Source organism: Bacillus sp. ABR (assembly GCF_056172715.1).
Window position 1 is genome coordinate 286,385 of the sequence record NZ_JAOYSL010000002.1, and the last position, 57,671, is coordinate 344,055.

The 57,671-nt window shown below is 42.0% G+C and carries 64 protein-coding genes (2 of these 64 running past the window's edge); 6 read left to right on the forward strand and 58 right to left on the reverse strand.

Annotated features, from left to right (window positions below; all coding sequences use genetic code 11):
- Positions 1–744: the 5' portion of a ribonuclease Z gene (rnz, locus tag OIT90_RS06790; RefSeq protein ID WP_461198244.1), read on the reverse strand. Its footprint begins 186 nt before the window's first position; 744 of the gene's 930 nt are visible here — the first part of the coding sequence; it begins with the start codon at positions 742–744; the stop codon falls past the left edge of the window.
- A gap of 221 nt (positions 745–965) precedes the next feature.
- On the opposite strand from rnz, the gene zwf reads away from it, so the two are divergent.
- The gene (zwf, locus tag OIT90_RS06795; RefSeq protein ID WP_047202253.1) at positions 966–2,441 is read left to right on the forward strand and encodes a glucose-6-phosphate dehydrogenase; all 1,476 of its coding nucleotides are present in this window, start codon (positions 966–968) and stop codon (positions 2,439–2,441) included.
- Positions 2,442–2,488: 47 nt separating this feature from the next.
- On the opposite strand, the gene OIT90_RS06800 is transcribed toward zwf, so the two are convergent.
- From OIT90_RS06800 to OIT90_RS06845, 10 genes are all read right to left on the reverse strand, one after another.
- On the reverse strand, positions 2,489–3,211 hold the full coding sequence (locus OIT90_RS06800; protein WP_024428032.1) for a GntR family transcriptional regulator: 723 nt from the start codon (positions 3,209–3,211) through the stop codon (positions 2,489–2,491).
- Positions 3,212–3,401: 190 nt separating this feature from the next.
- Positions 3,402–4,808: a glycoside hydrolase family 1 protein gene (locus OIT90_RS06805; protein WP_251180454.1), complete on the reverse strand. Its 1,407-nt coding sequence runs from the start codon at positions 4,806–4,808 to the stop codon at positions 3,402–3,404.
- Positions 4,792–6,138 (reverse strand): PTS cellobiose transporter subunit IIC, encoded by a 1,347-nt coding sequence (gene celB / locus OIT90_RS06810; protein WP_039179764.1) that lies wholly within the window; start codon positions 6,136–6,138, stop codon positions 4,792–4,794. The genes OIT90_RS06805 and celB overlap by 17 nt, the downstream gene beginning before the upstream one ends.
- Before the next feature lie 25 nt (positions 6,139–6,163).
- Positions 6,164–6,496, reverse strand: coding sequence for a PTS sugar transporter subunit IIA (locus OIT90_RS06815; RefSeq protein WP_039179767.1), 333 nt, complete (start codon positions 6,494–6,496; stop codon positions 6,164–6,166).
- A gap of 3 nt (positions 6,497–6,499) precedes the next feature.
- On the reverse strand, positions 6,500–6,811 hold the full coding sequence (locus tag OIT90_RS06820) for a PTS sugar transporter subunit IIB (RefSeq protein WP_041086064.1): 312 nt from the start codon (positions 6,809–6,811) through the stop codon (positions 6,500–6,502).
- 136 nt (positions 6,812–6,947) lie between these two features.
- Positions 6,948–7,733, reverse strand: coding sequence for a glucose 1-dehydrogenase (locus OIT90_RS06825; RefSeq protein WP_039179773.1), 786 nt, complete (start codon positions 7,731–7,733; stop codon positions 6,948–6,950).
- Positions 7,734–7,745: 12 nt separating this feature from the next.
- Positions 7,746–8,594 (reverse strand): GRP family sugar transporter, encoded by an 849-nt coding sequence (locus OIT90_RS06830; RefSeq protein WP_186319801.1) that lies wholly within the window; start codon positions 8,592–8,594, stop codon positions 7,746–7,748.
- A gap of 114 nt (positions 8,595–8,708) precedes the next feature.
- A complete protein-coding gene (gndA, locus tag OIT90_RS06835) occupies positions 8,709–10,118 on the reverse strand; it encodes an NADP-dependent phosphogluconate dehydrogenase (protein WP_041086071.1) in 1,410 nt (469 codons plus the stop codon).
- 98 nt (positions 10,119–10,216) lie between these two features.
- Positions 10,217–11,461 carry a DNA polymerase IV gene (locus OIT90_RS06840; protein WP_039179779.1) on the reverse strand — a complete coding sequence of 415 codons (1,245 nt, stop codon included), beginning with the start codon at positions 11,459–11,461 and terminating at the stop codon, positions 10,217–10,219.
- 114 nt (positions 11,462–11,575) lie between these two features.
- A complete protein-coding gene (locus OIT90_RS06845; protein WP_126681615.1) occupies positions 11,576–12,568 on the reverse strand; it encodes a carbon-nitrogen hydrolase family protein in 993 nt (330 codons plus the stop codon).
- A gap of 180 nt (positions 12,569–12,748) precedes the next feature.
- Here OIT90_RS06845 and OIT90_RS06850 point away from each other — a divergent pair, with 180 nt between their 5' ends.
- Complete coding sequence (locus OIT90_RS06850) at positions 12,749–13,030, forward strand: hypothetical protein (protein ID WP_058838009.1); 282 nt, start codon at positions 12,749–12,751, stop codon at positions 13,028–13,030.
- Positions 13,031–13,058: 28 nt separating this feature from the next.
- A complete protein-coding gene (locus OIT90_RS06855; protein WP_052773100.1) occupies positions 13,059–13,877 on the forward strand; it encodes a membrane protein insertase YidC in 819 nt (272 codons plus the stop codon).
- Positions 13,878–13,913: 36 nt separating this feature from the next.
- Here OIT90_RS06855 and OIT90_RS06860 read toward each other — a convergent pair whose 3' ends face one another.
- Genes OIT90_RS06860 through mce form a run of 4 tightly spaced genes read right to left on the reverse strand, consistent with a single transcriptional unit; the run spans position 13,914 to position 17,406 of the window.
- Entirely contained in the window at positions 13,914–14,378 is a 465-nt protein-coding gene (locus tag OIT90_RS06860) for a chemotaxis protein CheW (RefSeq protein WP_039179788.1), read from the reverse strand.
- A 14-nt stretch (positions 14,379–14,392) separates the two neighbouring features.
- Positions 14,393–15,514: a tripeptidase T gene (locus OIT90_RS06865; protein ID WP_474892387.1), complete on the reverse strand. Its 1,122-nt coding sequence runs from the start codon at positions 15,512–15,514 to the stop codon at positions 14,393–14,395.
- A 16-nt stretch (positions 15,515–15,530) separates the two neighbouring features.
- A complete protein-coding gene (locus OIT90_RS06870; protein ID WP_440601732.1) occupies positions 15,531–16,994 on the reverse strand; it encodes an acyl-CoA carboxylase subunit beta in 1,464 nt (487 codons plus the stop codon).
- Positions 16,987–17,406, reverse strand: a complete 420-nt coding sequence (mce, locus tag OIT90_RS06875; RefSeq protein ID WP_474892388.1) for a methylmalonyl-CoA epimerase — start codon at positions 17,404–17,406, stop codon at positions 16,987–16,989. The genes OIT90_RS06870 and mce overlap by 8 nt, the downstream gene beginning before the upstream one ends.
- Positions 17,407–17,507: 101 nt before the next feature.
- Here mce and prli42 point away from each other — a divergent pair, with 101 nt between their 5' ends.
- Entirely contained in the window at positions 17,508–17,600 is a 93-nt protein-coding gene (gene prli42 / locus OIT90_RS06880; RefSeq protein WP_149126490.1) for a stressosome-associated protein Prli42, read from the forward strand.
- Positions 17,601–17,638: 38 nt separating this feature from the next.
- On the opposite strand, the gene OIT90_RS06885 is transcribed toward prli42, so the two are convergent.
- From OIT90_RS06885 to OIT90_RS06910, 6 genes are all read right to left on the reverse strand, one after another.
- Positions 17,639–18,148 (reverse strand): L,D-transpeptidase, encoded by a 510-nt coding sequence (locus OIT90_RS06885; RefSeq protein ID WP_041106809.1) that lies wholly within the window; start codon positions 18,146–18,148, stop codon positions 17,639–17,641.
- A 52-nt stretch (positions 18,149–18,200) separates the two neighbouring features.
- Positions 18,201–19,154 (reverse strand): aromatic acid exporter family protein, encoded by a 954-nt coding sequence (locus OIT90_RS06890; RefSeq protein WP_024422917.1) that lies wholly within the window; start codon positions 19,152–19,154, stop codon positions 18,201–18,203.
- Positions 19,155–19,274: 120 nt separating this feature from the next.
- Entirely contained in the window at positions 19,275–19,997 is a 723-nt protein-coding gene (locus OIT90_RS06895; RefSeq protein WP_034280282.1) for an amino acid ABC transporter ATP-binding protein, read from the reverse strand.
- On the reverse strand, positions 19,990–20,646 hold the full coding sequence (locus OIT90_RS06900) for an amino acid ABC transporter permease (RefSeq protein WP_039179807.1): 657 nt from the start codon (positions 20,644–20,646) through the stop codon (positions 19,990–19,992). The genes OIT90_RS06895 and OIT90_RS06900 overlap by 8 nt, the downstream gene beginning before the upstream one ends.
- Positions 20,647–20,760: 114 nt before the next feature.
- A complete protein-coding gene (locus OIT90_RS06905) occupies positions 20,761–21,525 on the reverse strand; it encodes a transporter substrate-binding domain-containing protein (RefSeq protein ID WP_107163384.1) in 765 nt (254 codons plus the stop codon).
- A 195-nt stretch (positions 21,526–21,720) separates the two neighbouring features.
- Positions 21,721–22,158: a BrxA/BrxB family bacilliredoxin gene (locus OIT90_RS06910; RefSeq protein WP_024428021.1), complete on the reverse strand. Its 438-nt coding sequence runs from the start codon at positions 22,156–22,158 to the stop codon at positions 21,721–21,723.
- 169 nt (positions 22,159–22,327) lie between these two features.
- On the opposite strand from OIT90_RS06910, the gene OIT90_RS06915 reads away from it, so the two are divergent.
- Positions 22,328–23,221 carry a YegS/Rv2252/BmrU family lipid kinase gene (locus OIT90_RS06915; protein WP_474892389.1) on the forward strand — a complete coding sequence of 298 codons (894 nt, stop codon included), beginning with the start codon at positions 22,328–22,330 and terminating at the stop codon, positions 23,219–23,221.
- A 14-nt stretch (positions 23,222–23,235) separates the two neighbouring features.
- Here OIT90_RS06915 and OIT90_RS06920 read toward each other — a convergent pair whose 3' ends face one another.
- The 9 genes from OIT90_RS06920 to OIT90_RS06960 all read right to left on the reverse strand — a co-directional run bounded on the left by OIT90_RS06920 (position 23,236) and on the right by OIT90_RS06960 (position 33,657).
- Entirely contained in the window at positions 23,236–23,529 is a 294-nt protein-coding gene (locus OIT90_RS06920) for a YesK family protein (protein ID WP_039179818.1), read from the reverse strand.
- Between the two features lie 66 nt (positions 23,530–23,595).
- The gene (locus OIT90_RS06925) at positions 23,596–24,852 is read right to left on the reverse strand and encodes a dihydrolipoamide acetyltransferase family protein (RefSeq protein ID WP_474892390.1); all 1,257 of its coding nucleotides are present in this window, start codon (positions 24,850–24,852) and stop codon (positions 23,596–23,598) included.
- Between the two features lie 19 nt (positions 24,853–24,871).
- The gene (locus OIT90_RS06930; protein WP_024422925.1) at positions 24,872–25,855 is read right to left on the reverse strand and encodes an alpha-ketoacid dehydrogenase subunit beta; all 984 of its coding nucleotides are present in this window, start codon (positions 25,853–25,855) and stop codon (positions 24,872–24,874) included.
- Between the two features lie 12 nt (positions 25,856–25,867).
- Positions 25,868–26,860, reverse strand: coding sequence for a thiamine pyrophosphate-dependent dehydrogenase E1 component subunit alpha (locus OIT90_RS06935; RefSeq protein ID WP_039179824.1), 993 nt, complete (start codon positions 26,858–26,860; stop codon positions 25,868–25,870).
- A 17-nt stretch (positions 26,861–26,877) separates the two neighbouring features.
- The gene (lpdA, locus tag OIT90_RS06940) at positions 26,878–28,302 is read right to left on the reverse strand and encodes a dihydrolipoyl dehydrogenase (RefSeq protein WP_058838018.1); all 1,425 of its coding nucleotides are present in this window, start codon (positions 28,300–28,302) and stop codon (positions 26,878–26,880) included.
- Positions 28,292–29,413, reverse strand: a complete 1,122-nt coding sequence (gene buk / locus OIT90_RS06945) for a butyrate kinase (protein WP_039179830.1) — start codon at positions 29,411–29,413, stop codon at positions 28,292–28,294. The genes lpdA and buk overlap by 11 nt, the downstream gene beginning before the upstream one ends.
- Before the next feature lie 33 nt (positions 29,414–29,446).
- Positions 29,447–30,541, reverse strand: coding sequence for a branched-chain amino acid dehydrogenase (gene bcd / locus OIT90_RS06950; RefSeq protein WP_003215658.1), 1,095 nt, complete (start codon positions 30,539–30,541; stop codon positions 29,447–29,449).
- A gap of 26 nt (positions 30,542–30,567) precedes the next feature.
- Positions 30,568–31,461: a phosphate butyryltransferase gene (gene yqiS / locus OIT90_RS06955; protein WP_047202267.1), complete on the reverse strand. Its 894-nt coding sequence runs from the start codon at positions 31,459–31,461 to the stop codon at positions 30,568–30,570.
- 123 nt (positions 31,462–31,584) lie between these two features.
- Positions 31,585–33,657, reverse strand: coding sequence for a sigma-54 interaction domain-containing protein (locus OIT90_RS06960; RefSeq protein WP_047202268.1), 2,073 nt, complete (start codon positions 33,655–33,657; stop codon positions 31,585–31,587).
- Between the two features lie 149 nt (positions 33,658–33,806).
- Here OIT90_RS06960 and OIT90_RS06965 point away from each other — a divergent pair, with 149 nt between their 5' ends.
- Positions 33,807–34,043 carry a DUF2627 domain-containing protein gene (locus OIT90_RS06965; protein WP_144491423.1) on the forward strand — a complete coding sequence of 79 codons (237 nt, stop codon included), beginning with the start codon at positions 33,807–33,809 and terminating at the stop codon, positions 34,041–34,043.
- Positions 34,044–34,076: 33 nt separating this feature from the next.
- On the opposite strand, the gene OIT90_RS06970 is transcribed toward OIT90_RS06965, so the two are convergent.
- The 28 genes from OIT90_RS06970 to OIT90_RS07105 form a co-directional block, all read right to left on the reverse strand.
- Complete coding sequence (locus tag OIT90_RS06970; protein WP_474892391.1) at positions 34,077–34,814, reverse strand: glycerophosphodiester phosphodiesterase; 738 nt, start codon at positions 34,812–34,814, stop codon at positions 34,077–34,079.
- A gap of 228 nt (positions 34,815–35,042) precedes the next feature.
- Positions 35,043–36,143 (reverse strand): response regulator aspartate phosphatase, encoded by a 1,101-nt coding sequence (locus OIT90_RS06975; RefSeq protein WP_474892392.1) that lies wholly within the window; start codon positions 36,141–36,143, stop codon positions 35,043–35,045.
- Between the two features lie 456 nt (positions 36,144–36,599).
- Positions 36,600–37,403, reverse strand: a complete 804-nt coding sequence (gene spo0A, locus OIT90_RS06980; RefSeq protein WP_024422935.1) for a sporulation transcription factor Spo0A — start codon at positions 37,401–37,403, stop codon at positions 36,600–36,602.
- Between the two features lie 285 nt (positions 37,404–37,688).
- Positions 37,689–38,966 (reverse strand): SpoIVB peptidase, encoded by a 1,278-nt coding sequence (gene spoIVB, locus OIT90_RS06985; protein ID WP_330545291.1) that lies wholly within the window; start codon positions 38,964–38,966, stop codon positions 37,689–37,691.
- 199 nt (positions 38,967–39,165) lie between these two features.
- Positions 39,166–40,899 (reverse strand): DNA repair protein RecN, encoded by a 1,734-nt coding sequence (recN, locus tag OIT90_RS06990; protein WP_126681610.1) that lies wholly within the window; start codon positions 40,897–40,899, stop codon positions 39,166–39,168.
- A gap of 33 nt (positions 40,900–40,932) precedes the next feature.
- Positions 40,933–41,382, reverse strand: coding sequence for a transcriptional regulator AhrC/ArgR (gene ahrC / locus OIT90_RS06995; protein ID WP_024422938.1), 450 nt, complete (start codon positions 41,380–41,382; stop codon positions 40,933–40,935).
- A 79-nt stretch (positions 41,383–41,461) separates the two neighbouring features.
- Positions 41,462–41,611: a hypothetical protein gene (locus OIT90_RS07000; protein ID WP_189292447.1), complete on the reverse strand. Its 150-nt coding sequence runs from the start codon at positions 41,609–41,611 to the stop codon at positions 41,462–41,464.
- A 140-nt stretch (positions 41,612–41,751) separates the two neighbouring features.
- Complete coding sequence (locus OIT90_RS07005) at positions 41,752–42,606, reverse strand: TlyA family RNA methyltransferase (RefSeq protein WP_474892393.1); 855 nt, start codon at positions 42,604–42,606, stop codon at positions 41,752–41,754.
- Entirely contained in the window at positions 42,603–44,504 is a 1,902-nt protein-coding gene (dxs, locus tag OIT90_RS07010) for a 1-deoxy-D-xylulose-5-phosphate synthase (RefSeq protein ID WP_474892394.1), read from the reverse strand. Before dxs ends, OIT90_RS07005 begins: the two co-directional genes overlap by 4 nt.
- A 150-nt stretch (positions 44,505–44,654) precedes the next feature.
- The gene (locus tag OIT90_RS07015) at positions 44,655–45,551 is read right to left on the reverse strand and encodes a polyprenyl synthetase family protein (protein WP_474892395.1); all 897 of its coding nucleotides are present in this window, start codon (positions 45,549–45,551) and stop codon (positions 44,655–44,657) included.
- The gene (locus OIT90_RS07020) at positions 45,535–45,795 is read right to left on the reverse strand and encodes an exodeoxyribonuclease VII small subunit (RefSeq protein ID WP_003215880.1); all 261 of its coding nucleotides are present in this window, start codon (positions 45,793–45,795) and stop codon (positions 45,535–45,537) included. Before OIT90_RS07020 ends, OIT90_RS07015 begins: the two co-directional genes overlap by 17 nt.
- Positions 45,792–47,138 (reverse strand): exodeoxyribonuclease VII large subunit, encoded by a 1,347-nt coding sequence (xseA, locus tag OIT90_RS07025; protein WP_041086139.1) that lies wholly within the window; start codon positions 47,136–47,138, stop codon positions 45,792–45,794. The genes OIT90_RS07020 and xseA overlap by 4 nt, the downstream gene beginning before the upstream one ends.
- A 70-nt stretch (positions 47,139–47,208) precedes the next feature.
- Positions 47,209–48,060 (reverse strand): bifunctional methylenetetrahydrofolate dehydrogenase/methenyltetrahydrofolate cyclohydrolase FolD, encoded by an 852-nt coding sequence (folD, locus tag OIT90_RS07030; protein ID WP_039179869.1) that lies wholly within the window; start codon positions 48,058–48,060, stop codon positions 47,209–47,211.
- Positions 48,061–48,071: 11 nt separating this feature from the next.
- On the reverse strand, positions 48,072–48,467 hold the full coding sequence (nusB, locus tag OIT90_RS07035; protein ID WP_012010530.1) for a transcription antitermination factor NusB: 396 nt from the start codon (positions 48,465–48,467) through the stop codon (positions 48,072–48,074).
- 210 nt (positions 48,468–48,677) lie between these two features.
- Positions 48,678–49,085 carry an Asp23/Gls24 family envelope stress response protein gene (locus tag OIT90_RS07040; RefSeq protein ID WP_034280262.1) on the reverse strand — a complete coding sequence of 136 codons (408 nt, stop codon included), beginning with the start codon at positions 49,083–49,085 and terminating at the stop codon, positions 48,678–48,680.
- 25 nt (positions 49,086–49,110) lie between these two features.
- Complete coding sequence (accC, locus tag OIT90_RS07045) at positions 49,111–50,460, reverse strand: acetyl-CoA carboxylase biotin carboxylase subunit (RefSeq protein ID WP_039179872.1); 1,350 nt, start codon at positions 50,458–50,460, stop codon at positions 49,111–49,113.
- 11 nt (positions 50,461–50,471) lie between these two features.
- A complete protein-coding gene (accB, locus tag OIT90_RS07050; protein ID WP_039179875.1) occupies positions 50,472–50,954 on the reverse strand; it encodes an acetyl-CoA carboxylase biotin carboxyl carrier protein in 483 nt (160 codons plus the stop codon).
- A 195-nt stretch (positions 50,955–51,149) separates the two neighbouring features.
- Positions 51,150–51,782 carry a SpoIIIAH-like family protein gene (locus OIT90_RS07055; RefSeq protein WP_185847121.1) on the reverse strand — a complete coding sequence of 211 codons (633 nt, stop codon included), beginning with the start codon at positions 51,780–51,782 and terminating at the stop codon, positions 51,150–51,152.
- Positions 51,782–52,453 (reverse strand): stage III sporulation protein AG, encoded by a 672-nt coding sequence (spoIIIAG, locus tag OIT90_RS07060; RefSeq protein ID WP_039179881.1) that lies wholly within the window; start codon positions 52,451–52,453, stop codon positions 51,782–51,784. Before spoIIIAG ends, OIT90_RS07055 begins: the two co-directional genes overlap by 1 nt.
- Positions 52,446–53,078: a stage III sporulation protein AF gene (spoIIIAF, locus tag OIT90_RS07065; protein WP_041086144.1), complete on the reverse strand. Its 633-nt coding sequence runs from the start codon at positions 53,076–53,078 to the stop codon at positions 52,446–52,448. Before spoIIIAF ends, spoIIIAG begins: the two co-directional genes overlap by 8 nt.
- 14 nt (positions 53,079–53,092) lie before the next feature.
- Entirely contained in the window at positions 53,093–54,286 is a 1,194-nt protein-coding gene (gene spoIIIAE, locus OIT90_RS07070; RefSeq protein WP_474892396.1) for a stage III sporulation protein AE, read from the reverse strand.
- 19 nt (positions 54,287–54,305) lie between these two features.
- Positions 54,306–54,719: a stage III sporulation protein AD gene (gene spoIIIAD, locus OIT90_RS07075; protein ID WP_087978339.1), complete on the reverse strand. Its 414-nt coding sequence runs from the start codon at positions 54,717–54,719 to the stop codon at positions 54,306–54,308.
- Positions 54,716–54,922: a stage III sporulation protein AC gene (gene spoIIIAC, locus OIT90_RS07080; protein WP_003153142.1), complete on the reverse strand. Its 207-nt coding sequence runs from the start codon at positions 54,920–54,922 to the stop codon at positions 54,716–54,718. The genes spoIIIAD and spoIIIAC overlap by 4 nt, the downstream gene beginning before the upstream one ends.
- A gap of 19 nt (positions 54,923–54,941) precedes the next feature.
- A complete protein-coding gene (gene spoIIIAB, locus OIT90_RS07085; protein WP_041086146.1) occupies positions 54,942–55,457 on the reverse strand; it encodes a stage III sporulation protein SpoIIIAB in 516 nt (171 codons plus the stop codon).
- Positions 55,451–56,374: a stage III sporulation protein AA gene (spoIIIAA, locus tag OIT90_RS07090; RefSeq protein ID WP_126681605.1), complete on the reverse strand. Its 924-nt coding sequence runs from the start codon at positions 56,372–56,374 to the stop codon at positions 55,451–55,453. Before spoIIIAA ends, spoIIIAB begins: the two co-directional genes overlap by 7 nt.
- Positions 56,375–56,440: 66 nt before the next feature.
- Positions 56,441–56,722, reverse strand: a complete 282-nt coding sequence (locus OIT90_RS07095; RefSeq protein WP_039179893.1) for a YqhV family protein — start codon at positions 56,720–56,722, stop codon at positions 56,441–56,443.
- 328 nt (positions 56,723–57,050) lie between these two features.
- Positions 57,051–57,608, reverse strand: a complete 558-nt coding sequence (gene efp, locus OIT90_RS07100) for an elongation factor P (RefSeq protein ID WP_024422954.1) — start codon at positions 57,606–57,608, stop codon at positions 57,051–57,053.
- Between the two features lie 25 nt (positions 57,609–57,633).
- Positions 57,634–57,671 carry the 3' portion of a M24 family metallopeptidase gene (locus tag OIT90_RS07105; protein ID WP_039179897.1) on the reverse strand. It continues 1,024 nt past the right edge of the window, so 38 of the gene's 1,062 nt are visible here — the last part of the coding sequence; the start codon falls outside the window, past its right edge — the gene reads right to left on this strand; its stop codon occupies positions 57,634–57,636.

Below are 57,671 nucleotides of genomic sequence, written 5' to 3' on the forward strand. Positions count from 1 at the left end.
GCTGTGGTAATAATTGTAGGCTAAATCTGCATCTTCTTTACCGAATGTTGCTTCATGGACTAACACATCCGCATTTTTGGCAAGCCTTGTTATATTCTCGCACAAACGGGTATCTCCTGAAAATGCAACGATTCTCCCTTTTTTAGGGGGTTCCAAATAATCGGTTCCATCGATGGTTCTTCCATCTTCGAGTGTCACGGTTTCCCCATTTTTCAACTTCTGATACAAAGGTCCAGGTTTTACACCGATTTCTTTTAGGTCTTCGGCTTTTAATGAACCAGCCAGATCTTTTTCCACAACCCGGTAGCCGTAAGCTGGAATCCCGTGAGAGACTCTTCTTGCTTCTACTTGAAAGGTATCATCTTCAAATACGATCCCTTCTTCTATTTCTATGATATGCAGCGGATATGTCAAATGCGTTTGCGAGGCTGAAAGTGATGCGTTTACAAAGGCCTTGATGCCCTTTGGTCCATAGATCGTCAATTCATCCTCCCCGCCTTGAAAGGATCTGCTGCCAAGAAGTCCCGGAAGGCCATATACATGATCTCCGTGCATATGTGTGATAAATATTTTCTCGATCTTTCTCGGTTTAATCGTTGTATGTAAGATTTGGTGCTGTGTTGCTTCTCCGCAATCAAAAAGCCACACTGCATTTCGTTCTTCTAAAAGCTTTAGCGCTGTGCAAGTGACGTTTCTTGTTTTTGCAGGAATGCCTGCACCTGTTCCTAAAAAGAGCAGTTCCATTACTTTTCCTCCTAAAGCCGGTATACAATATCTTCATTCATATAGAATACATGAAGACAAGGTAAATGTGAATTCAGCGGAATTTTTGAAAAAAGTGAAACGAGAGCAGAAAAAGTCGAATCAAATGTTTGCTTTACGAACAATGAACCTTTAAAATAAAGAAAATGTACATACATTCTCGGTTTTTACAACAATGCTACGAATAAAGTGAGGTACTTCTCGTGAATACAGAAACTAATAACCCTAAAGCAGTCATTGTCATTTTTGGCGCAACAGGAGACCTTGCCAAACGCAAGCTCTACCCTTCTATACATAGACTTTATCATAGCGGAAAGCTCGGTGATCAATTCGCTGTTGTTGGAGTTGGACGCCGTCCGTGGTCTCATGAGGACCTCAGATCTGTGGTAAAGGAATCTGTTTCTTCTGATGATGCAGAAGCGAAAACAGAAGAGTTCATTTCACATTTCTATTATCACGATTTTGACGTATCAAGCCCTGCTTCCTATCAATCACTTAACACGCTTCTAACAGGCCTTGAAGATACGTACAGTATTCCAAATAACCGCATGTTCTATTTAGCTATGGCACCGGAATTCTTCGGAACGATTGCGAAGTTCCTAAAGAGTGAGGGCGTATCAGAAACAACCGGCTGGTCACGACTTGTCATTGAAAAGCCATTTGGGCATGATCTGCCAAGTGCGAAAACATTAAATGAAGAAATTCGTGATGCATTCACAGAAGATCAAATTTATCGTATTGACCACTATCTTGGTAAACAAATGGTTCAAAACATTGAGGTTATCCGTTTTGCGAATGCCATCTTTGAACCGCTTTGGACAAACCGCTATATCTCAAACATTCAAATAACATCCAGTGAATCATTGGGGGTTGAAGACCGGGCTCGATATTACGAAAATTCTGGTGCACTAAGAGATATGGTCCAAAACCATATGCTTCAAATGGTTGCCCTTTTAGCAATGGAGCCGCCAATTAAACTGAATACAGAGGAAATCCGCAGCGAAAAACGGAAAGTATTGCGCGCTCTTCGTCCTTTCTCTAAAGATGAGGTCGATCAATTCTTTGTCCGCGGACAGTATGATACGGGTACGATTGATGGCAGCGAGGTTCCTTCTTATCTGAAAGAGCAAAATGTTGACCCGAACTCAAACACAGAAACATTTGTGGCTGGGAAATTGCTGATTGATAACTTTAGATGGGCCGGGGTGCCATTTTACATTCGGACAGGAAAACGGTTAGAAAAGAAATCTACTCAAATCGTGGTTCAATTTAAAGACATTCCAATGAACCTGTACTATGGTAACGGAAATGCCATGCATCCAAACCTACTTGTCATTCATATTCAGCCAGATGAAGGCATCACCCTTCACCTGAATGCTCGCAAGCTGGATGGCGGCACGTATGCGAAACCGATTAAACTCGACTACCAGACAAACTATAATGACATCATGAATACACCAGAAGCATATGAAAAACTGATTCATGACTGCTTACTAGGCGATGCAACAAACTTTGCTCACTGGGATGAAGTAGCACTTTCTTGGAACTTCGTTGATCCGATTTCTGAGAAATGGGCAGAAAACAAAACATTAAAACCAAACTATCCTGCTGGTTCTATGGGACCGAAAGAAGCTGATGAGCTTCTAGAAAAAGATGGATATCATTGGTGGAATATATAAAATCAAATAAAAAAAGAGCAGTCTCCCTCGGGGGTTCTGCTCTTTTTTTAACGTCCTGTTTTCGTGATTTCAACCGTTGAAAAGTCAAATTTATCATAGCGATGATGGCTAAACGAATATTCAAATGGCTGCCCTGCGTTTAAATAAGCAACCTGCTCGACTTCAAGCACAGGATCTGTTGGGTCACACCCTAAATACTGCTGATCCAGCTGATCTGATTTAGCCGCTCTAATTTTCTTGTGCGCTCCTGCTATTTTTAAATGAAGCTCATTTGAAATATAGCCATAGATAGAACCAAGTAGAACTTCTTCATCTATGCCCTTAATGAGATTGACAGGCATAAACGTTTTTTCTAATACATAAGGCTCTTCATCCACAAGACGGAGCCGGATGATATCATAAACAGGTGTGGTTGAGTCAATAGATAGATGGGCTGCCACCTCTTCGCTTGGAAAATGGACATCAAAGTGAATGATTTGAGTCGTGACGTTTTTATCCGCCATGACTTTTGTGAACCCTTTATTTTCATGGCCTGATACATTGATGGCCCCTTGATTGAGCGCCGCCTTCACAATAAATGTACCGTGGCCTCTTTTTCTAAAGAGCAGACCTTCTGCAACGAGAAGATCAAGCGCACGCTTCATCGTCATTCTGCTGCATTGAAATTCAGCGGCAAGCGAGTTTTCATCTGGAATGGGTTGATCTTCTGGATAATATGCTGTTCCTATTCGTTTTCTGATTTCTTCTGAAATGAGTTCGTACTTCTTCATCTCACACCACCAACTGACTTGTTTTTTCATAGCGCCTTATTTCAAGAAGGAATATGGCGTTTTTTTAGCCTTCTTCTCATTCTACACTAAGGGATGTGCGCTTAAAAGGTGCCAGCCATTTTTGTTTCATCCACTTACCGTCACATAAGAAAAATACTTGCCCTTTTCAAGGAAAGAGCAAGTATTTTGATTAAAAACCGTTATTCTTTGAAACTGATTGAAACCAGTATCCACTCTTCTTAATCGTTCGTTTCCCGTCTTTTTGAAGATCAACTGAGACAAATCCATAACGATTTTTATATGCATTCGACCAGGACCAGTTGTCCATAAATGTCCACAGATGATAACCTTTCACATTGCTTCCTTCTTGAATGGCTTGATGCACCCATTTGAGGTGCTCAGATATAAAATCAATACGGTAATCGTCATGAATCATTCCTTCTTCATCCTTAAATCGCTCTTCTCCTTCGACACCCATACCATTTTCAGATATAAAGCATTCGATATTATCATAGTCTGTCTGGACTTTTTTCAATATATCGTAAATACCCTTTTCATAGATTTCCCAGCCTCGATACACATTCATTTTTCTCCCCGGCATTTCAAAAGAATCAAAGTAATGGTTCGGCATAAATGGTGCTTGAGGATGCGGCATATGCTCTTTCGCTTTCACTCTTCTTGGCTGATAATAGTTGATGCCAAGAAGATCAATCGTATTCTCTTGAATCAGCTCAAGATCCCCTTCTTCCATACTTGGCATAAAGCCTTCTTTCTTTAAGACTTCTACTAGTTTTTCAGGGAAATGTCCTTTCACCGCAGGATCTAAGAAGGAGCGGTTAAAGAAAGCATCGGCCATCTCTGCAGCTTCTACATCGCGCGGATTCTCGCTTCGCGGGTACGAAGGGGTCAGGTTTAAGATGATGCCAATCTTACCGTCTTGCTGCAGCTCTTTATAAGCCGCAATCGCCTTCGCATTTGATAAAAGTTCATGAAAACCGACCTGCACAGCCTTTTGGAAATCGACTTCGTTTGGATAATGAAAGCTATACATATATCCGCCTTCTACAGGGACAATCGGTTCGTTATGGGTAAACCATTTTTTCACCCGGTCACCAAATAATTGGAAGCATAATGTCGCATAGCTGACATAATCGTCGACCACCTGTCTGTTCACCCAGCCGCCTTTCTCCTGCAGCGCCATTGGCATATCGAAATGGTATAGGTTCACAAATGGCTCGATATCATGTGCAATCAGTTCATTGATCACATCATTATAAAAGGATACCGCTTCTTCATTGACGGCACCTGTTCCTTCAGGTAAAAGGCGTGACCATGAAATCGACAGCCGAAATGAATTGTGGCCAATTTCTTTCATTAGACGGATATCTTCTTTATATTTTCGATAAAATTGAGATGTCACGTTCGGCCCTACGCCATCAAAAAAACGAGTAGGCTCTTGTTCAAACCAATGATCCCAAATGTTCGGTCCCTTTCCATCACCAGGGACGCTCCCTTCCGTTTGCGTCGCAGAAGCAGAAGATCCCCACCAGAAACCTTCTGGAAATGTATATGATTGCTTGTTAGTTTCCATCGACATGTATTGAGTCTCCTTCACCTTTGATGTTTGCTGCCTTCGTATTTTCTGTTGTCGTTATTTTTTCATTTTTCACATTCATCCGGTCAATAAATTTCAGGAACGGGAACCAAATGACAAACACAATCATCAGGTTAAACAACTGAAGTAGACCGCCAGCTAGTGAATTTGTCGCCATCATTCCGCTAATAAAGATCGGAACTGTCCACGGGATATTCACGCCTGTAGGCGGCGGTACAATGCCTGATGCCATCGCAAAATAAGTAATACATGTAATGACCATTGGCGCCAAAATCCACGGAATCAGAATAAGCGGATTCATGACAATTGGTAAACCGAAGATAATCGGTTCATTGACGTTAAATAATCCTGGTCCTAAGCCGAGCTTGGCTACTTGTTTTAATTGCTTACTTTTCAAGAAAATTAAAATGGTAAACACAACAGCAAGCGTCATACCGGTTCCACCCATTCCAACCGTATAGATTTCAATAAACTGCTTGCTGATGATATTAGGAACCTCACCTGTTTTTGTATAGCTCTCTAGGTTTTGAATGGATAATGTATTCCAAATCGGATCCATGACAGAGTTGATAATAATTTGACCGTGAAGCCCAAAGAACCAAAGAATTTGTATAAAGAAAACAGCGATCAACGTCGGAATGATACCGCTTCCAAGACCGACAAGCGGCGCCTGAATTGCATGATAAATCAGATCATGCATATTTGTTTTGAAGCCTTGTGTAATGATGATATTAATTAATAAAAAGGTTGTAAGTGTCAAAGTAGCCGGGATCAGTGCAGCAAAAGACTTGGAAACAGCTGGCGGAACCCCTTGCGGCATATTGATCACAAATTTCTTCTGGACAAAATAACGATAAATTTCAGCAGATAAAAAGCCTGTGATCATTCCTAGGAACATCCCCTTAGCACCTAAACGATCGACTGGGATGACGCCTGCAATCGTTGCACCGCCTTCTTGTTCTAGTAAAAACGGAGTTAGAAGCAAGAAAGAGGCTAAAGCAATCACGCCGCCAAAGACAGCTTCTACATCATAGCTTTTTGATAAATAGTAGCCAATCCCAAATACAACAAACACACTCATAATGCTGATGGTCGCACTCGGTGCGATATTCAGTGCAGACTGGACGCCTTCCAGTACGGTTTTACTCATGATTTTATCTAAAAATGGCAAATTCATCAGCACAACCATAATGGAACCAAAGATGGTGAGCGGGAACGCAAGCATAAAGGCATCCCTTAATACGCCTAAATAGCGGTTGTTGTTCAATCTCCCAGCAATCGGAACCAAAATGGCACTTATTTTATCAAACATTGGTTTCCCCCCTTGTTTACACCCTTTATTGTTTCAGCGATTGGAATATCGGCAGGAGCTCTCCCACAAGCTCCTTGATGGTAATGGTCGACATTAAGTGATCTTCGGCGTGCATGAGCAGTAAGGAAAAGGATGTTGTTTCTCCTCCTGCCTCTTTCTGTACGAGTTGAAAATGGATGTCATGTGCATGCCGTAAATCTTCTTCCGCTTCTTTCATGAGACCAAAAGCCTTTTCTTCTAGACCTTCTCGATATTGTTTCAGAGCCTCGAGCAATTTACTGCGCGCATTCCCGCTGTGTAAGATCAATTGAAAGCTGACTTGTTCCTCCGTGAGCCCTTCGAGTGTTTTCTTTTCCATCCTTTAAGATTCCCCCATCAGTGTAAGTGCCTGTTCATACGCTTTTTGTCCATCGGCAAGCCCGTATGCCTGCATATCAATGACTTCTACCTCAATCCCGTATTTTTTTGCTTCTTTTTGAAGGTCTCCTTTTAAAAAGCTCATTTGCGGTCCGATTAACACAACATCCGCATTCGCCATTTCTTTTCTCGCTTGATCTTGCCCAACTGCCCAAATTTCTGCTTCGTCCCCAATTGAATCGGCATGTGCTTTCATCTTTGTCACTAGTAAACTCGTAGACATTCCTGAACTGCATGCTAATAAAATACGTTTCATTTCTATCACCCCATTGTTGTAATAAAAGCGCTTCCAATTAATATTATATATTTTTATTTTTAAATGTCTAGACATTTAATTTTATTTGTCTGTATTTAATATAAAAAAAGAGCGTATTGTACGCTCTTTTTTTATATTATCCTTTTCCTGCCTGAAAACCTGGATACTTTGTCATGCCGCCGTCTACATATAACGTTAGGCCCGTAACATAGCTTGCTTCTTTTGATGCCAGCCAGACAGCGCATGCTGCCACTTCTTCCGGCTTTCCAATATAGCCGATTGGAATCAGCTCAATCACGCCTTTTTTCAAGGCTGGATCATCGAATTTCTCCGCATTAATCGGGGTATCAATGGCGCCTGGTGCAATACTGTTTACACGGATTTTTTTAGGGGCATATTCAAGCGCCAATGTTTCTGTCAAAAGCTTGGCGCCTCCTTTACTAGCTGCATAATGGACAAAATGAGGCCAAGGAATTTGCTGATGAACCGACGACATATTAATGATCGAGCCTTCTATCCCATGATCCGTCATATACTTTAGTGCATCACGGCATCCTAGAAACATACCTGTTAAATTGGTAGACATCACTTTGTTCCAATTATCCAGCGTCATTTCGGTGGAAGGCACTTCATTTTCAATGCCTGCGTTATTGATCATCACATCAAGGCTGCCGAATGTATCAACAGCTTTATTAATCATTGCTTGCATATCCTCTTCCTTTGATACATCTCCTTTGATTTTCACAGCCTGTCCGCCATGTTTTTGAATTTCTGCAATGGTGTCATCCGGATTTTCTTTATCAGAGAAGTAATTGATCACCACATTGGCTTTTTCTTGTCCAAATCGGCGTGCCATCGCTTGGCCAATTCCTGTACCTGCGCCTGTAATCAGAACTGTTTTTCCTTCTAAATCTGGATACATTCGTGTTACCTCCTATTTTGTAAAGCCTAGCAGCACACCGCCTGCAATAATCATCAAGCAGCCTGCAATGACAAAGCTTGTTCTAGACGCTTTCTCTTTTAATAAGTAAATGCCGCCTAGTGTTGAGATGACAATCCCTGTTTGTGACATTGAAAAGCTTACGGCTACGCCAATTAATGGAATGGCCAAAAGAAGCCCAAGATTTCCTGTTGACCAAACAAGACCGGAAATGATATTTCTAAACGTATATTTACTAAATGGATCCTGCTTTAAACTAATCGCTAAGGATGAAAGCAGCATGCCGACAGATTGCGGGACGAGTGCAGACCAGCCATCAATATCAAACCATCTTAAAATGACAACATATCCGACGTAGCCGACGGTGGATATGAGTAGAATAATGATCCCTTTTTTAAAATTGCCTCTGCCATTCTCGCCGCCATTCTTTTTTTGACCGAGCGATGTCATGACAACACCTGCAATGATCAGTAAAATGGCGCAGGAACCAATGAGTATGACCGTCATTGTCTGCCATTCTTTGAAGACCATGACGCCAAATAGGGTCGTGCTCACAAGCTGCATGCCCGTTGATAAAGGAACCGCTTTAGACACGCCAAGAAAAGCGACACTTGAAAGCTGATTCATTTGTCCAATACTCCAAAAGATGCCTGAAATGACGGAAACCGCAAATATAAGCGGTGTCAGCTCTGGCATTTTGATGAAAAAAGCTACAATCGAAAATAAAAACGCGCCGAGCGTAATGCCGAGAGTTTGCTGATACGCATTTCCGCCTAGTTTGACACTGATGAGAACAATACTTCCCCAAAATATCGCTGGGAGAAGTGCATATAAGATGCCCACTTCTATCCCTACTTTCTTGTCTTTTTTACATAGCATCCCTCTTTTTCTCATTTTTAGCCGAAAAGATGCAAACAAAAAAACCTTACCAAAGGTAAGGTTTTTCAGTCGTTCTGTTTATTTCATCCATTCAGTATGGAATACGCCTTCTTTATCTGTGCGCTCATACGTATGTGCACCGAAATAGTCACGCTGTGCTTGAATTAAATTCGCTGGAAGAACAGCTGTGCGATAGCTATCAAAGTAAGCAAGTGCACTTGAGAATGAAGGAACAGGAACTCCTTGTTCCACTGCAAGTGAAATGACTTTACGAAGTGATGATTGATAGTTTTGAGCAATATCCTTAAAGTATGGATCAAGCAATAAGTTTTTCAGTTCAGGATTACGGTCATATGCTTCTTTAATTTGTTGTAAGAAGGCTGCACGAATGATACATCCACCACGGAAGATCATCGCAATTTCACCGTATTTTAAATCCCAGTTATATTCATCAGACGCTGCTTTCATTTGCGCAAAGCCTTGTGCGTAAGAACAGATTTTACTCATGAATAGGGCTTTTCTAACCGCTTCGATCAGCTCTTGTTTATTCTCAGCTGATTGCGCAGGCTCAGGACCTTGGATCAATTGACTTGCTTCCACACGCTCATCTTTCATAGCTGAAATGTAGCGCGCAAAAACAGATTCAGTAATGATTGGAAGCGGGACACCTAGATCAAGTGAGCTTTTGCTTGTCCATTTTCCAGTTCCTTTTTGACCAGCTTTATCTAAGATCACATCCACAAGCGGCTGGTTTGTCTCTTCATCCACTTTTGTGAAAATGTCAGCTGTAATTTCGATTAAATAGCTGTCAAGCTCGCCTTTATTCCACTCTGAGAATACTTCATGAAGCTCCCCTGCTGACAATCCAGCAACATGCTTCAAGATAAAGTATGATTCAGAGATCAATTGCATATCTCCGTACTCGATACCGTTATGAACCATTTTGACATAATGTCCTGCTCCATCTGGGCCGATATACGTTGTACAAGGCTCGCCATCTACTTTCGCAGAGATCGCTTCTAAAATTGGTTTCACTAGCTCATGCGCTTCTTTTTGACCGCCTGGCATGATGGAAGGACCTTTTAGCGCGCCTTCTTCACCGCCGGAAACACCTGTACCAATAAAGTGAATGCCACTTTCTGCAAGCTCTTGATTACGTCTTTGTGTATCCTTGTAATATGTATTTCCACCATCAATTAAAATGTCACCTTTCTCTAGGTGAGGAAGTAATGATTGAATGGTTGCATCTGTTGCTGCACCAGCTTTTACCATTAAAAGAATTTTACGCGGTGTTTCAAGCGACTGAACAAATTCTTCGATGCTGTATGTGCCAACAACGTTTTTTCCTTCTGCTTCTTGAAGAAACTCTTCTGTTTTGCTGCTAGATCTGTTATAAACGGATACGGAGAAACCGCGGCTTTCAATATTGAGGGCAAGGTTTTTCCCCATAACGGCTAGTCCAACCACACCGATTTGTTGTTTTGACATAATTCTGACGTCCCTTCTAACACACTATATTGATTACTGCTGAAATGATGTACCCTTTGAAATTACCACAACATCACCTCTTTTATCAAGTTTTCAGGCTAGTCATTTCCTCTTTCGTCCTGAAAAAAATCTTTATTAAAACTTGTCCCGCTTGTTTTACTCTCTTTTTCCTTAATGGTGATCCCTCTTTGCACCAATGGTTTTCCATATTTTTCTTTCAGTCCATCTAAAATGGTTTGGAGGGGCTCTTCTTTTGCATCTTCTGTATATGAAAATAAATCAAGCTGTTTAACGGCTGCTTTTCGTTCGACTAGGTCTGTCCCCGTTACACCTAAGAGCCTCACTGGCTGATCATTCCAATGTTTCAGGAATAACTGTTTTGCCGCTTCAAATATGTCTTCCTTTCGATCCGTTGGATTTGTGAGCATGATACTTCGCGTGATATTTTTCCAGCTTGCATACCGAATCATGATGAGCAGCCGATTCGCCATCACTTCTTTTCTCTTTAACCTTGCACTCACAGATTGTGACAGCTTATCAATTAACGTGACAAGTTCATCTGAATCATCCGAATCATGAGGCAGAGTGGATGAATTGCCGACGGATTTAAATTCGTATATTCTTTCTGGGTCCACGATGCCGTCATGTTCACCATTCGCCTTTTGCTTTAATCTCGGTCCATTAATGCCAAGCAATTCTTTTAGCGTATACTCATTCGCTTTCGCTAAGTCTTCTATAGTATGAATTCCGATGGTTTTCAATTTATCTGCCGTTTTTTGTCCAACCCCGTGCATGTCACCAGCAGGTAGCGGCCAAAGCATGTTCGGAACATCTCGTTTACGCAATATGGTGATTCCCATTGGCTTTTTCCAATTAGACGCCATTTTCGCTAAAAATTTATTCGGTGCAATGCCGATACTTGAAGGAAGCATCAGCTCCTCTACTAGCCTTGTTTGAATATCATGAGCCGTTTTTACCGCATGTTCGGCATATGGCGTATGCGTTAAATCAATGTAGCCCTCATCAATCGATACAGGTTCGACTAAATCACTGTATTCTCTTAGTATTGTAAACATCTCTTGTGAGGAGCTGCGGTACCGGTCAAAGTTCGGTGTGCGGACAATGAGTCCCGGACATAGCCGCTTCGCCTCCCACAAGGGCATCGGGGGCTTCACACCTAATGCTCTCGCCTCGTAGCTGCACGTCACAACAATCCCTTTACGCTCTTTTGCATTTCCGCTGATAGCTAAAGGTTTCCCTCGCAAAGAAGGATCATACGCCATTTCTACATTGGCATAAAAAGCATTCATGTCTATATGAAAAATAATATTTGACATTGGCATAACCCCATTTTCTTATCTACCTGAATTTTGATCAGCTATTTTTGATTATACATTGATTTATTTCATCTTTCCTCAAAAAAACCTTCTCTAAAAAAGAGAAGGTTTCACGTTCATTTACACTTTTTCTTCAAGTATACCATGTTGATATTGAATGTCCTCATATGTGAATACTTCATTTTTTTGAGGATATAATTGTTTCACAACCGGAGTAGGCTGTTGATTAAAATTCATACTCAAACTTTGATTGGAGTAGTGTCCAGCCGGATCAATATAATACTTGTAATCAATGACTCTTTCTACATCAATGTCAGCGTAAGCAATTCCCTCTGTTTCAGCTGGAACCATATCACTGATCGGCTCCCCATCCGGCCCGTAAATGCACGTATGCCCGCTCTTAAATGTTTCAAAGTAATCTCTTTGCTCCTGCGTTAAACAAATCATCTCTTTCATTTCTTCCGTATATATAGATGATGTCATCAGCACAAATGTCTGTGTCGCGATAGCATAATATCTGCTTGATATTTCATCATCAAAATAACCTGGCCAAGAGGCTACATGTACCTGCTCATTTTGGGCATTCATCGCCATAAGATCTAGCGGGACTTGATGCTCCCAGCACATCAATCCGCCCAGGTTTCCAATTTCAGTTTGAAACACTGGCATCATACTGCCACTTCCATCCCCCCAAATGAGTCTTTCTGCTACAGAAGCTCTCATTTTCCGATGTTTTCCTATTAAATCCCCATTTGGATTAAACCAAAGCTGAGCTAAATAGAGAGAGCCGCCATCTTTTTCACTACATGATATACAAACATACGTTTCATTTCTTTTTGCTGCTTCACTGAGTTTTTGAATGGCTAAGCTAGGGATTTCAACTGCATTTTTATATAATTCATGATAGAACTTTCTTGTATATTCTGGATGACCAATAAAAGCAAACCAAGGATAACCAGGTAAAAATGCTTCTGGGAATGCCACAAGCTTTGCACCATTTGAAGCTGCCTCGTCAATCAGGTCACATGATTTCTCAACGGTTGCTTCCAAATTTAAGTAGACCGGTGCTGCTTGTACCGCAGCTGCTCGAAACTTTGGGTAAATACTTGTCATATTCAAAACCTCCATTTCTTTTCATCCCCCTCATTATAGGATAGGAAATATGAAGTTTGGATGACATTTACTATTTTATACAGAATAAGGAATTTTATTTAATGAAGAAAACACGTGGTTCTGTTAGACATTTAACCATGTGTATAGTACACTGTGAGTAATGAAATGGATGTGATAATCATGATTATTGATACATTCAATGAAGTCTTTTTCCTTGTTGAATTCTTTACGATTATTCTTCCAGCGCTGACGGCCATCGGCATTGCTTTTTTACTAAAAGACTGCCGTATGAACGAACACCTTGGTGGGCATCGTTTGGAAGAGTTGGACGCATCTTGCTTGAATCGAACAGACTTTCTGTTTATCATATATGATCGCATTACAACTTGGATTAGTAAAGTCATTCGAATGAAAAGATCATCTAATGATGATGAAGACCATTCGCTTCCTCTCGCTTATTAAATTTTTTTAATCATGAGGAGGAAACGAATTGAAACGTTTATTGACTGTTTTTACGACTTTATGTTTGATGATGATTGCGTCACCTGCATTTGCAGCGAGTGCGCAAACGAATACGAGCTCTGATGGTTTTTTCCATCATTATTTTGTTCAGCCTTTTTCTGAGCTGATCATTTGGCTTGCGAACTTCTTTCATGATGATTATGGTTTATCGATTATGTTCGTCACCTTGATTGTCCGCCTGCTGATTTTCCCGCTTTTTGCGAATCAATTTAAGAAGCAAAGAGTCATGCAGGAAAAAATGGCATTGGTGAAGCCTCAGATTGACCAAATACAAAGCAAATTGAAGAAAACGAAAGAACCTGAAAAACAAAAAGAACTGCAAATGGAAATGATGAAAGTATATAAAGAGAACAATGTGAATCCGCTTGCCATGGGCTGTCTGCCGATGCTGATTCAAATTCCAATTGTTCTTGGCTTTTACTCAGCAATCCGCTCAACACCTGAGATCGCAACTCATACGTTCTTATGGTTTAACTTAGGACAAACCGATTTATTGGTGGCGATTTTTGCAGGGGCTATGTATTTCTTACAATTTTATGTCACGCAAAAATATGCGAAGCAATCAGGCACCCAGACAGAGGCTGCGCTGAAGCAGGCGAAAGTAATGGGCATGATTTTCCCAATCATGATGCTGTTTCTTTCAATTAATGCACCCGCTGCTCTTCCTTTATACTGGATGACAAGCGGACTACTACTCACGATTCAAACGATTATTTTAAATGTCATGTACCAAAAATCAAAAACGAAAGCTGCGGCTAACGAACAAGCCAAACCAGCTGCTGAATAAAAATAAACCCCTTATCTAAAGATAAGGGGCTTTTCATTATGCCAATTCTTCTTTCAACCGGTCTGGCAATTGATCGAGGTCCTCAATTTTCCCAAGGAACTTATTTGGGTCCACTTGTAAAATCATTTTGTTTTCTCTCTCAACAACGCCGAAGAAATATTCAGAGGCCTTCGTGTTCATATGAAATGGCTTGATCTCGCTTTGCTCGATATCGATAATATCTTTTGCATCTGAGACAAGACAGCCAATCATTTGATCGTTTACTTCAAATAGCAGTACCTTTGACTGCTCGTTTACATCAAGAGGCTTTCCGTGAAGCATCACACCTGTGTCACTGACAGGAATGACCTCTCCTCTTAATGACATCAGCCCTTTAATTTCTTTTGGAAGGTTCGATACTTCTTGTAAGTAAGGGACCTTTTCAATCGAACGAATATGCTCTACACTGATGCCAAACTCCTCTTGCCCTACCTGAAAAATAATAATCTTTTGCGCGCTCACAGAGTCTCCTGCCTTTACGATGGATTTGTCGTTTCTTCGATAATGGCGAGAACCATTTCAGCTGTTTTGACTAATTCTTCAATCGGCATTTTCTCATTTTTCGTATGAATATCTTCATATCCAACAGCTAGGTTGACAGTTGGGACGCCGTTGCCTGCAATGACGTTTGCATCACTGCCTCCGCCGCTCGTCTGCAGTTCTGAAGGACGGCCAATTTTTGCTGCCGCTTTTTTCGCCACTTCTACGACTTGATCGCCGTGTGAGAATTTGAAGCCTGGATACATGATGTCAATTTGTACATCGGCACTTCCGCCCATTTCTTTAGCGGTTTTTTCAAAGGCTTCTTTCATCTTCGCTACTTGAGCTTCCATTTTTGCTGGTTCTAAAGAGCGTGCTTCCGCCAAAATATCGACTTGATCGCACACAATATTCGTTTGTGTTCCGCCTTCAAAACGGCCGATATTCGCTGTTGTTTCTTCATCGATCCGGCCAAGCGGCATGCTGGCAATTGCTTTTGATGCAATGGTAATCGCAGACACACCTTTTTCAGGCGCGACACCTGCGTGAGCGGTTTTTCCGTAAATCGTTGCGCGTACTTTTGCCTGTGTTGGTGCAGCTACGATAATCGTACCAACCTTGCCATCTGAATCAAGGGCATAGCCGTATTTCGCTGTCATCAATTTTGGGTCTAACGCTTTTGCTCCAACAAGTCCTGATTCTTCACCTGCTGTGATCACAAATTCAATCTTCCCGTGCGGTAAATTTTTCTCTTTCAGCACACGGATCGCTTCAAACATAGCAGCAAGTCCTGTTTTATCGTCAGCACCAAGAATAGTTGTTCCATCTGTTTTCACATATCCGTCCTCAATGACTGGTTTTACGCCATTTCCCGGCACAACTGTATCCATATGAGAAGTGAAATAAATCGTATCTGCCTCTTGGTTCCCTTCTAATGTGCAGACAAGGTTGCCTGCACCGTGGCCTGTTGCCGCTTTTGAATCGTCTTCAACCACTTTAAGACCAAGCTGCGAGAATTTTTCTTTTAATACTTCAACAATTTTCTCTTCGTGTTTTGTTTCTGAATCAACCTGAACTAATTCTAAAAATTCGTCTAGTAAGCGTTTTTCATTGATCATGATGATGCTCCTCCTCTTATAGCGGCATGTTGCCATGCTTTTTTAACGGTCTATCTTCTTCCTTACTGCGAAGCAAATCAAATGAGCGGATCAATCGCTCTCTCGTTTCAGCTGGCATAAAAATATCGTCTATCAGACCTGCCTGGGCCGCTTTCCATAAACTTGGTTTGTTTTCAGACTCGCGCGAAGCAGGATGAACAATTTCGTCTGCGAACGTTTTCCCCATGACATCAATTTCGGCCTCTGGCCATGCATAAACAAAGTCAGCGCCTAAGCCCTTGCTATTCATCGCGACATAAGCACCGCCAAACGCCTTTCTTAAAATCACAGTGATTTTGGGAACGGTTGCTTCAGCATACGCATATAAAAGCTTTGCACCGTGGCGGATAATTCCTGCATGCTCAGCTTTCTCCCCTGGTAAAAAACCAGGAACGTCCACAAGGGTTAAGATCGGAATATGAAACGCATCACAAAATCGAATAAACCTGGCCGCTTTATCCGCAGCGTCAAGATCAAGGCTGCCTGCCAGCACCTTTGGCTGATTGGCAACAACACCAATGGAGGCTCCTTGTAATCTGGCAAAACCTGTGACAATATTTTTTGAGAAACAAGGCTGCGTTTCAAAGAATGAGTCTGGATCGGTTATCGCTGTCACCACTTGTTTGACATCATAGGTGCGTGATGGATCCTTGGGCAGAATTCTGCCTGGATCGGCGGAATCGTGCTTTCGTGCCCCAGCGCGTGTGACAGCCTGTTGTTTCGTTTGTATGTACGTTAAAAGAGTTCGAACCGCTTTTAACACGTCCTTCTCATCTTTCCCAGTATAGTGCACATTCCCGCTTGTCTGATGCTGAACACTTGCACCGCCAAGACGGTCAGGACAGACCGTTTCTCCTGTTGCTTTTTCTATTACTTTCGGACCAGTTAAAAACATATGAGCTGTTTGCTCTGTCATGAAGACAAAATCAGTCAATGCAGGAGAATAGACTGCACCTCCAGCACATGAACCTAAAATAACAGATATTTGCGGGATTCGACCAGAGTACAGCACATTCCGTTTAAAAATCTGTCCGTATCCTTCTAATGATACCACACCCTCTTGAATTCTCGCACCACCTGAGTCTTTTAGACCGATGACCGGCATCTGATTTTTAGCGGCCAGATCCATTAAAGAGGCAATCTTCTTCGCATGCATTTCGCCTAATGAGCCCCCATATACTGTTGCATCTTGTGCATAAACACAGACAGGCTTTCCATGAATGAGTCCCGTTCCAATGACGACACCGTCACCAACATGCTCTGAGAGCTCGCCTGTTGCAAATGACTGAATTTCCATCAAGCTGCCCTCGTCAAGAAGTTCATGAAGCCGCTCTCGAACCGTCAGCTTTCCTTTGTTCTTGTGAGCCGCTGCTCGTTTTTCGCCGCCGCCCATTAACGCTTTCTTCCGCCATTCAGACAAGTCATTGAACGAATCATTCACTATGTTTCTCTCCTTTCAAGGACTCGCACAATTCAAATAACACACCTGACGTTTCTTTAGGTGAAATAAATGCAATTTGCTTTCCGTTGGCGCCCATCTGTGCTGTTTTTTGGAGAAGCTGCACGCCAAGGTGATCGAGACGGCTAAGATCAGCCTGAATGTCACCCGACTTTAGCGCAATATGATGAAGCCCCTCTCCTCTTTTTGTTAAAAAGGTATGTAGTTTACTGCGGGCTGAGATTGGCTCAATTAATTCAATGTGCAGATCATCAAATGAAGCGAAGGACGCTTTAATCTCCTGCTCAGGAATCTCTTGTATGTCTGAAAAATGCCAATTAAATAGCTGATGAAGCGTTTGAGATGTTTCTTTAATAGAAAAGACGGCAATGGCAATATGATCGATTTGTGTCATCCGTTCACTTCCTTTGCTGATCACTTGTCGCATATGAAAAAACCAGATAAAATAAAGACAACTGCGCTTGTCGCAAAAATCTTCGGTTATAGGGGTGCGATATGTCTCAAAAATTCATGAAATTTATGGTATTGCTTATGATAAGCCTGCTGTTAGTTTCTTCACTTTTAGCAGGAGCAGCAGCCTTTTTGTAAGAATTGAATAAAAGCAGACAAGCAGGTGATTCGGGATATCAACGAATGGCCTGTTTGTCTTTGGCAAGCGTTTCAAAGGAAGCACTTGATTTTGTAATCCATACCTTTGTTCCAATTGGAAGCTGATCAAACAGCAGCTCTACATCTTGATTATGAAGTCTCACACAGCCTGCCGTGATAAATTTCCCAATCGAAGTTTCATCACTTGTTCCATGAATTCCATAGGTTCTGCCATCTGTTCCTCGTGCATCAAATCCAATCCATCTTCGTCCAAGAGGATTATTCTTCGCACCGCCTTCAATATTTTTTCTTCTGTAATAGGGATCTTTCGCTTTGATCATAATGGTAAATTCACCTTCTGGCGTTAAATCTGCTGTTTTTCCTGTAGAGGCAGGATATACTTTTTGAATTTTCCCTTGATCAATAAAGGCAAGTTCATTTGTTTGTTTATTAATAATGACAAATGGGTCACCTGGCAGCGGGTTTTGTCCAAGCGGCCAGATAGGTGAAAGGGACATGGTCAGTACGGTATAAAATAAAAGACGCATAGGCTCCTCCTTTTTCATTAGATTGACCAATGAAGGAGGAACTCATGCGTCTCTATTCTTTCATCCCTTTAAAATAGCTTTTCAGTACTAAATATTGTTCCATTTCACCGAGGAAATGAAAGAGTGCCGCTCTTGCCTCAAATTCTTCTCGTGTTTGCGGGAGCGGAAGTGCGTCGAACTCTTCTTTCATATCAATGAGACGTCTTAAAAACTTATGCGCTGTGTTCCCCGGGTGAATATGTTCGCGTAAGTCTCTAATGTATTCTGCAATGATTTGTCCATGCTCCGTTGTGACGGAAATCGACGTAATTTTGGGCAGCACACGCTCAATGATTTCAAATTGCTTTTGTCTCATGTTGAAATAATGATAGTACAGGTTTTCGTGTCTTAATACATGGTTTTCAACATCGCGATACGCGAGAGCTTTTGCTTCTTTAATCAATTGATGTGTCTCTGGTATTTCTTTTCCTGTCCAGTCTTGTTTCCCTGTCATTAAGTATTGCTCAATTTCCTCAAAGATTTTAGCAAAGTTGGCTTCAATCTGTTCGCTGTAGCGTTTGAGCTTTTTATCAACACTAGGCATATAGAGGTTCATAATCAGCGCTACCCCAACACCAATAGTAATCAGCAGCAGTTCATTCCAAATGAGATGCAGGGTAATTCCGCCAGACATGTATAAATGGAGAATGATGACTGAACTTGTGACAATCCCTTCTTTAATTCGAAGCAGAACCGTTGTCGGAATAAAGACAAGCAGCATCAAACCGATCACAAAAGGATGATACCCGATCAGATCGAAAAATAAATAAGAAAATAAAATAGCAAGACTGCATGCTGCAAAGCGGGCTCCCGATGCTAAGAGGGATCTTTTCTTTGTCACCTGAATACACAGGATCGTAATAATCCCGGCAGCTGAATAATTTTGCAAGCCAAGCAATTGTGCAATATAAATAGCGATCGCTGTTCCTAATGCTGTTTTCAGCGTTCGGTAGCCGATTTTAAACATGATGTGATTCACTCTTTTCTGTCTTGTTTCCATTCACTTTTGTGAAATGATGAACTTTTTTTACTTTCCCCATTATAATCAAAAAAAGAAGGAGATGTTAAGTCTCCTTCCCTTTTTTCTTTATAATATTTTTTGTAAGAAGTCTTGCGCACGCTGTGAAGACGGTGATTCAAAAAATTGTACAGGGTTTGCATCCTCTACAATTTTCCCGTCATCCATAAAGATCACACGGTCAGCCACTTCTTTTGCAAAGCCCATTTCATGTGTGACGATGACGAGTGTCATTCCAGATTGAGCCAGCTCTTTCATGACCTCTAATACTTCCTTGACCATTTCTGGATCTAGGGCAGACGTTGGTTCGTCAAACAGCATAATGTCTGGTGTCATTGCAAGCGCACGTGCAATCGCCACACGCTGCTTTTGACCGCCGGACAAACGGTTCGGGAAATCATCTTTTTTCTCTAGAAGCCCTACCTTTTTGAGCAGGTCTTCAGCTTGCTTGATGCTGTCTTCCTTCGATTGATTCTTCACATTCATTGGCGCATACGTAATATTTTCCAGCACGGTTTTATGCGGGAACAGATGGAAATGCTGAAATACCATTCCGATGTTCTCACGCACTTTTAGTGCATTCGTTTTTGGATTGGTGATTTCGGTGTCCTTAATTGTTATTACACCGGAAGTCGGCTTTTCAAGTAAGTTGATGCAGCGGAGGAAGGTCGATTTTCCTGAACCAGATGGTCCAATAACCGCAACAACTTCCCCTTCTTTAATGGTCGTGTCGATCCCCTTTAAAACTTCGTTTTTACCAAAAGATTTTGTAAGTTTCTCTATTTTAATCATTTGATTTTAACTTCCTTTCCACCGATTTGCCGACAAAGGTGAGAACAAGCACGATGACATAATAGATAAGACCCGCAAAAATAAGCGGTTCAAGATAATTATACGTGACGGCCCCAGCTTGATAGGCTCGTCTCATGACATCACCCAGTCCAATGACTGTTACAATCGCTGATTCTTTTGTCAGTGTAATCGTTTCATTCACAAGTGCAGGTGAAATATTTTTAAACGCCTGCGGAAGCAATAAGTCCTTCATCATTTTAGCATAAGGGATGCCTAGAGCAACGGCCGCTTCTTTTTGACCTTTATCAATGGCATTAATACCCGCACGAATAATTTCAGATACGTATGCTGCCGAGTTGAGTGAAAATGCCGCCACAGCAGCCCAGTATTGATCGATTTGGAACCCAAGAAGCTGAGGTAGACCAAAATAAATAATGAGCAATTGAAGCACAAGCGGTGTGCCTCGGAAAATTGACGTATAAAAGTCTGCAATCCAAATGAGCGGTTTAAACACACTAATTTTACAAAGCGTTAATAAAATTCCTAAGATAAATCCAAGGAAAAGGGATACTACTACAATAGAAAGTGTGACCTTAAGCCCTTCTAGAATAAAGGGCATCTGAGGTATTACATCTTTAAAATCAAACATGACATTCTCCTTTTTTTTGCCTTCATACAAAACAGGAAAAAAGTTCAACACGAGTTGAACTTTTCAGCGCTTTTCTACTTGATTTTCTTGAATGACGCTGATCCTTTTCCTGACTTACTTTTCATCAGCAAACCATTTTTTAATTAATTTATCAAGTTCACCATTATCTTTCATTTCATTTAATGATTTATTAAACTTCGCTGTTAAGTCGCTATTTTTCTTGAATGCAATGGCTGAACCTTCGTTTGAGCTGTTCAATCCAAATGCTTGGAAGTCTTTTTCCTTTTTCAAGTAACCAGCAGCTACTTTATCTTCAATAATTGCTGCATCAAAACGGCCTGCTTTGATCTCTTGAATGATATCAGAAATTTTATTACGGTCTTCAACTGTAAGGTTATATTTCTTTTGCAAACCATTTGCTTCATCTTGTTGAATAGAACCTAATTGAACGCCGACTGTTTTATCTTTTAAATCTTTCTCTACTTTAATACCGCTAGATTTCTTTGATACAACCAAGTTTTTAGCATTGTAATAAACATCAGAGAAATCCACTTGCTTTTTACGTTTTTCTGTAGGTGTCATTCCTGCAAGGACAATATCAGCTTTGTTTGTTTTGAGGGCTGATACAAGGCTAGCAAAGTCCATATCTTGAATTTCTAGCTTGTAGCCGTTCTTTTTCGCTAGTGCTGTTGCAAGATCTACATCAAAACCGACAATTTTATCTCCGTCTTTTGATTCAAATGGCGGATAATCTGCTGATGTCGCCATCACGAGTGTCTTGTCATCTCCTGATGCGTTTGAATTATTAGAAGAAGTTCCGCATGCTGCGAGTGCAGCTGCAAGACCAGCTGTCATAAGTAATAATAACCACTTTTTCATATGATGATGCCTCCCAGTATTTAAAATCATGTATTGATTTGAATATTTATTCACTATAATGTATTTTAAACACTTTCTTTTTAAGATGCAATAGTATTTTGCTAAAATTATTTTGATTCTATTGTCTTATAAAACAAAAAGCAGACCGATCTAAAGACCGGACTGCTTTATATTTATTCATTCAAAAGTCATATGTTAGATTTCTTCGCAATGCTCATCAAAAGCGGCTTGTAGTTTTGACACGACTTCCATTGGCTCGTGCCCTTCAATTTCATGACGCTCGACCATTTTGATGATTTTTCCATCTTTTAATAAGGCAAAGGATGGTGAAGATGGCGGGAAGCCTTCAAAGTATTCACGAGCTCTTGCTGTGGCCTCTTTGTCCTGCCCAGCAAACACTGTCAGCAATTGATCTGGACGCTTATCGTAATGAACAGAATAGCCGGCAGCTGGTCTTGCAATACCGCCTGCACAGCCGCATACTGAATTCACCATGACAAGTGCCGTTCCTTTTTTAGTCAGTGCTTCGTCTACTTCTTCAGCTGACGTGAGCTCAGTGTAGCCTGCCTGCTTAATTTCTTCTCTCGCTTGTTTTACAATATCATTCATAAATAAATTAAAATCAATATTCATGTCCGTCCACTCCTTTAGCGTACCATAACCATTTTAACTCCATCATAACAAGGAAAACGCCTGCGGGCAAATGTGTTGTCTTATCCATCGCCTCTTTTTCCGAACATCGTTTATGAGCTGTCAAATTGGGGAAAAGTGATGATAAAGAGATGAAAGGGAGAACTGCGTGATGGCACAATTCAAAAAAGCGATGCTCATTTATAATGGAAATGCTGGACAAAAAAACATGGAAAAAACACTCGGTCAAACAGTGCCTCTTCTTTCTCTACATATTGATGAACTCATTCTTAAACCAACAAAGCAGCCAAATGATGCTTATGATTTCTGTCGTCATATTGATGAGACGGTGGAATTGCTCATCATATTAGGCGGAGATGGAACCGTGCATGAATGTATGAACGGTATTGGCGGCTTAGAAAAAAGGCCCGCTGTAGCGATATTACCAGGCGGGACATGCAATGATTTTTCTAGAACGCTTGGTATTCCTCAACAGATGCAAAAAGCCGCTCAAATGATTGTAGACGGCAAAGAGAAAAAGGTCGACTTAATCAAAGCAGAGGATCGATACGTATTAAACTTTTGGGGAATTGGGCTGATCGCAGACACGTCCAACAACATTAACGACAAGGAAAAAGCCGTACTCGGTAAAATCAGCTACTTCACAAGTGCCCTGCGCACACTTCAGCAAACAGATCCTTTTCACGTACGGATTGAGACCGAGGAGGAAAGCTGGGAAGACGAAGCTGTCATCGTTCTTGTCATGAATGGACATTTTATCGGTACAAATAAAATTGATTTGCCAAATGCATCCATTGATGATGGAAAAGCTGAAATCTTAATTTGTAGAAATACGAGTTTCTCTGCTTTAAAAGAAATCTTCTCAATGAACCGGGAAGAGCTGGAGGATTTCACCGGCGATCTGTCTCTCATTCAAGCGTCCAGTATTCGTATCCACACAAAAGAGGAAATGGATGCTGATACGGATGGTGAGGTTTATATGAAGGCTCCCTCTTCTTTAGAAGTGTTAAAACAGCATTTGACCTTTATTGTTCCAGCAGAATAAAAAAATGCCCGACATCATTTTGATTCGGGCTTTTTTTTGATATAGCGTCTGTATAAATATTCAAGTGCATATCCGAGCAGTGTCCCGGCGAGAAGTGATATTCCTAAAAAGCTATTGGCTGCTCCTTTAAACCCACCGACAATCAGCAGACAGTACACGATTTGAATGATTGAAACGATCGATATGATAAGCAGTAATCGTTCAGGATGATTGCGTGATTTAGAAATGTACCGCAGAAAAGCGAAGGCAATCGCTGTGATAAACATGAGACCAATGGTTAGAAAAGCAAAAAAATCTAGTCCAGACATATCATCGCTCCTTTCTCCTAGATGTGGAAATCCCCCTCTCATGCCGGGAGGGGGAAAATGATTGTTTTAATAAACAGATGTTTGCTCGTCGATGCCTTCAAGGATTTGTTTAATTCGCTGAAGGAATCTGCCGCATACAAGACCGTCTAATACTCTGTGATCTAATGAAAGACAAAGATTGACCATGTCTCTTGCTGCAATCATTCCGTTTACTATCATTGGACGCTTCACGATCGATTCTACTTGTAAAATCGCCGCTTGCGGATAATTAATGATTCCCATTGATTGTACTGAACCAAATGATCCCGTGTTGTTGACAGTGAATGTACCGCCTTCCATATCACTTTGCTTGAGCGTTCCTTGTCTCACCTTAGACGCCAGCTCATGAATTTCTTTGGCGATGCCCTTAATGGTCTTTTCATCCGCATCCTTAATGACTGGAACAAAAAGCGCGTCATCTGTAGCGACAGCAATCGAAACATTGATCGCTTTCTTCTGCACAATTTTATCTCCAGCCCACATACTGTTCATTTCAGGGAATTCCTTTAAGGCCTGAGCCACTGCTTTGACAAAGAACGCAAAGAACGTCAAGTTAAAGCCTTCTTTTGCTTTAAACTGATCCTTCAGCTGATTTCTTCTTGTCACTAGATTTGTCACATCGACTTCCATCATCGTCCATGCATGCGGAATTTCATGTTTGCTTCTCAGCATATTGGCCGCAATTGCCTGCCGGATCGGCGTGACTGGCAGCTCAACATCACCAGGCATGAAAGGGGTGGCAGGAGCCGCTTTTGCTTGAGATGGCTGCGCAGGCTCTGGTTGAACAGCACGTTCATTGACAGGTGCTGTCTTCTCTTTAACGCCGCCGTTTTCAATGAGCTGTAGCAAATCTTTTCTAGTAATTCGGCCGCCTGCTCCCGTACCTTGAACAGCCGCTAAATCAATGCCATGCTCATCTGCTAAACGAAGAACGGCTGGAGAGTAACGTTTCTTTTGACTTTGATTCTCATTTGTTTGATCTGCTTCAGGCGCTTTGCTTTGCTCAGGTGCCGCTTCTTCTTTCCCGCTCTGCTGCTCGCTTCCTTCAATTTCAATTTCACAGAACACTTCTCCTACTTGCAGCGTTTCGCCTTCCTCAGCCGATAGTTTTGTAATCGTTCCTGTAAAAGAGGACGGGACTTCTGCGTTCACTTTATCCGTCATGACTTCCGCAATCGGATCGTATTTATTCACATGATCGCCAGGTGAAACGAGCCATTTGCTAATAGTTCCTTCTGTTACACTTTCACCTAGCTGAGGCATTTTCATTTGTTCAATTGCCACTTTGAAACCCTCCTCTTTCTTAAAACGCCGCTAGCTCTCTCATTTCAGCTTCTACCTTATCCGGGTTGACCATGAAGAATTTCTCCATTGTCGGCGCATAAGGCATTGCCGGAATATCTGGTCCTGCCAAGCGTTTGATTGGTGCGTCTAAATCAAATAAGCAATGCTCTGAAATGATTGCCGCAACCTCACTCATGATGCTGCCTTCTTTTGTATCTTCCGTTAACAGGAGCACTTTACCTGTTTTAGAAGCCGCTTCTATAATCGCTTCCTGATCAAGCGGGTACACTGTTCTCAAATCGAGAATATGAGCGGAAATACCGTCTTTTGCAAGGCGGTCTGCTGCTTGCAGCGCAAAATGCACACAAAGGCCATATGTAATGACCGTAATATCATCGCCTTCACGTTTCACATCTGCTTTTCCAATCGGAAGAGTGTAATCCTCTTCAGGCACTTCTCCCTTAATAAGGCGGTATGCACGTTTATGTTCAAAGAACAATACAGGATCTGGATCACGCACTGCAGCCTTTAAAAGACCTTTGACATCATAAGGTGTAGAAGGCATCACAATTTTCAAACCAGGCTGGTTAGCAAAAATCGCTTCGACCGATTGTGAATGATAAAGTGCCCCGTGTACTCCGCCTCCGTATGGTGCGCGGATGACCATTGGACAACTCCAATCATTATTTGATCGGTATCTAATTTTTGCAGCCTCTGAAATGATTTGGTTGATTGCAGGCATAATGAAATCCGCAAATTGCATTTCTGCAATTGGGCGCATTCCATACATCGCTGCCCCAATACCTACACCAGCAATAGCTGATTCTGCAAGAGGTGTATCCATGACGCGCGCTTCTCCAAATTGCTCGTAAAGACCCGCTGTCGCTTTAAATACGCCGCCTTTTTTCCCGACATCCTCTCCGAGCACAAACACTTTCGGATCTCGTTCCATTTCTTCTTTCATCGCCAGTGTAATGGCGTCTATATATGACATAACAGGCATTTTTCTTCCCCCTTACTCCGCATACACGTAACGAAGTGCGCTTTCTGCTTCAGCATAAGCTGCGTTTTCCGCTTCATCAGTGGCTTCGTTTACGATTTGCATGATTTCTTTTGTCATTTCTTCTTTCATTTCAGAAGTCATGACGTTTCCTTCGATTAAATACGTTTCATATTGGATGAGCGGATCTTTCTTTCTTGCTTCGAGCACTTCTTCTTTTTCTCGATAGCTTGAGTCATCGTCATCACTTGAATGCGCAGTTAAACGGTAAGAGATTGTTTCAATCAATGTCGGGCCTTCGCCTCTTGCCGCACGGTCTCTCGCTTCTTTGACAGCGGCATATACTTCAAGCGGATCATTTCCATCTACAGTTACGCCAGGCATCCCATATCCAATCGCACGATCTGAAATGCGTTCACAGGCCACTTGTTTGTCATATGGTACGGAAATCGCGTACTTATTGTTTTCACACATGAAAATAACAGGCAGTTTATGCACAGCAGCGAAGTTAGCGCCTTCGTGAAAATCTCCTTGGTTTGATGAGCCTTCACCGAACGTGACAAAGCTGACAAAGTTTTTCTGCTCTAATCGTCCAGCAAGGGCAATTCCCACCGCGTGAGGAACCTGCGTTGTGACAGGTGAAGATCCGGTCACAATTCGATTTGCTTTTTGTCCAAAATGCCCAGGCATTTGTCTTCCGCCTGAGTTTGGATCGTCTTGTTTTGCGAAACCAGACATCATTAAATCTTTTGCTGTCATCCCAAAAGCAAGGACAACCCCCATATCACGGTAGTAAGGTAAGACGTAATCTTCTTCTCTATTAAGGGCAAATGCAGCACCGACTTGCTGCGCTTCCTGCCCTTGACAAGAAATGACGAATGGAATTTTACCTGAACGGTTTAATAGCCACATCCGTTCATCGATTTTTCTCGCTAGAAGCATTGTTCTATATATATCAATTGCTTGTTCATCTGATAATCCTAATTCCTGATGACGCATGTTACTCATCATGTTTCCCTCCTTGATTAAAAATGGATCGCCTTCCCGTCAACAGCAAGGGCTGCCTCGCCAATCGCCTCTGATAAGGTCGGATGCGGGTGTATCGTCTGCCCCACTTCCCACGGGGTTGCATCAAGTACTTTGGCTAATCCAGCTTCAGATATCATATCTGTTACATGAGGACCAATCATATGAATTCCTAAAATATCATCTGTCTTTTGATCGGCAATGATTTTGACGAATCCATCAGACTCCCCATACACAAGCGCTTTTCCAATCGCCATAAATGGGAATTTCCCTATTTTGACTTCAAAGCCCTGCTCTTTTGCCGCCTGTTCAGTGAGTCCAACACTAGCGGTTTCTGGGTGAGAGTAAACACATTTAGATACGAGCGTTTCATCGAGCGGCTTTGGATCTTTCCCAGCCATATGTTCAACAGCAATCATACCTTCGTGGGAAGCGACATGTGCCAGCTGAAGCCCGCCAATGACATCTCCTATTGCGTAAATATGCGATTCTTTCGTTTGATAATGTTCATTCACGACAATGCCTTGTTTTTCGGTTTGGATGTCCGTGTTTTCAAGACCTATGCCCTCGATATTAGGTACTCTGCCGACTGAAAGAAGGAGTTTTTCCGCTTCAAACGTCTGAATGTCTCCATCCTTTTCCGCTTGAATTGTGACAAGATTCTCCTGCTTTTCTACGCTCTCTGGCAGTACCTTCGCATTTGTCACAAAAGTGATGCCTTTTTTAGATAATAGCTTTTCCATTTCTTTAGAAATGTCATGATCCTCTGTTGGTAAAATACGGTCTGCAAACTCAATCACAGTGACGTTTACTCCAAAATCATTGAGCATAGACGCCCACTCGATTCCGATCACTCCGCCTCCGACAATGAGCATCGACTGCGGAAGCTCTGGCAGTTCAAGTGCATCATCTGATGTGAGGATGTGAGTTCCATCTGCTTCAAGCCCTGGCAGCACCCGCGGTCTTGAGCCTGTCGCGATGATGACCTGCTTTGGAATGAGCATTTCATTTTCCTCTCCATTTGCCATTTCTACGGAGATCGTTCCTGGCATTGGCGAAAAGATAGATGGGCCAAGAATACGGCCAATTCCTTCATATACATCAATTTTCCCTTGTTTCATTAAGTGTTTGACGCCGCCTGCTAGTTTTTCGACAATCTCTGTTTTTCTTTTCTGCACACTCGCAAATTGCAAGGCAATGCCGCCTGCCTCAACACCAAAATCAGCTGCGCGTTTGACGGTTTGATATACTTCTGCACTTCTGAGCAGCGCTTTAGACGGAATGCAGCCTTTATGAAGACATGTTCCGCCGAGCTTTTCTTTTTCTACAACTGCTGTTTTCAATCCAAGCTGTGAGGCACGGATGGCTGCTACATAGCCGCCTGTGCCTCCACCAAGAATGACGAGGTCATATTCAGTTGCCATGACTTGTCACTCCTTTCTTTTCCTGTTGATCATTTGGGTATTCTTTCGGTGATTCTTCTTCTTTTAAAATACGAAGCGCACCTTCCGCTAACGATTGCAGCTCATTTTCACCTGGATACACGACAACATCTGAAATCCAGTCAATATAGCCGCGAATACTTGATGTAATTTGTTTGCTGTACGCAAGTCCGCCTGTTAATACAATGACGTCAACTGCTCCTTTTAAAACAGCGCTAGCCGCACCAATTTCCTTGGCAATCTGATAGCACATTGCTTCATAAATGAGCGCCGCACGCTCATCACCTGCTTCAATCATGCGTTCCACTTTTACAGCGTCTGTCGTGCCAAGATAGCCCGCTAGCCCGCCTTCACCAATAATGCGTTTGAGCATTTCCTCTTGGGTATACTCACCCGAAAAACAAAGATTTACAAGATCACCTGTCGGCAAGGTTCCCGCACGCTCAGGACTGAAAGGACCTTCGCCATGCAGACCGTTATTGACATCGATGACTTTTCCTTTTTCATGAACACCAATGGTGATGCCGCCGCCCATATGAGTAATAATCATGTTTAAATCTTCGTAACTTTTTCCAAAAGAAGCCGCTGTTTTTCTTGCGACCGCTTTTTGATTTAATGCATGAAAGATGCTTTTTCTTTCGATCGTTGGCAGCCCTGAAATACGAGCAATTGGCTTTAGTTCATCCACTACAACTGGATCGACAATAAAAGCTGGGATATTCAGGCCAAGTGCGATTTCTCTCGCGATGATTCCGCCGAGATTAGATGCATGCTGGCCGGCATATCCTTCTTTTAAGTCTTTCACCATTTGCTCATTGACTTCATATGTGCCTCCTTCAATCGGACGAAGAAGACCGCCGCGCGCGCACACTGCATCAAACTTTGAGATATTCATCCCCTGTTCATGCAGTGTTTTCAAAATGGTTTCTTTTCGGAAAGAAAATTGATCAATGATATGAGGAAACGACTTTAATTCCTCATCTGTATGTCTAAGTGTCGTTTCAAAAATAGAACGTTCATTATGAAACACACCGATTTTTGTTGAAGTAGAGCCAGGATTAATCGTGAGAATACGCCATTCTTTTGTCAGCAAAAACAAAACCTCCGTTTCAACTCATTCTTCCAATTAGCGACGACTTAAAATATGTTGACCATTTTGCAAGAATTGACTTCTTGATTTGCGCATTCTTTCAATTCGCTCTTCAGCCAATCGGTCTGCCGCTTTATAAGTTGGAATGGCATCACGGTTTGAAATTTCAATCACACGTTCAATATTTTGATAAATGCCTTCGACTTTTTTCATCGCACGATCTGCATTATAGCCATAAAGCTCATCAGCCACGTTAATCACACCGCCTGCATTGATCACATAGTCAGGAGCATATACAATCCCCATTTCATGGATAAGGTCTCCGTGATGCGTTTCTCTTAGCTGGTTATTTGCAGCACCTGCAATCACTTTTGCTTTTAACTTAGGAATGGTTACATCGTTAATGGTTGCACCAAGTGCGCACGGTGCATAAATATCACATGCTTGATCATAAATATCGTCAGGATCGACTGCTTTTGCGCCGAAGTCTTCAACAGCTCGCTTGACAGAGTCTTTGTTGATATCTGTGACAATAAGCTGTGCGCCTTCTTCGTGCAGATGTTTACACAGATTGTAGGCCACATTTCCAACACCTTGGACAGCAATTGTTTTTCCTTCTAATGAATCTGTACCGAAAGCAGCTTTGGCAGCGGCTTTCATCCCTTTATATACACCGTAAGCTGTGACTGGAGACGGATTTCCGGATGAACCAAATGCAGGAGAGATACCTGTGACAAAATCGGTTTCTTCATGAATGAGATCCATATCTTCTACCGTTGTACCGACATCTTCCGCTGTAATATAGCGGCCATTCAGCCCTTGAATGTAACGTCCAAAGGCACGAAACATTTCTTCGTTTTTGTCTTTTCTCGGGTCACCGATGATCACTGTTTTTCCGCCGCCAAGATTAAGTCCTGCTGCCGCGTTTTTATAAGTCATTCCTCTTGCTAGACGCAGTGCATCCTCAATAGCTGCTTCTTCGTTTTCATACGTCCACATTCTCGTTCCGCCTAGTGCAGGACCAAGTGTTGTATCATGAATCGCAATAATCGCTTTTAAGCCAGACTGCTCATCCTGACAAAATACAAGCTGCTCATAATCGTATCGTTCCATATATTTAAAAAGTTCCATTGTGTTATTCCTCCTATTACTTCCGCTTAATTTGATGTACAGATGGCAAGCGCAATTGAATAAAGCTTACTTTCAGCTGAATCAGACCGGCTTGTTAAAGCAATCGGCGCCTTCGCTCCTGCCACCACAGCTCCCACCTTCGCATGTGCAAAGTAGATGAGAGATTTATAAAGAATGTTTCCTGCCTCAATTGTTGGCACAAGCAAAATATCTGCATGGCCGGCTACATCACTCGTAATATTTTTATGAGAAGCTGCCGTTTGAGAGATGGCATTATCTAAAGCAAGAGGCCCATCAATCAGGCATCCAGAAATTTGCCCCCGCCGATTCATTTGCGCAAGACTTGCCGCAGTTAAAGTTGAATCCATTGCCGGATTCACGACCTCGACCGCAGAAAGCACTGCAACCTTTGGCATGTCGTTTCCGACAGCTTGTGCTACTTGAACAGAATTGATCGTAATCTCTTTCAGCATATTTAAATCGGGCGCGATGTTCATCGCAGAATCCGTGACATAAATAAAGCGGTCAAAGCCCGGTACTTCGAATGCTGCGACATGTGATAAGACACTTGCTGTCCTGAGCCCATATTCTTTATTCAGTACCGCTTTTAAAAGAACGGCTGTCGGGACATGCCCCTTCATCAAAATATCTGCATGCTTCTCGCTCACTGCCTGCACGGCTATTTTGGCAGATTCTTCGGGAGAATCTGAATGAATAATATCTATCCAGTCCTCATCAATTTCATGCTGTTTCACTAGCTCCTTCAGGTTGCGTTTGTTCCCAACCAGGAGAAAGCGAGCGACCTTTCGCTTAATTGCCATCTTGATGGCATGAAGCACTTCTTCGTCTTCTGCATGAGCCACAGCCGCCGTTTTATTCTGCAGCTGGGCGGCTTTCATAATCAGATCGTCAAGCTTCATATATGCCCACCTTTCCTTGTGCTCGGTTCATGTTTTATATGCAAGTTCCGTGCCAGTTTGAAATGCAGTAAAATGAGGCAGTTCGCATGACATTCGTGCAATCTTTTGCAGTTTACATGCATTTTATTGCATGCTATCTTTTGCAAGTTGATATTTATCCATTTTATAGTAAAGGTTGCGTATGCTGATCCCTAACGTTTTCGCTGTTTTCGTGCGATTGAATTGATGCTTTTCAAGGGTTTGTTTAATTAGCTGCGCTTCAAATGCCTCAACAGCATCCGAAAGCGTCTCTCCCTCAAATTGACTGACAGCCAGTTCCTGCTGCTCTTTTTCTTCCTGATCTTCAGACTCCATGAAAGAAATATGCCCCTCATCAATCCATTCTTCTTGCGGGTTTAAAAAGATCATGGCTCGTCCAAGTACATTTTCAAGCTCTCTTACGTTTCCAGGCCATTTATATGATCGCAGTCTATGAAGTGCCTGTTCTGTTAACCCGCGCACGTTCCGTCCATAGTCTAAATTGATCTTTTGGATGAGACGTTTGCTTAACGAATCAATATCCTCAAGGCGCTGCCTTAGCGGCGGGATAGAGATCGGGTATCTGTTCATGCGATAATATAAGTCCTCTCTGAACTTTCCTTCCGCCATCGCTTTTTCAATATTGACATTTGTCGCCGTGATGACACGAACATCGACTGGTATGGCCTTTGTTCCGCCTACTCTTACAATTTCTTTCTCCTGCATGACGCGCAGCAGCTTCGCCTGTGTACTTGGCGTCATCTCACCAATTTCATCTAAAAAAATGCTGCCTTGATTCGCCTCTTCAAACAGTCCTTTTTTCCCGCCGCGCCTTGCACCAGAGAACGCTCCTTCTTCATAGCCAAAAAGCTCTGACTCTAAAAGGGTCTCAGATAAGGCTGCACAGTTGACCCGTACAAAGCGATTATATTTTCGGTCACTTTCATTGTGAATGGCGTGCGCAAACAGCTCTTTTCCAGTACCTGATTCTCCCCGGAGTAAAATGGTGGCTGGCGTTTTTGCGCCTAGCTTTGCCTGCTCAAGTGCCACAAGCATTTGCTCACTTTCTCCAATGATGTCTTCAAATGTGTACTTTGCTTCAAGTGTCCGGATAAGCTGCCTTGCTTTATTTAATTCATTCGTGAGTGATTGAATTTCTGATACGTCATGAATGACGCCGACACTGCCTTTTAAGATGCCATCAACGATGACTGGCGCTACGTTGACGATCACATCTTTTTTATTCGGCCCGACTTTCATTCTGACGCCTCGAACCGGTCTTCTTGTTTCAAGCACCTTCAAATGCATGCTTTCTCCTTCAGAAATATCTGCACCCGCTGGTTTCCCCACAACTTCTTTATCTGTTAATCCAGTCATTTTCGTATAAGCTCGGTTGATCAAGATCCCTTTTCCCTGCTCATCAACAACCGATATGGCTTCATCCGACGATTGAATGATCGCCTCCAGCATGGTTCGCACTTCTTTAAGGTTGGTTACTTCCTCCGCAAGCTCAACGGCATCTGTAATATCTTTAAAGATCGATAAAGCACCTAGCATTCTCCCCGCGTCATCAATAATTGGCAAACGCGTTGTGACAATTTGTATTTGCTGGTTCAGAAATTGTTTTTGATTAAATTCTGGCTCTCTCGATCTTAAAATGTCGGGAAGTTTTGTGTTTGGGATCACTTCTCGTATGTCGCGGCCAATCGCATCTTTTTGCGAACATCCAACCATTTTGGCCGCTGATCGATTAAACAGGACGACTTCTTCGTCCATGTTTATAAAAATCATCCCATCGTTCGTTGCATTAAAAATGCGGTCATGCTTATAGGTTTGTTCCTTTAATATTTGAATTAGCTGTTGTTTTTCTGACATTAATTCTGATATGACGTAAGCCATTGAACTTGGAACAATGACAGCATGCTCCGGCTTTTCTTCCATCAGCTCTTTCAGCACTGCTGAACTGCCCGTTGTTTCAATGATGATATCAATGTCATCTTTTATGTATTCTTTCCAATCCGTTGTCGTATCAATTCCATTCTTTTTCGCTTCTGCCATCCCCGGTGCCTCAAGATCAAGGTCGGCGATCGCAATGATTTGAATCATATTTGTTTTCAGCAATGTTTCTAGCAATGCTGATCCACCCTGTCCCGCACCGACAATCAAGACTCTCTGCATCCCGTTACCCCTTTATATGAAAAAATTTGCACACCATATTTTTCCGTTGCAAAAAATTGCACAACTCTTATATTACCACGTTTTCCTTTCTTGACAAAATATTTTTTGAATTAGACAATGGAAGTAAATGACGTTTAAGGGGACATTTGATGGGGAGAATACTTGCACTAGTGATTATTTTAATACCTGGCGCGCTTGCTGCAATTGGGATTAAGCTGCTGCGTGACACTGTTTTCGGCATCATCATTGCACCATTTCCATTTTTATGGCTGCAAGGAATTGCAGGGTTGTTATTTTTAGGGGGAGGTCTTTATGTAGTGGCTGGCTTTATTTTATATAGAGACCGTAAACGAAATAAAGTGACTGCTCGCTTTAAGCAGAGATAAAACGTGAAAAAAAGACCCGCTGATAGCAGGTCTTTATTTCATTTCTTCTCTTATTTTCACGGCCCGGTCAGGAAAATCAGTGAAAATGCCATCAACACCTAAGGAAAACATGTTTTTCATTTGCTTTTCACTGTTTACTGTAAACGGCCTGATCACTTGCTGAGATGCATGGAGAGCTGACACAACCTCTTTGGTCACGCCTGCACCCTTAATATTTGGATGATAGCCTCTTGCTGGTACTGTTTTTATATACATCTCCGGCTGATGAATCACATCCATTGTGAGAACAGCAAGTTCAACACGCGGCATCAGTTTGTGAAAAAGAGCTAAACTGCCGTGATGAAACGATGAAACAAGTACACGGTCTTCTATTTGAAAATGCTCGATTTGCTTTTTTACTTTCTCCTCGATACCTGGATATCGATAAATGGAGTTTTTCAGTTCAATATTAATGATCAATGATGATTGCTGCGTCACTAGCTCTAATACTTCCTCTAAAAGAGGAATGGATACAGCACCGGTTTCTTCATAAAAAGAATGACTCGCATCTCCCGCTTTTAATTCTTCATATGTATGGTCTTTCACTAAACCTTTCATATTCGTTGTCCTGTTCAGTTTCTCATCGTGAATGACAGCAAGTCTGCCGTCTTTCGTCAGCTGAACATCCAGCTCAATTCCGTCAGCTCCCGAATGGAGTGCATGTTCGAAGGCTATCATGGTGTTTTCAGGATAAATGCCTTTAAAGCCTCTGTGTGCAAAAATTTTCGTCATAGGTCACCTCTAAATATGATGCTTCCTTTCATTATGACGTGTCTTTTTTCGTTTTTCCAGTTTTGAGCACATAAAAAAAACCTCTTCTGATTCGCATGAAGAGGTTGACAGATAAATTCGATCACGTAATCGCTCTGATGGCTTGCTCTGTCGTCTCTGCGTCAAGAGCAAAAAGGGAAGAAACAACTGCGACTGCTGTAACAACGGTTACACCTAACAACAACTTTTTCATAAGATAACCTCCACTTTCTTTTGAAGTATTTGTGCATCGAATTTCTTTTCAAGAAAACGAATGGCATTTTGATAATCATTTCGTTCCTTGAAGTATTTCGATATTTGTTCAGACAAATCCTCAAGCTCCACATATAATCTATTTTTTTCTATGTAGTCTAATTTTTCAGAGAATACGTCTGCTGCCCCACTATTCTCGCACATCAAATCCAAAATTTCAAATTTTACTATATATTCATTATTTTGGATATCGCAGCTATACAGAATACCCTCTTTAATATATTCGCTAGCCTCTTGATCTCCTAGATGCACTAAGGCGTTTGCCAGAACATATAAAGATTGGATGTAATAATGACTATTGTCACGGTGAATTTGAATGCCCATTCCTTTTTTTGCATAATGTGCGCTTTTTTCATAATCATGCTTTGCATAATAAAGAACAGCTAAATTGTGATAGCATTTCCCAATCAGCACTTCATTGTTAATGCGCTTACTTTTCTCAAGTGCTTCTTGATACTTCTCCTCTGCTTCATCGAATTGGAACAAATCAATACAATTACTTGCATGTAAAATCAAGCTGTCAATTGCCTGCGCTGTATACTCTTCATGTGCTTTGAATGTATCGATGGCTTTTTTAATATGATTAATGGATATGAAGTTTTGTTTCAGTTCGTAATAAATTGAAGCAACCTTATGGTGAAAAGTTCCTACTTCAAGGTCTTCATTCACACGTTTTAGCCGCTGTTCTGCAATTTTGTAAAAACTAATAGCTTCATCATACTTTTTCACATATGCAGCATATTGGCCTTTGTAAAAGTAAAAATAAAAATTAATAATGTCATCTGCCTTCTCATCGAGCGTTCCGACACTTTTCATAATTTGATTGGCTTTTTCAATATTTCCAAGTAACATTTCATGTCTGCCGTCAACAAGCTGATAATAAAGGAGAACTTCACGGTCTTCATCTGTATTTTTTAGCAAATTCTGAATTTTCTCTTTATAGATAGCAGATTTTTCTAAGTCATTCTGAGAAATGACCCTCGTCCACTTGCTAATTTCGTTCGCTACCTCAGCAGAGTGGATTTTCAGCTTTCCCATAACCTCACCCTCTTCTTTTCATTATTATAGCATAGTAAAAGAATGTGAAAATTATTAAATTCGACAATGGGAATATTCAGTTCAAATGGCACAATCTCTAAGAAGCCAGTGACTTTAAAACGCCAATCAATCAGGTCAATAGAAATAGAACTTTCGATCTCGTTTGCTTTAATTACCATTTCCATAAGACCTTTTCCTCTCATCCTTTTTCTTACGAATGAGCGTTTTCTTCTTCTATTTTGAAGACTTCATGATCGATTGGCGCAGCTGATTACCACTACTTTATGTCTTTTTTATTTTTTTCATGCTTTATTTTTCATTTTATTCTGAAAATAAAGCAGCCCGTTTGTCCAATTTAAACATTAAGATGATTTTATCAACCTAACCAATTTTTGACAACATGTTTCAAAATAAAAAAACGTCTCAATGAAGAAACGTTTTTTCATGAAAAATAAACTAGCTAGCTCTATGCTCTAATCGCAAACGATCAGCTACCATGGCAATAAATTCTGAATTGGTTGGTTTCGCTTTTGACATGCTGACAGTATAACCAAAGAGTGAGGAAATGGAATCAATGTTCCCTCTGCTCCAAGCGACTTCAATGGCATGACGAATCGCCCGTTCCACCCTGCTGGCGGTCGTGTTAAATTTCTTTGCAATGTCTGGGTACAACACTTTAGTAATGCTTCCGAGAAGCTCAATGTCATTGTACACCATAGAAATCGCTTCTCTTAAGTATAAATACCCTTTAATATGAGCGGGCACGCCAATCTCATGAATAATGGTCGTAATGCTCGCATCTAAGTTTTTACGTTTCGGTTCAGGTTTGTTGCGAAGAACACTGTTTTGGATTGATGAAGAGCGATGGGTAACTTGTGTGCCGTTTCCACTGACTTGACGAATATGACCTACTAGGTTTTCCATATCAAATGGCTTTAAAATGAAATAAGATGCGCCCAAATCAACTGCTTTTTTCGTGACATCTTCTTGTCCAAAGGCCGTTAGCATAATCACACTTGGCTGTTTTGTCATTTCATTGTTTTCACGGAGGCGTTCTAGTACAGCAAGACCGTCTAAATGAGGCATAATAATATCTAAGAGGAGAACGTCGGGCTCTTTATCTTTAAATAATGTCAGGCATTCCTGACCATTATACGCCACGCCAAGTACTTCCATATCTTCCTGTCCCTCAATGTACTCTGTCAAAAGGCCAACAAGCTCTCGATTGTCATCAGCTACACACACTTTAATTTTCTCCACGTTCTTTCCTCCCCAATGTCGATTCCTTTAGTCTTTTGCATTTCTCTTCTGAGTGTTCAATTCGACAAAACCATGCTATCCCCTTTAAAAAACTTTAATTTTCCGAATAATAGAGCATTATCTAGCTTTTTCTATGTTTTTCTTAAAGAATCGACGATTATTGCAATTTGACAACATGCTTTTTTCCATTTTGTCGAAAAATCTCTTTTTCCTTATTTTATAACATGATGGAAGAGAAAGAAAGGGTAGAAAAAAACTGCCGGAAGATTCGCGGCAGTTAAATGATCAGCTTGCTTTTTTGTTTTTTTGATAAAGGTCGATTCCTGCTTCGGACAGCATCCATTCAATGTGTACGCCGTACCCGCTAGTCGGATCATTGACGAATACGTGTGTGACAGCTCCAATGACTTTGCCATTTTGAATGATGGGGCTTCCGCTCATTCCTTGGACGATTCCGCCCGTTTTGCTTAAGAGCCGCTCATCTGTTACCTTCAACACCATTCCTTTAGTTGCTGGGAATTTCTGCGGTGTTGTGCTGACGATTTTAATATCAAACTTCTCCACTTTATCATGATCCACAACGGTTAAAATTTCTGCTGGGCCTTCTTTTACTTCATTTGATAAAGCGACTGGAAGTGGTTTATCTGCTACATGATTTTCAAGCTTTTCGGTTAACGTACCAAAGATACCAAAAGGGCTGTTGCGGGAGATATCTCCTATTGTTTTTCTTTCGGAAGAAAATCTCGCCAATTTTTCTCCAGGATTGCCTCCTGTACCTTTTTCAATCGATGTCACGGTTGATCTGACAATTTCGCCATTATCGACAACAATTGGTTTTTTTGTATCCATGTCAGAAATCACATGCCCAAGGGCACCATATTTTTTAGATGAAGGTTCAAAAAAGGTCATCGTGCCGATTCCTGCTGCAGAATCACGAATGTAAAGACCAATTCGATAGATGCCTTCACTTGCATCTTTTGCGGGTGTTAATGTTGTCTGAAAGGTTTTATGATCTCTCTTTATGAGCAAACGAAGCGTTTCACCCGTTTTCCCTGCTTTCTGAATAAATGGGGTGAGGTCATTCATTTTCTCCATTTTTTGACCATTGATTTCAATGATCATATCCCCTGATTGAATGCCTGCGGCTTCACCTGGTGATTTTTTGCCGTCTGCTGTTGTGATTTGATGAAAACCTACAACGAGAACTCCTACAGAGTGGAGCTTGACGCCAATGGATTGTCCTCCAGGAACGACTTTTAATTCAGGGAGAACATCAACTTTTGTTTTCTTAATAGGAAATCCTTTAAAATCATAAACAATTTCGGCTTTTCCCGCCTTTTGTCCTGTAATATCCAGCTGATTCTCTTTCTCTGAAAGGCTAAAGGCTGGCGAAGAAGCATTGGCTGACGCTTCAATCGATGTGTCAATTGAGTGCTTCTGTTTTTCAAATACAGCAACATTTGTTGGAATGCTGATGTATTCCTTCACTATGCTCATAAACCCTGTACTTATTAAAGAAACAAGGAGAATCACACCAATGGCTTTTCTCAAATTTTCGGGCATTCATTTTTCACTCTCCTCGCTCCTTACCCACACCAGAACACTCATGTTTTGGCTACATCTTTACTTTTGCCTTCTTCGAGAGGATTTATAACCGGCAGCTTTAGAAAATGATTGGATAAATTGATAAAAGAAAAAGACGATTTTATGGGTATATACGCCGTCTTTTACACAACATAAAAAAAGGCAGCTGATGATTCAGCTACCCTGTTGTTTTGACATCATTTGCTTGGTGCAATAGTTCTTTTGCGTGCTGTTTTGTCAGCTCTGTGACTTCCACACCGGCAATCATCCGGCCAATTTCACTCACTTTTTCTTCATGACTTAATGGTTTGACACTCGTCAGTGTTCTGCCCGCTTTTGAGCGTTTCGAAATGAAGAGATGTGTGTCAGCCATTGCGGCTACTTGAGGCAGATGTGTAATGCAGAGCACTTGTGATCCAGATGCTACTTTGTAAATTTTTTCAGCAATGGCTTGTGCGACTCTGCCGCTGACGCCTGTATCAACTTCATCGAAGATAATGGATGCGACGTCTTGTTTGGCTGAGAAAATACTCTTCACAGCGAGCATGACACGTGAAATTTCTCCACCTGAGGCTACTTTCGATAAAGATTTCATCGGTTCGCCTGTATTTGTAGAAATGACAAATTGCGCTTGGTCGATTCCATTTTTCCCGAGCTGGACAGGTTTTCCGTCTAATAGCGGACAATCGGTGCTTCCAAAAGGCGCATATCGAATAGAAAAAGCTGTATCAAATGATGACTTCTCCATATACAAATCCTTGAGCTCCGTTTGAATTTGCTTCGCTAGCTTTTTGGCCCATTTTTTACGCAGCTCCGAAACGTTAAGTGCTTCCAGCAGGGCATCACGGCTCATCGCATCCAGTTTATTCTTGAGCGTCTGCAGATGGCTGTCTCGATTTTGAATTTGATCGATTTCTTCTTCAATCTTCGCCGCATACTCCAAAATTTCCTCAACGGTTGTGCCGTATTTTCGTTTTAACTGCTTCATTTCATTCAGCCTGGATTCAATAAAATCAAGACGAGCCGGATCGAATTCTAATTGATCCAGCATGCTTCGCATTTGGAAAGTTGAATCCTCTAATAAGTAGTAGGAATTCGATACTTGTTCAGATAGCTTTTTCAAATCATCATTGATCTCAGACACTTGCTCAAGCTCGCTTGAGGACATGCCAACCCAATCTAGTCCTCCTTGCTCATTACGCAAGGCGTTATACGCGTTTTGAAGTGAGGAATAGATTTTTTCGTAGTTGCTGATTTGATGACGCTCTTCCTGAAGCCGCTCATCTTCTCCCGGCTCTAACTGCGCTGCCTCAATCTCCTCTAGCTGAAATTGCAGTAAATCTAAGCGGTGCACCATTTCCTGCTCATTCTCGGACAGCTGTCTTAGCTTTTGAGCCGTTTTCATATATTGATCATATGCTTCTTGATACTGCAAGAGAGCCGGTGCAATTTCTTCTGCTCCAAATTGATCGAGCAAATGCAGATGATTTTCATCTTCCATAAGCAGCTGGTTATCGTGCTGACCATGTATATCAAGCAAAAGCCGTCCTACTTCACGTAAAAGTGAGATGGTGACAAGCTTTCCATTAATCCGGCAAATGCTTTTCCCGCTGTTGTTAATATCACGGCGGAGGATCATCATTTCATCTGATGCGTCAATTCCCTGCTCTTCGCATAGAGCAAATACAGGATGATCGGCTGGTACAAGAAAAAGCCCTTCCAGCTCTGCTTTTTTTTCACCGTAGCGGACAAATTCAGAGGACCCTCTTCCTCCCACGAGAAGTGAGACAGCATCAATCATGATGGATTTTCCGGCACCTGTTTCCCCTGTTAGGACTGTGAGTCCTTTTTCAAATGAAACCGTTAACTCTTCAATGATTGCAAAGTTTTTAATGGTTAGTTCTGCTAACACTCATTTGACACCTCTTTTAGTAAACCTGATTCTTTATAGAAGCTCTAAAATTTTGCTCGAAACTGTCTCTGTATCATCTGGAGTGCGGCAAATGATTAAAATGGTATCATCTCCGCAAATCGTTCCCATAATTTCTTCCCAATCTAAATTGTCCATTAAAGCACCAATCGCCTGAGCATTACCCGGCATTGTTTTCAGAACAATTAAATGACTGGCAGCATCCATTTTAATAAATGCATCCATTAGGGATCGCTTCAGCTTTGACAGCGGGTTAAACCGCTGATCCGCAGGAAGACTGTATTTATATGTTCCATTGTTCGTCGGAACTTTCACTAAATGTAATTCTTTAATATCTCTAGAAACGGTCGCTTGTGTGATGTTATATCCATCGGCTTTCAAAATATCGACCAATTCATCTTGTGTTTCAATTTCTTGGCTTGCAATGATTTCTCTAATTTTAATATGCCTTTGACCTTTATTCATATTTGACCCCCCTAGGCGTTTTATTCTCAGTTTGTCTTTACGTTCTATGTTATATGATGCACACTTCAAAAAACAAGCATTACGTGAGATCCAGCCGATTCTCGTCTTTTGACCATGTAAAAAGGAATAATAGCGAGCTATTATTCCTTTCAGCGTGTAGACAAACCCTCGCATTCGGTGTCAGTCCTGCGCGCTGGTGCTCACGAATGTCAAATTCGCTCCGCTCCATTGCTCGAACTTCCTAGACTTCAAAGGTTTTCTATCACGCTGAAAAGAAGACAAAGGGCTAAAATAAAGATCATTTTAACCCTTTGTCAACAATCTGAAAAGGAATAATAGCGAGCTATTATTCCTTTTGTATCAATCATCTCATGTGTCAGCCGGCTCAGGGCTGTTTTTCTTTTCTTTCAATACAGAATGGGCTTCCTTCACGACTTTCTCAAGTTCTGAAACCGGAAGCGCCGTATTCTCCTCTTGATCAGGATGAAGCACTAAATGAAGCAGAAATTCAATATTTCCGTCTCCACCAGTGATAGGCGAAAATGAAACATCCTTTATATCATAGCCTTCTTTAGCAGCAAATTGATTCATCTCTTCTAGTACACCGAGGTGGACAGACGGCTCGCGCACGATGCCTTTTTTCCCAACAAGCTCTCTGCCCGCTTCAAATTGAGGCTTGACGAGTGCAATACAGTCCCCACCCGGAACAAGAATATGCTTTAAAGCTGGCAGAATGAGTTTAAGTGAAATAAAAGATACATCAATTGAAGCCACTTCTGGCAATCCTTCAGTAAAATCAGCTGGAACGGAATGGCGGAAATTGGTGCGCTCCATGACGATCACCCTGTCATCCTGCCTTAATTTCCACGCAAGCTGATTGTAGCCAACGTCTACAGCATATGATTTGACTGCTCCATTTTGAAGAGCACAATCCGTAAATCCGCCTGTTGATGAGCCAATATCAATCAGCAATTTCCCTTCAACTGTCAGGTCAAATTCTTTGAGCGCTTTTTCGAGCTTTAACCCGCCTCGGCTTACGTATTTGAGAGGATTCCCCTTCACTGTGAGCGGAGTATCACGAGCAATTTTCTCTCCTGGTTTATCCAAACGGTTTTCATTTGAGTAAACGATTCCTGCCATGATGGCACGCTTTGCTTTCTCTCTTGTTTCCATTAGTCCTTGTTCGACTAATAAAACGTCAAGTCGTTCTTTCTTTGATGTCATGATCCAATTCCTTTTCTTGGTGCTGCGGGAAGCAGGCCACGTAAAGTCTCAGCAGCCTGTGCTTTCGTCAGACCAATTTCTTCAAGCAGGGCATCAACACTTCCATGCTCAATAAATTGATCTGGGATACCCATACGTTCTACTTTGATATGTGATGCTTTCTTGTCGTGTACATATTCTAATACACTGCTTCCAAATCCGCCTTGGAGCACAGCTTCTTCAATCGTTAAAATCGGAATCCCTTCAGAAAGAATGTCATTTAGCATTGCTTCATCAAGCGGCTTAATAAACCGAGCGTTGACGACACGAATTGATTTTCCTTCTTTTTGAAGTTCCTCAGCTGCTTGCAGTGCCATTTTAATCGTCGTTCCGAATGTTAAGATGACGGCATCCTTCCCTGGACGAAGAACCTCCCAAGACCCAATCGGAATGGTTTTCAGCTTTTCATCCATTTTCACGCCCAACCCATTTCCACGCGGGAAACGCATGGCAATAGGACCGTCATCATACTGAATGGCTGTATTGACCATGTGCTGACCTTCATTTTCATCCTTCGGCATCATGAGCACCATATTCGGCATATGACGCATGAAGGCAATATCAAACACACCTTGATGCGTTTCTCCATCTGCACCAACAAGACCCGCACGGTCAATCCCGATAAATACATTGAGGTTCTGGCGGCAAATATCATGCAGCACTTGATCATAGGCTCTTTGCAGGAACGTAGAATAAATCGCTAAAAATGGCTTCATATCCTGCGTCGCAAGCCCAGCTGCCATTGTAGCTGCATGCTGCTCAGCAATTCCTACATCAAACATTCGCTCTGGAAATTCCTTTGCAAAGCCTTCAAGTTTTGAGCCAACAGGCATCGCAGGTGTGATGGCCACAATTCGCTCATCTTTCCGCGCAAGCTTTCTGACTGTTTCACTGACAAGACCACTCCATGACGGGGCAGCTGCTGCTGGCTTTACAAAATCACCTGTATCAATTTTGTATGGACCTGTGCCGTGCCAAGTCCCAATTTTATCGGATTCTGCCGGCTGATAGCCTTTTCCTTTTTTCGTGATGACATGCAGCAGGACAGGGCCTTTTGTTTTCTTTGCATATTCAAGGTTTTCAAAAAGATCTTCATAAGAATGTCCATCGACAGGACCTAAGTAAGTGAATCCCATTTCCTCAAAGAACATGCCAGACACAAGTAAATACTTGAGACTGTCTTTAATACGCTCTGCTGTGGCAGCAAGCTTTCCGCCTACAGCTGGGATCCGCTTGAATAAATATTCGAGCTCGTCCTTTACCCATTGGTATTTGCCTGCTGTGCGCAGTCTGCCAAGCATTGTGTGAATCGCACCGACGTTTGGTGCAATACTCATTTCATTATCGTTTAAGATGACGATCATATCTTTCTTTTCATCACCGATATGATTCAGAGCTTCCAGCGCCATACCTCCGGTTAATGCACCATCTCCGATAATTGGCAGGATATATTCATCTGTTCCTTTAATATCACGCGCCGCCGCCATACCCATCGCGCCAGATAATGACGTTGAGCTGTGACCTGTTTCCCATACATCATGCTCGCTTTCGTTTCGTTTAGGAAATCCGCAAAGTCCTTTATATTGACGAAGTGTATCAAACTCCGCCCCTCTCCCAGTTAACAGCTTGTGAACATAAGACTGATGTCCAACATCCCAAAGGAATTTGTCTTTCGGGCTGTCAAATACTTTATGAAGGGCAACCGTAAGTTCAACGACACCCAGATTCGGACCGATATGCCCGCCAGAGTTAGCCAAGGACTCAATTAAAAACATGCGAATGTCAGCACTAAGCTCCTCTAATTCTGCTATTGACATTCCTTTTAGAAACGTTGGATTTTTTATTGATAAAAGATCCAATCAGGATCAACTCGCTTTCAACAAAATTTCTATCTACATATATAATGCCTTATTCCTATGAAAACCAAGCGGGAATAAGAGTTGTCTCATCATGATAAACTGTTTACAGTTTACCACAATTGCTCGAAGACCCTCAAATCTAGGCTGTTTTTAATGATCTCTTGAGGCGATCAGATCACATAACTCATGCAGCAATTGCTGCTCTATTTCAAGATTTGAGACAATTTCTTTTGCACGTGTGATGTGCTCGTGCAGTTTTTCTTTTGCTCCTGAAAGCGTTAATAAAGAAGGATATGTCGACTTTTCATTCGCTGTATCAGAGCCGACCCGTTTTCCTATTTTTTCTTCGCTTCCTTCGAGATCTAAAATGTCATCACGGATTTGAAAAGCAATACCGATATGATAGCTGAATTCTCTTAGTTTTTCGATATCGTCATCTGATGCACCTGCCAGCATGGCACCTGCTGTGACGCTGAATGTGAGAAGCTTTCCTGTTTTCCGGGCGTGAATGGATTCTAGTTCTGCAAGCGGGACTTGTTTTTGCTCTGCTTCCATGTCATCAAATTGACCGCCAACCATTCCTAGCGCACCTGCTGACTTCACAAGTTCATCTACGATTTTGAGTTTTTTGTCAGGAGAGACACTGCTAGATAGCTGAGATGTAATCAGACGGAAGCTTTCTGTTAAAAGAGCATCGCCAGCGAGAACCGCTGTTGCTTCCCCGTATACTTTATGGTTGGTCGGCTTTCCTCTGCGAAGGTCATCATCGTCCATGCAAGGAAGGTCGTCGTGTATCAATGAATACGTATGAATCATCTCTACAGCACAGCCAACCGGTATGCCATCTTCTTCTTTTTTGCCGTAGGCATGTAATAAAGCAAGAACGAGAACAGGACGAAGTCTTTTCCCTCCAGCTTTAAGAGAGTAAAGCATCGAAGATTTGAGGTCTTCTGGAATCTTCAATTCCTGAACATATGTAAATAAATAATCTTCAATGGCCTGTTTTCGTGTTGTTAAAAAATCCTGCAAATTACTTGTCACCAGCATCCGCCTCCTTCACTGAGAAAGGAGCCAGCTCACCGTCCTCTTTTAAAATGAAATCCATCTGCTTTTCAACGTGCTGTAATTTTTCATGACAAAGCTTTGAAAGTGTCATGCCTTCTTGGAAATAATGAATGGCTTGCTCAAGTGGTACATCTCCTTCTTCGAGCTTCCCAACGATCTCCTCAAGACCTTTCATCGCTTCTTCAAATGTCATTTGTTCTTCTTTTTGTTTATTTGATTCTGTCATGATGATTGCCCCTCCTTCTCAATAACCTCACAAATCAGACGTCCATCCTTCATGGTGATAGCCAGCTGATCCTTCGTATCGACTTGGTTCACACTTTTAATCAGTTCATCGTCTTTATAGGCTAAACTGTAGCCTCTTTCCATCACTTGAAGTGGATTTAATGCATTTAGTTTACCAAGAACAGATTGGAACTGCGAATGAATTGTTTTCATTTGCACATTCATGCTTCGGATGAGCTGTTCTGTTTCATTGGCATGGCGTTTTTTCGCCTGAAGCAGCTGTTCTTTTGGATGAAGCGGCTTCAACCTGTATGTCTGGCGGTCTAGTTGACTGCGTTTTTGTTCAATTTGTCTCGTCAGCTGTTTTTGAAAACGGTCAAATACCAAATCGAATTGCTGCTCTTTTTGCTCCTGCAATCGTTTTGGAAAACGGAAAGCATAAGAGGATTGCAGCGCCACAAGACGGTCTTTCGCTTGTGATGTTCGATTCTTCACGGCCCTTGTCAGCCGAATGTCGATGGATTTGATTCGTTCTATTAAATCGGCTGTGCTTGGAACAGCGAGCTCGGCTGCTCCTGTTGGTGTGGGTGCTCTCATGTCTGCAGTAAAATCACTGATTGTAAAATCGGTTTCGTGCCCTACTGCAGAAATGATTGGAATGTCTGATGCGAAGATTGCTCTTGCGACAGCTTCTTCATTAAAGGCCCAAAGTTCTTCGATCGAACCGCCTCCTCTTCCGACAATCAAGACATCACAGAGCTGTTTTTCATTTGCTTCCTTGATCCTCTCTACGATTGAACGAGTGGCATTTTCACCTTGGACAAGCGCCGGAAGCACAATGATTTTCGCCTGCTGATAGCGCCGGTTAATCGTTGTAATGACATCCCGGACAGCCGCTCCTGTTGGGGATGTAATGACACCAACAACCTCTGGATATTCAGGAATTGGTTTTTTATAGCGCGCATCAAATAAGCCTTCACTTGCCAGCTTTTTCTTCAGCTCTTCATAAGCGAGATGAAGAGCACCAACACCATCAGGCTGCATTTCTTTTGCATATAATTGATAGTTGCCGCTTGGTTCATATACTTGAATCCCGCCGCGTACAAACACTTTCATTCCGCTTTTTGGTGAAAAAGGCAGCTTTGCTGCGGAACGCTGGAACATGACAGCTTGCATGCGTGCGTTTTCGTCTTTTAAGGTGAAGTACACATGACCTCTTGAATGAATCTTCACATTGGATAACTCACCTTTGATCCAAATATCTTCTAAATGCGGATCAACATCAAATTTTCTTTTTATGTATTTTGTAAGGGCTGTGACCGTCACAAAGGCTTTTTCACTCATGACGTATTCCTCCTCTTCAAAAACGCACATTCATCCACCGGCATCATGCAGGTGGATGAATGGATAAAGCTTATGCTAATGTACGTTTTGCTGATTTAACCGTATTGTGTGCAAGCATCGTAATCGTCATTGGACCGACTCCGCCAGGGACTGGTGTGATGTAAGAAGCTTTTTCTTTTGCTCCTTCAAAATCAACATCCCCGACAAGCTTCCCAGTATCCAAACGATTGACTCCTACATCGATGACAATTGCGCCTTCTTTGATTTGGTCAGCTTTAATAAAGTTTGCTCGACCGACGGCAACAACTAAAATGTCCGCTTTTAACGTGTGTTCTGAAATATTTGCCGTTCTTGAATGGCAGTAAGTAACCGTTGCGTTTTCATTTAACAGCAATTGTCCAACTGGTTTGCCGACAATATTGCTGCGCCCCACAACAACCACTTCTTTTCCAGAAAGATCGACACCCGTTTTGTTCAATAATTCAACAATACCTGCTGGTGTACAAGGAAGGAATGTATCTTCCCCAAGCAGCATTTTCCCGATATTTAATGGATGGAAACCATCTACATCTTTCTCAGGTGAAATACGTTCAATAACGGCTTTTTCAGAAATGTGTTTAGGCAGTGGAAGTTGAACAAGAATCCCGTGGAATTGATCGTTCGCATTGTACTGATCAATCAGCTGAAGCAATTCTTCTTCTGTTAAAGAAGCATCTAAATGATCAAGCTGGAAATGCATGCCCATTGCTTCTGCTGCTTTTTTCTTCCCGCGTACGTAAGAAAGTGAAGCCGGATCATCACCGATTAGAATAACGGCAAGACCAGGTGTGACTCCTTTTTGTTTTAGCTCTTCTACTTCTTTTGCTAATTGTTCACGTTTTTCTTTTGCTGTTTCTTTCCCATCGATGATTGTTGCTGTCATGTCGAATCCTCCTATTGCTGCTTTAGGTCGTTTTTAATGTTCGAAAGTACACCATTTACAAATTTCGGTGCTTTATCATCGCCGAATAATTTGGCAAGTTCAATCGCTTCATTCATTGAGACACTAACTGGGATGTCTTCTTGATACACCATCTCGTACACAGACAGCCTTAAAATGGCTCTGTCTACGTTTGCAATACGATCGAGTTTCCAATTCACTAGATGCTGTGAGATCATGTCATCAAGCTTGTCCTTTTGTTCAAGCACACCGAAAACCAGTTCCTCGAAAAAAGGATCTGATTCTTGTTCATCCAGCGCATGTGTAATGGCCTCTTTCGGATCAATATTGCTCACATCAATTTGAAATAATGTTTGTAACGCCTTTTCTCTTGCAGTTCTTCTTTTCATTATTTACTCCTTTAACCACTTTATCCGCTTGTCGTTAAGCCATACAGAGATCATAACATATTTTGACCGTGGTCGCACCAAGATCCATGCGAGCTTTGACGAAAAACGAATCAATCAACACGTGACGTTATCAATATTCGGAAATCACCCAAAAATGGGCTTTAAAAAACCAAAGAGGCAATGCCTCCTTGGTTTCACTTGAACCCTTCTTTACATTTCTTGATCTACTTCAGCCTCAGGTGCTTTTGTATCAAATTGAATGCCAACGACATGAATGTTAATTTCATTAATCGTTAAGGCAGTCATGTTTAAAAGGGTTTGACGGATATTTTCTTGTACAGCAGTGGATACCTTTGGAATGGATAGGCCAAATTCAACCACACAATACACATCGATTGTGATGCCTTCATCAGAGACATCTACTTTTACACCTTTACGGTGATTTTTTTTACCAAAGCGTTCTGCTACATCAGCAGCGAAATTGCCGCGCATTTCGGCAATGCCTTCGACTTCTGAAGCGGCGATCCCAGCAATGACTTCAATCACTTCTGGTGCAATTTGCACTTTTCCCAATTGATCTTCATCAAGGTTCATTTCAAGCAAATTGTTTTCTGACACGATCATTCACCTCCGAAAGCTGTGATTATTTCATGATTTGGTATGTTTCTAAAAACTTCGTATTAAAATTACCACTCACAAATGTTTCATGCTCGAGCAATCTAAGGTGGAATGGAATCGTTGTGTAGACTCCTTCAATGACGAATTCTTGAAGCGCACGTTTCATTTTCGCAATCGCTTCTTCTCTCGTCTTACCATATGTGATCACTTTTGCAATCATGCTGTCATAATATGGCGGAATCACATAGCCCGGATAAGCGGCAGAATCAACACGTACTCCTAAACCGCCTGGCGGAAGATACATTTTAATTTCACCAGCTGAAGGCATGAAGTTTTTCTCTGGGTTCTCTGCATTGATACGGCATTCGATTGCCCAGCCTTCATATACGACATCCTCTTGTGTAAGAGAAAGCTTCTCACCTGATGCAACCTTGATCTGTTCTTTGATCAAGTCTACACCTGTGACCATTTCTGTCACAGGATGCTCTACTTGAATACGAGTATTCATTTCCATGAAGTAGAACTTCTCTTCATTATAATCATAAATGAATTCGACTGTTCCAGCACCTGTGTATTCAACAGCTTCTGCTGCTTTTACGGCTGCTTCACCCATTTGCTCACGGATGTCTGCATTCAGTGCTGGTGATGGCGTTTCTTCAAGAAGCTTTTGCATTCTTCTTTGGATCGAGCAGTCACGCTCTCCTAAATGAATCGTATTGCCATGCTGATCTGCAAGCACTTGGATTTCCACATGTCTAAAGTCTTCAATGAACTTTTCTAAATAGACACCGGGGTTCCCAAAGTTTTGCGCCGCTTCCTGCTGCGTGATGGTGACTCCGTTAATAAGCTCTTCTTCTGTACGAGCCACACGGATTCCTTTACCGCCTCCGCCTGCAGTTGCTTTAATAATGACAGGATACCCAATACTAGCTGCTGTTGAAACAGCATCATCAAGATCTTTTACAATTCCTTGAGAACCAGGAACGATCGGGACGCCTGCACTCTTCATTGTTTCTCGCGCGACATCTTTCGTTCCCATTTTGGAAATCGCTGACGCGGTTGGTCCAACAAAGATTACATTACATTCCTCGCAAAGCTCTGCAAAGTCTGCATTTTCTGCTAAAAAGCCGTATCCTGGATGGATCGCATCTGTTCCTGTTAATTTTGCTACGCTGACGATATTCGTGACATTTAAATAACTATCTTTAGAAGCAGTTGGTCCGATGCAATATGCTTCATCAGCCATTTGTACATGAAGCGCATCGCGATCCGCTTCAGAAAATACCGCAACAGTTTCAATTCCAAGCTCTTTACAAGCGCGGATAATTCTAACTGCGATTTCTCCTCTGTTTGCAATTAATAGCTTTTTAATCATGATCGTACTCCTTACTCTGCTTTCACTAGAAAGAGGGGTTGTCCGAATTCTACAAGCTGACCGTTTTCAGCTAATACTTCGACGATTTCACCTTTTACTTCTGCTTCGATTTCATTAAACAGTTTCATCGCTTCAACGATACATACAACTGAATTTTCCTTCACCTTAGAACCTGTTGTCACGTATGGATCTGCTTCTGGTGAAGAGGAAGCATAAAATGTGCCAACCATTGGGGATGTGATTTTATGCAGATTTTCAGACGCAGTTGCCTCTTGTGCAGGGGCTTCAGTCTGAGCTGGAGCTTGTGCTGTAGGAGCTTGTTGAGCCGGAGCTGCTTGGACAGGAGCCACTGGTGCTTGTGCCGCAACTTGCTGAACGACTTCTTTATTTTTCTTCAGTTTGATTTTCGCACCTTCGTTTTCGTACGTAAATTCGTCGATTGTAGAGTCGTCAATTAATTTAATCAGTTCATGAATTTCTTCAATTTTTAACATGGATTTGCACCCCTATGTATGGATTTATCTTTTAATTATAGGCTAGTACTAAAAGTACGTACTATACACATCTTACAGGAGGATTTCAATGAATTCAACTACTATTGTGGCGAAGCGTCTCGCGAAAGCACCTTGGAAGGGGCGTCAAGCCGCATCAAAAAACGCCCTTTTCGGCAAAGGGCGCCAGTTCATTTTTTATTGATTAGTGGGCTCAAAAGTGACAGCTACGTTATCAAGACCTCTCATTTCTTTTGTGACCATATCAATAATATCGGCCGCTTGAGACTTTGATTTTTTATCAGAACGAACCGTGATGCTCACTTTATCTCCTTCAGCACTTACGAGCGCATCTTTATAGCCTTTTGTTTTGATCAAGGTCTCGAGCTGACGCTCAGTTCCTTCTGCTTCACTAAGCGCTGTCATTTGATCGTATGCTTCACTTTTTTCTTGTGCCGTTGCATCGTCACTGGAGACGATTTCGTTGTATTCTTCGCGCTGCTTGCTTCGTTTATCTTCAAGCTCTAGTCTGTATGTTGTAAAAAGCTCATCGTCTGTCTGCTCTGACACAGCCTTTCCTTCTTCACCGCTTGTTTCGATACCCTCTTGTTTGCCGTTTGTTTCTTTGTCAGTGGATTTCTTATCAGCGCCTTTTTCCATTCCTTTGTCCGTTCCTTTTTCTGTTTCAACCTTTTTCTCTTCAGTCCCTTTTGATTTCGTATCTTCTACTGTCACTGCATTTTCACCCTGTGGAGACATGATATAGTACACACTTAATACGACAACTAAACTTAGCATCGTTAATAGCCAAACCGTTTGTTTTTTTAACATCATTCCGAATCCTCCTTGATTTTTTTAGGGGCAACAGCCACTCTATGGCTCGGTACATCAAGCACTCGTGTAACCGCTTCAATGATGGTTTTCTTTATTTGAACGTTGTCTACTCCTTGAGCAACAACGAGGACACCTCGAATTTCTGGCTTTTTCGTTTGCACAACGACTGGTGTTTCTTCATTCCCATTTTTGATGATGACGACTTCTTCTTCTTTTGTTTGATCGGTGACACTTCGTACACCGCCTTCTTTATCTGTTTCCTCGGTCGTTGTACTTTTATTAGATTTGTTTTTTTCAAACACTTTTAAAGACGTTGCATCTACATTGACCACAATGGATACATCCTCAACGCCGATGATGGTCTCTAAAATTTCTTTCAGCTGGTTTTCGTATTCTTGCTCCACGTCCTCAATTGAATTCTTTGGTTTACCTGAGGATGCCGGTTTGAATACTTCCTGCTCTTCTGAGGATGTTTTTTTAGCAGCAGGAACCGCAGCTTGTTGTTTGCTTGATGGCGGTGACAAGATCTGACTGACTAACATGAAAGATACGCCGATAATGAATACAAGCAGCAAGTAATGGTGCTTCGTTAATTTGGGTTTCCCTTCACCTTTTTCAGGCGGCTGGAAGAATGATTTCAGCTTTTGTTTCCAGTCCTTGTTATTCATGATCTGCTGCGTCACCTCCCTCAATGTTCAGCGCGATGTGCTCAGGACTCGTATTCCAAACATCAGCCAGCGTCTCTTTCACCCTCGTGATCTCTTTGCTAGAAGATTCAGCGCTTTCCTCCTTTTGCCTGGAGAGATCAATGTCCACCTTTGCCACCGTTTCTACAGCATCACCTGTGAGCGGGGAAAGAACTGCTTTGATGCGAAATTGATCCGCCTCCATATTCTGATCCAGATGCTCCTCATCAGCCAGCACTTCTACGTGTTTCATTTCATAGCTCTCCTTCTCCAGTGGCTCCTTTGCGCTTTTTTCTAGTTGGACAGCCATTTGCTTTAAAATATATGCACGCTGAGAGGCTTGTATTTCTTTTTTTTCTAAATTCATCTGATTTTTTATTTCTTCTGACTGCGCTTCTTCCTTCCCTTTCATCAATTCTGAAAAAATTTGGTCAGGATCTGCTCGAAATAAAGCAAAAATCGGATTGAGCATTACGACGATGAGCAGCAGACTGACGACCATTTTTGCATACTTTTGCATGCTCGAATTGGGAAGCAGAAGATCAATGACAATCGCAAATAAGATAAAGAGAATAATACTTGTGATCCATTCCGTGAGAAAGCTCAACAGGTTTCCCCTCCTTACTTCATCATCATGGTCAGGTTACCCGCAGTAATGATGACGGTAATGCTTAAAAAGAACATGAGCGACACAACAGCAAGTGCGGCAAATATATACAGCACACTTTTTGAAATGACATCAAGACAGCTGATGATGGGTCCGCCCCCTAACGGCTGAAGGATCGCGGCAGCAAGCTTATATATAAGGGCTAACGAAAGTACTTTAATCGCCGGGAAGGCGGCAATTGAAATCAAAATGGCGACCCCAACTAGTCCAACTGTATTTTTAAGTAAAACAGAGGCGCTGATCACGGTATCCGTCGCATCTGTGAACATTCTGCCTAGAACAGGGATGAAGTTACCGGTAATGAATTTGGCTGTACGAAGAGCGATTCCATCAGTAACCGCTGCAGATGCACCCTGAACGGAAATGACGCCGAGAAAAACAGTTAAAAAAACGGCAAGCCCGCCAATTGCCACATTTCTTAACAGCTGCGCAAGCTGGGTGACCTTGTATTGTTCGGTCAGCGTACTGATAATACTTAATATTGCTGATAAAAAGATGAGCGGGAGAACAACATACTGAATGAAAACACCGCTCGTGTTCATTAAAAATAAAATAACGGGATGAAAGAATCCAGCTGAGACAAGTCCGCCTGATGAAGCAATAAGCGCTAGTAAAAGAGGAATAAGAGCAAGAATAAAACTGGTCATCGTTTGAATGGCTTCTGTGGCATAAGAAATCGCCACATGAAAGCTGTTGAGTGCAATAATAATCAGCACCATATAAACAAGAGCATATGCGACTTTGCTGACGGTGCTTTGTTCAAAGGCATTTTGCAAAAGTTGCAAAAGCGAACAAAAGATGGTGAGTAAAATGAGAGTACCTAGGAGCTTTCCGTTTGCAATGACCTCGTGAAATAGATAATGCACAAAGGCTTTCAGCCATGTTTGGGGAGACAGCTCTTTATCACCGTCAATCATTTCCTTCACTGTGCCCTTTTGGCTTTCTGGCAAAAAGCCGCCATACTCGTCCAAAATGGTTTCCCAAAAGTCACTGATGGAATGAAGCTCAATTGCATCAGCCTGTCCATTCGCCACTTCCTCTGCTGCTGGCTGTTCATTAGATAAAGGTTCTTTTTCTTCTGCACCTGCATGCGGAGCAATCAGCCAAAAGAAAAGCATTAATCCCATTACAGCGGTCACCCGTTTCATTATCATCACCTCTTTTCATTTACGTCATGGACGGGATCATCCCTAAGATCGTCTCAATGATAACTGTTAAAATCGGTACTGCCATGACCAAGATGAGAATCTTACCGCCTAGCTCTATTTTTGATGCAATGGCGCCTTGCCCAGCATCTTTCGTCAGCTGAGCGCCAAATTCCGCAATATAGGCAATGCCGATGATCTTCAATATGGTTTCAACATACTTCATATTGACGCCGGCACTTGCTGCAATTTTTTCAATCATTGAGATAATGGCATAGATTTGATCAATTAAATAAAGGAAAATCACACATCCAGTAAAAACGACAAGCATAAAGGCGAAGGTTGGCTTCTGTTCTTTGACGATTAATGCTAAAAAAGTAGCGATTAAACCAAGTCCAACAATTTGTATGATTTCGATTTGTAAGCCCTCCCCTATCCTTGAAATAGAAATACGGCTTTAATCTTTTTAAACAAATCGTCTACAATGGTTGCCACCATAAACAAAATGTAGATAAACCCAAGCAGCGTCACCCACTGAGCGTACTCTTTCTTCCCCATTTGGTCTAAAATCGTATGGAGAAAGGCCACGACGATGCCTACTCCGGCAATTTGAAAAATGACGTTTACATCAACGCCCATGCTCTCGACTCCCTTCCTCTCACATCAATAAAAGAATCAGTAACAATCCGCTTAAAAATCCAAGGCTTCTGACCATTTTTTCATTTTTCGCTTGGGCGATTTCTGCTTCTTTCTCCTCTGATTCCAAATGGCCTAAAGCAAGCTTGATGTACTTTTGCTGAGAAGTGACATCATGCTGGCCAAGAGTTTCCCCAAAGTGCTTCAGCGCCTCATATTCGCCTTTTTTCAATACAGTCTTTTTCCAAACATCTTCAAGACTTTCGTTCCATGCATGACGTGCAGAAAAAGTCCCCACTTTCAGCTTCTCTGAAAATTGTTCAAACAGCTGATTCACAGGAGGACCTACCTGCGCTGCAATTTGCTCTGCAGCCCGCGCTAAAGGGGTTTGGCCATACATAATTTCAGCTTCAAGAGACTGGAGAGCAAAGCGCAGCTGCCGAATTTGTTTAGGTCTGTCGCTGTATCGTTTGGCAAACTCGAATCCTCCCCAAGTCGTGGCCGCGACAATGAAAATAGCGCCAATGAGCTTTAACATACGTCCACTCCCCGCCTCCATTTCATCTCTTGGCCGTCCCCGCCGTACATCCGCCCGATCGTACCTGGTCCATTGTTTCGATTTAATTCAACATATCGTTCAAACACACGAAGCTCCCATAACGGCTTAAATGAAGGACGTTTATATACATCTTCAAGTGAATAGCCATGAGCTGAGACGATGATGTTGACTCCGGCATGAATCGCTTCTAAAAGTGCCTCGACATCCTCGCTTTTTCCGATTTCATCGACAATCATGACCTCTGGGCTCATTGACCGAATCATCATCATCAATCCTTCAGCCTTTGGACACGCATCGAGTACATCAACCCGGTGGCCAAAATGGTGCTGCGGCACCCCTCTTATACAACCGGCAATTTCAGAACGCTCATCAATAATGCCTGTTTTTCTAGGAGGAATTGTCTTTGTGCCTGTACTAGCAAGACGTGCTATATCCCGGAGCAATGTGGTTTTCCCCGTTTGCGGGGGACCGATGATGAGTGTATTGTGCCAGTGTTCTTCATATAAATAAGGAAGAAAGGGAAGCGCAATCCCGATTTTTTCTTTTGCAATGCGGATATTAAATGAAGAGATATCTCTTAGCCCTTTGACAAATCCGTTTTCAACGATCACCTTTCCTGCAAGTCCTACCCGGTGTCCGCCAGATATGGTGATATAGCCCTGTTTTAGCTCTTCCTCAAGTGTATACATGCTGTAATTGCTCAGCCTGCCTAATAGCTGAGACGCATCTTCCCAGGTGGTGTGATAAGAAAGGAAACGTGGTTTTCCTCCTTGCATCAGTTCAATAGGACGATCCGTGCGAATGCGGATTTCTTCTATTTGCGCCCATTCTGCCTCTTTCAGCAGTCTGAGTTCTTGTCCAATCGAGTGCGGGAGAATATCCAACAAACTCCGCAACGAATTCCCCTCCTTTTTTTCTTCTCTAAAATGTATGATGTGAGCCGTTAATTATGCCAAGCCGTTTCACTTATAGATCCCAACAAGAATAAACACGACACCAATGAAAATGAACACGAGCTTTGCATAGGATAGCTGCCCTGCAATTTGATAGATTCCAATCGTCATCGTGATAATAAAAATGAGTGGCCCGATGATCGCCAATATACTATTGATGACCACCGCTTTCCGTACATCATTTGTGATTAAAATGAGGATGGCTGCCGTCAGTTCAATGGCGGCGGATAAGAACCTCATGCCTGCCATTGCAGCGACCGACGGGTGTATGCCTGGGAGAAATTGTTTCATATAGAACCTCCAGCTTTTTTTACACTATATGCTTGACCATTTGGAAGTAGTCTTGTTTTTCAGGAAGGAAGAGAGATGAATGAGAGAATTGAGAGAGGGCCAGTCTTGAGGAGTCATTTTTCAATAAAAAAAGACTGTAAACACGAGGTTTACAGTCTCAGCGTGTAGACAAACCCTCGCATTCGGTGTCAGGTCTGCGCGCTGGTGCTCACGAATAACAAATTCGCTCCGCGCCAGTGCTCACCCTTCCTAGACTGCAAAGGTTTTCTATCACACTGAAAAGAAGACAAAGGCTGTAAACACGAGGTTTACAGCCTTTTTTGGTTCATTACGCTCTTGAAACGTATGAGCCATCTGATGTATTAATCACTAGTTTATCTCCTTGGTTCACAAAGAAAGGAACGTTGACGATTAAACCAGTTTCAGTTTTTGCCGGTTTTGATCCGCCTGATGTTGTGTCACCTTTAATACCAGGCTCTGTTTCTACTACTTCTAGTTCTACTGTGTTTGGAAGTTCTACTCCAAGTGTTTCAGCACCGTACATCACGATTTGAACAGACATATTTTCAAGCAAATATTTCAGCTCATCTTTAATTTGTGCTTCACTTAGTTCAAGCTGCTCATAAGAACTTGTATCCATGAAGACATGCTGATCGCCATTAGCATACAAGTATTGCATTGTTTTTGTTTCGATTTGTGCTTTCGCTACTTTTTCGCCTGCACGGAATGTTTTTTCTTGAATGGCACCAGTACGCAGGTTACGCAGTTTCGAACGAACAAACGCTGCGCCTTTCCCTGGTTTTACGTGCTGGAAATCCACTACTCGCCAAATACCGCCGTCCACTTCAATTGTCAGGCCAGTACGAAAATCGTTTACTGAAATCATTTTGTCATCCTCCTACATTTCACCATCATAATATGATAAGTTCTTTCGGTGAGTGGGTCAATC

Coding starts and splice junctions, on each gene's coding strand:
- OIT90_RS06890 (WP_024422917.1), bottom strand. CDS start 19,154: ATGTTTAAAATCGGCTACCGAACGCTGAAAACAGCATTAGGAACAGCG.
- OIT90_RS06850 (WP_058838009.1), top strand. CDS start 12,749: ATGATTATTGATACATTCAATGAAGTCTTTTTCCTTGTTGAATTCTTT.
- OIT90_RS06900 (WP_039179807.1), bottom strand. CDS start 20,646: ATGTTTGATTTTAAAGATGTAATACCTCAGATGCCCTTTATTCTAGAA.
- gndA (WP_041086071.1), bottom strand. CDS start 10,118: ATGTCAAAACAACAAATCGGTGTGGTTGGACTAGCCGTTATGGGGAAA.
- nusB (WP_012010530.1), bottom strand. CDS start 48,467: ATGAAAAGAAGAACTGCAAGAGAAAAGGCGTTACAAACATTATTTCAA.
- yqiS (WP_047202267.1), bottom strand. CDS start 31,461: ATGAAGCTTGACGATCTGATTATGAAAGCCGCCCAGCTGCAGAATAAA.
- lpdA (WP_058838018.1), bottom strand. CDS start 28,302: ATGGCAACTGAATATGACCTCGTCATTCTTGGTGGAGGCACAGGCGGC.
- OIT90_RS06965 (WP_144491423.1), top strand. CDS start 33,807: ATGGGGAGAATACTTGCACTAGTGATTATTTTAATACCTGGCGCGCTT.
- OIT90_RS07055 (WP_185847121.1), bottom strand. CDS start 51,782: ATGTTAAAAAAACAAACGGTTTGGCTATTAACGATGCTAAGTTTAGTT.
- mce (WP_474892388.1), bottom strand. CDS start 17,406: ATGACACAAATCGATCATATTGCCATTGCCGTCTTTTCTATTAAAGAA.
- OIT90_RS06915 (WP_474892389.1), top strand. CDS start 22,328: ATGGCACAATTCAAAAAAGCGATGCTCATTTATAATGGAAATGCTGGA.
- OIT90_RS06825 (WP_039179773.1), bottom strand. CDS start 7,733: ATGTATCCAGATTTAGAAGGAAAAACAGTTCTGATTACAGGCGCAGGT.
- OIT90_RS06805 (WP_251180454.1), bottom strand. CDS start 4,808: ATGTCGATGGAAACTAACAAGCAATCATATACATTTCCAGAAGGTTTC.
- spoIIIAE (WP_474892396.1), bottom strand. CDS start 54,286: ATGAAACGGGTGACCGCTGTAATGGGATTAATGCTTTTCTTTTGGCTG.
- OIT90_RS06910 (WP_024428021.1), bottom strand. CDS start 22,158: ATGAATATTGATTTTAATTTATTTATGAATGATATTGTAAAACAAGCG.
- bcd (WP_003215658.1), bottom strand. CDS start 30,541: ATGGAACTTTTTAAATATATGGAACGATACGATTATGAGCAGCTTGTA.
- spoIVB (WP_330545291.1), bottom strand. CDS start 38,966: ATGCCCGAAAATTTGAGAAAAGCCATTGGTGTGATTCTCCTTGTTTCT.
- spoIIIAB (WP_041086146.1), bottom strand. CDS start 55,457: ATGTTAAAGCTCATTGGCGCTATTTTCATTGTCGCGGCCACGACTTGG.
- prli42 (WP_149126490.1), top strand. CDS start 17,508: ATGTCTCAAAAATTCATGAAATTTATGGTATTGCTTATGATAAGCCTG.
- OIT90_RS06820 (WP_041086064.1), bottom strand. CDS start 6,811: ATGAAACGTATTTTATTAGCATGCAGTTCAGGAATGTCTACGAGTTTA.
- accB (WP_039179875.1), bottom strand. CDS start 50,954: ATGTTAAAAATTGAAGAAATTCATGAACTGATTAAATTAATTGACGAC.
- OIT90_RS06815 (WP_039179767.1), bottom strand. CDS start 6,496: ATGGAAAAGAAAACACTCGAAGGGCTCACGGAGGAACAAGTCAGCTTT.
- OIT90_RS07000 (WP_189292447.1), bottom strand. CDS start 41,611: ATGGAGCGGAGCGAATTTGACATTCGTGAGCACCAGCGCGCAGGACTG.
- OIT90_RS07005 (WP_474892393.1), bottom strand. CDS start 42,606: ATGACATCAAAGAAAGAACGACTTGACGTTTTATTAGTCGAACAAGGA.
- accC (WP_039179872.1), bottom strand. CDS start 50,460: ATGATTAAAAAGCTATTAATTGCAAACAGAGGAGAAATCGCAGTTAGA.
- spoIIIAC (WP_003153142.1), bottom strand. CDS start 54,922: ATGGGCGTTGATGTAAACGTCATTTTTCAAATTGCCGGAGTAGGCATC.
- spoIIIAG (WP_039179881.1), bottom strand. CDS start 52,453: ATGAATAACAAGGACTGGAAACAAAAGCTGAAATCATTCTTCCAGCCG.
- OIT90_RS06905 (WP_107163384.1), bottom strand. CDS start 21,525: ATGAAAAAGTGGTTATTATTACTTATGACAGCTGGTCTTGCAGCTGCA.
- OIT90_RS06935 (WP_039179824.1), bottom strand. CDS start 26,860: ATGAGTAACATGCGTCATCAGGAATTAGGATTATCAGATGAACAAGCA.
- ahrC (WP_024422938.1), bottom strand. CDS start 41,382: ATGAATAAAGGTCAAAGGCATATTAAAATTAGAGAAATCATTGCAAGC.
- OIT90_RS07020 (WP_003215880.1), bottom strand. CDS start 45,795: ATGACAGAATCAAATAAACAAAAAGAAGAACAAATGACATTTGAAGAA.
- OIT90_RS06885 (WP_041106809.1), bottom strand. CDS start 18,148: ATGCGTCTTTTATTTTATACCGTACTGACCATGTCCCTTTCACCTATC.
- OIT90_RS06865 (WP_474892387.1), bottom strand. CDS start 15,514: ATGATCAATGAAAAACGCTTACTAGACGAATTTTTAGAATTAGTTCAG.
- celB (WP_039179764.1), bottom strand. CDS start 6,138: ATGTTTGATAAAATAAGTGCCATTTTGGTTCCGATTGCTGGGAGATTG.
- OIT90_RS07095 (WP_039179893.1), bottom strand. CDS start 56,722: ATGAAACAATTTCTCCCAGGCATACACCCGTCGGTCGCTGCAATGGCA.
- OIT90_RS06845 (WP_126681615.1), bottom strand. CDS start 12,568: ATGACAAGTATTTACCCAAAGTTTCGAGCAGCTGCGGTACAAGCAGCA.
- OIT90_RS06840 (WP_039179779.1), bottom strand. CDS start 11,461: ATGCCAATGTCAAATATTATTTTTCATATAGACATGAATGCTTTTTAT.
- OIT90_RS06930 (WP_024422925.1), bottom strand. CDS start 25,855: ATGCCTGTTATGTCATATATAGACGCCATTACACTGGCGATGAAAGAA.
- OIT90_RS06970 (WP_474892391.1), bottom strand. CDS start 34,814: ATGACGAAAATTTTTGCACACAGAGGCTTTAAAGGCATTTATCCTGAA.
- OIT90_RS06895 (WP_034280282.1), bottom strand. CDS start 19,997: ATGATTAAAATAGAGAAACTTACAAAATCTTTTGGTAAAAACGAAGTT.
- OIT90_RS06960 (WP_047202268.1), bottom strand. CDS start 33,657: ATGCAGAGAGTCTTGATTGTCGGTGCGGGACAGGGTGGATCAGCATTG.
- xseA (WP_041086139.1), bottom strand. CDS start 47,138: ATGAGTGAAAAAGCCTTTGTGACGGTCACAGCCCTTACAAAATACATA.
- OIT90_RS07015 (WP_474892395.1), bottom strand. CDS start 45,551: ATGCTGGTGACAAGTAATTTGCAGGATTTTTTAACAACACGAAAACAG.
- efp (WP_024422954.1), bottom strand. CDS start 57,608: ATGATTTCAGTAAACGATTTTCGTACTGGCCTGACAATTGAAGTGGAC.
- OIT90_RS06800 (WP_024428032.1), bottom strand. CDS start 3,211: ATGAAGAAGTACGAACTCATTTCAGAAGAAATCAGAAAACGAATAGGA.
- OIT90_RS06975 (WP_474892392.1), bottom strand. CDS start 36,143: ATGGGAAAGCTGAAAATCCACTCTGCTGAGGTAGCGAACGAAATTAGC.
- folD (WP_039179869.1), bottom strand. CDS start 48,060: ATGACAGCAACAATCATCGATGGGAAAGAAACAGCAAAAGAAAAACGT.
- OIT90_RS06920 (WP_039179818.1), bottom strand. CDS start 23,529: ATGTCTGGACTAGATTTTTTTGCTTTTCTAACCATTGGTCTCATGTTT.